The following is a 57,671-nucleotide window of genomic DNA, read 5'->3' as shown; positions in this document are numbered from 1 at the left end:
CAATGGCCTTTAACTTCTGACCCTATTGAGTTTGACGAGAGTGATTTACTAAAAAGTGATGGATGCTCAGATAAGTGGCCGGTTGACGACGAAACACTCTCAACCGTAGTTGATAATTTTATATGTGACAAACTTACAAGCTACGACGATCAGCGTGATATACCCAGCGTAAAAGGCACATCAGGTTTAAGCCCGTATTTAGCACTTGGTATTGTAAGCACAAAACAGCTTCTTATTAATATTCAGCAGCGTTATCCTGATATTTTAACTACGTCAAAAAGTAAAACGTTTACGTGGATTAACGAGCTCGTTTGGCGCGAATTTTACAGGCATTTAATTGCTGAATTTCCGAAGCTTTCGCGCGGTGATAACTTTAACGAAAAGTACAACGCCGTAGTGTGGCGTAAAAGCGAAAATGAATTTACAGCATGGTGTGAAGGGCGTACAGGTTACCCGTTAGTGGATGCTGCAATGCTACAACTAAAGCAAACCGGTTGGATGCACAATCGTTTACGTATGGTTGTTGCGAGCTTTTTAACTAAGCATTTATTAATAGACTGGCGCGAAGGTGAGCGCTTTTTTATGCAGCACCTAATTGATGGCGATTTAGCCTCAAATAATGGTGGCTGGCAGTGGGCTGCAAGTACCGGGTGTGATGCTCAGCCTTACTTTAGAGTTTTTAACCCTATCAGACAAAGCGAGCGCTTTGATCCAACTGGCAAGTTTATCCGTAAGTATTTGCCAGAGCTTGAAAACGTGCCAGATAAACACATTCATTTTCCACACACTTATTTAGCCGCAATAGGTAAAGATAAGGAATGTTACTGGCCAGCAATAGTTGATCATAAAGCGGCACGAGAACGTGCACTTGCTGCATTTAAGGTGTGATATGGATAACCAGTTACCAGTAGATAAATTTGTTGAAATATACCAACAGCTTGATAGCACTACTCTTGATTTATTGAGTGATATTTACTGTGACAACATACAGTTTATAGACCCGATGCATGAAATTAATGGCATTGTAGAATTGCGCAGGTACTTTGCTAACTTATATAGCAATGTTAAGCATTGTCAGTTTGATATTAATGATTCGTTTGATAGCGGCAACAATGCTTTTATCTATTGGACTATGCACTATGCACATCCAAAGCTTTCATCAGGTAAAACTATATCGGTAGAAGGTCATAGCAAGCTTATTTTTGAAAATGGCAAAATTATCAAGCACAGAGACTACTTTAATGTGGGCGAGTTGCTGTACAAACATATTCCTTTACTTGGTAGTGTTATAAAGCTAATTGATAAAAGGGCAGGTTAATTATGATCACACTTATAACGGGTGCTACTTCTGGTATTGGTGAGCAGTTAGCAATTAAATATGCACAGATGGGAGACACTGTTATAGCTTGTGGCCGTAATAGTGAAAAGCTCGCTGAGCTTGCTAAATACGACAATATTCAAGCATGTAAATTTGATGCAACTAATCTACAAGACATTAAAGAGTCGACAGTTGGCTTTCCTCATTTTGACCGTGTTATTTTAAACGCGGGTAACTGTGAATACATAGATGACGCACGAAACTTTGATAGTGCATTGTTTGAACGTGTAATAAACGTAAATTTACTCTCTATGGGGTATTGCCTTGAGGCGCTACTTCCTAAAATAAATTCAGGTGGTCAGCTTGTTTTGGTCAGCTCAAGTGTTACCTATCTTGCGCTACCTCGTTCAGAAGCTTATGGTGCATCAAAAGCGGGTGTAAGTTACTTAGCAAAAAGCTTAGCTGTTGATTTAGATGATGTTGATGTGACTTTAGTTCACCCTGGCTTTGTGAAAACTCCGCTTACTAATAAAAATGATTTCCCGATGCCTATGGCTGTTACCGCTGAAAAAGCCGCAGATTATATGATTAAGGGAATACATAAGCGCCGAAAAGATGTTCACTTTCCGTACCGTTTTACACTTATATTAAAGGCATTACGTATTTTGCCACTCCCAATTTGGCTTAAAATCGCAAAAGGATTAGCCCGTTGAAAAAAATAGCAATAATAGGAACTGGTGTATCTGGTTTAACATGTGGGCATTTGCTTCATAAACATTATGATGTAACCGTATTTGAAAAAAATGATTATATAGGTGGCCACACTGCAACGGTTGATGTTGATGTGTGCGGCATAAAATACGCAATAGATACTGGCTTTATTGTATTTAATGACAGAACTTACCCATACTTTGAAAAGTTACTATCGCGTATTGGTGTAGATAAACAAACAACGCAAATGAGCTTTAGTGTTCATAACGAAGCCACTGGCTTTGAATACAATGGCCATACGTTTACAAGCCTGTTTGCACAGCGTCGTAATATTTTTAGACCTAAGTTTTGGCGATTATTGTACGACATTGTTAGGTTTAACAAACTGTGTAAAGCACTACATGAAAAAGATGATTACCAATCTGATCAATCATTAGGGCAACTGCTTAGTGACAATCACTTTAATGACTTTTTTAAATACCATTATATCCTTCCGATGGGCGCGGCTATTTGGTCTACCAGTATTAAAGAAATGGAAAATGTAGGCGTTGAATTTTTTGTTAAGTTCTTCTTTAATCATGGCCTTTTAGATGTAACAAACAGACCACAGTGGTATGTAGTACCAGGTGGCTCTCGTCAGTATATTAAGCCACTGATCAGAGGTTTTGCTGATAAAATTAAACTTAATACAGATATTAAATCTGTTACGCGTCAAAATGATGAAGTAACAATAGAGTTTGCCAATGGTGAATTAAGTAAGTTTGATAAAGTAATATTTGCTTGTCATTCAGATCAGGCGCTTGCACTACTTGGTGATGCGACTGAGCAAGAAAAGTCAGTATTGGGTGCAATAGCTTACACTGAGAATTCAGTTGTGCTGCACACCGATACAAACCTTTTACCAGATAGAAAAGCGGCATGGGCAAGTTGGAACTACCTACTTAATAACAACACTGATAAAGCAGCTGTTGTTACTTACCAAATGAATATTTTGCAAGGTATACAATCGGATACACAGTTTTGTGTAACGCTTAATCACCTTGAAGGAATAAGCCAAAGTAAAATTTTGCGCGAGTTTACTTATCATCACCCTGTATTTAACCAAGAGTCAATTGCTGCTCAAAAGCTTAAACACAGTATTGATGGACAAAACAATAGTTATTTTTGTGGTGCTTATTGGTACAATGGTTTTCATGAAGATGGCGTACACAGTGGTGTAGATGTAGCCAAGCAACTTGGGGTCGAATTTGACTAGTGCAGTGTATTTAGGCGATATAAAACATCGCCGTTTTGCTGTTAAAGAACATCGTTTTAGTTACCCTTTGTATATGATGTGGGTTGATTTAAATAATACTCAACAACTAAATGGTGTGCATAAACACATAGGTACGTCAGGCTTAAAAGCGTTAAAATTTAATGAAGCTGATTATCTTAAAGATACCTCAGAACTTGCTAAACGACCTCTTATTGAGCGTGCGCATGATCAACTTGCCAATTTAGGTATTACTGAAACCTTTTCTCATATTTACATGCTAGGGCAGTTTCGTTGTTTTGGTGTGTATTTTAGCCCTGTTAATTTTTACTTTTTTGGCCACAACGACACCCGTTTTAAGTACATGATAGCTGAAGTGAGTAATACACCATGGAACGAACGTCATTATTATTTAGTCCCTTTAGAAAAAAAAGTGAACTTTAAGAAGGTTTTTTCCGTATCACCATTTATGAATCTGGATATGAACTATCATTGGCATGTTAAACAATCGCCTGATAAAACATTGATACACATTGAAAATAAGCGAAATGAAGAGTTATTATTTGATGCAACACTTCGCTTGAAACGTAAAGAACTCACTAACGAAGAGATTAATAAGTTGTTTAAACGTTTTCCGGCCATGACATGGTCTATTTTCAAAGGTATTTATTATCAAGCATTAAAGTTGTTTATAAAGCGAGTACCTTTTTTAGGTCACTCAGGTAAGCCTTAAAGCACATAGGTAGTCAGGACAATTAATAGGTATTTTAATGGATAAAGTGTCGAGCTTAAATTGCGAACAAAGCACTAGTTGGTTAACTAATATATATAAAAAATTAGTGACTAAAGCCTTTTCGTCAATTGAAACAGGTCAAGTTGTTTTAATTGAAGGAAATGAGCGTACAGTTTTTGGTGATGTATCGTCTGCGTTAAAAGCAACAGTAACAGTTAATGATAAAGCTATGTATAAAGCGTTTGCGTTATCTGGGAGCGTTGGCGCTGGTGAAGCGTATATTTTGGGACATTGGTCTTGTGACAACTTAACTTCATTCATTGAGATATTTGCTATAAACGAAAAGCAACTCGATGAGTTTGAAAAAAAATTCGCATTTTTTAGTAATATCGCACACCGATTTAATCACATAAAAAACAAAAATTCAGAATCGGGTTCTAAGAAAAATATTGTTGCTCATTACGACTTAGGTAATGATTTGTACGAATCATTTTTAAGTAAAGAAATGCTTTATTCAAGTGCTGTATATCCTACAAAAGAAGCCACACTTGAAGAGGCTCAACAATACAAGCTTAAACGCATTTGTGAGCAAGTTGAGCTTCAAAAAAATGATTCAGTAATCGAAATTGGTACAGGGTGGGGGGCATTTGCTATATATGCAGCCACACATTACGATTGCCATGTAACAACAACAACCATATCTGATGAGCAACATGATTATGTAGCTAACAAGATTGTTGAACTTGGTCTTGAAAGTAAAATAACATTACTTAAGCTCGACTACAGACTACTAAAAGGTAAATACGACAAGCTTGTTTCTATTGAAATGATAGAAGCGGTTGGTCATGATTATTTGCCGAGCTTTTTCACTCAGTGTGGTGAGCTCCTAAAAGACGATGGCGCCATGCTTATTCAAGCAATTACTATTGGCGATCAGCGTTATAAGCACTACTTAAAAAACTCTGACTTTATTCAGCAGTATATTTTTCCGGGCGGATGTTTGCCATCGCTTAACGAAATGAGTGAGCAGATTAAAAATAATACCGATATGGTTATTCATACTGTTAATGATATTGGCGCTCACTACGCACGAACATTAGCAGATTGGCGAACTCGTTTTATAAAAAGCTGGCCTGATTTAGACCGCTCTAAATTTGATGAACGCTTTTATCGTTTATGGTTATTTTATTTTGCTTATTGTGAAGGTGCGTTTAGAGCCAGAGCAACAAGTACGGTACATTTAATGGCGCGTAAACCTCGTTTTACTAGTGATAACGATGATATTGCGCTCGGTTACTAATTTTGTTTTATTTCAAGCAGTGTGGTTTTTATCATTGCTGCTTGAAGCCAATTCGCTACTTTTTAGTGGCTTGATTATTGTTTTAATGTTTTGTTTGTCAAAGCAGAAAAAACAAGACTCCTTACTATTAATTAAAGCCCTACCTTTAGCACTATTGTTAGAATTTATAGCGGTAAAGTTAGGCTTGTTAGAATTTAAAGTTTATCCCTTCCCTCTATGGCTCGTCTTTTTATGGGCTGCATTATTACTTTCTTTGAATACCTCTATGGTTTTTTTGAGTAAATTAAAGCTTTGGCAGGCCTTTTTGGTATGTATGGCATTTGCGCCAGCAAGTTATTGGGCTGGAGCGCGCTTTGAAGTAATAAGTTTAGGTTTACCTTTATGGCAATTCTGGCTCGTTTACGGGGCGCTTTGGTCTACAGTGTTTACTGTTATTCTTTTCATAAACCAAAAAATCAAGTTATTCATCAATCGCTGATCTTCCACAATTTCTATTTCGTAACATTACCCATTGACTCAAAGGGAGCTTATTTTGAAATTTTTACTAAAGGCAGTTACTTTTTATTTGCTTACCACTTCAATTGTTTTAGCTAACACACAATTTAATAAAGTAGGCGAAGCACGAATGGAGTATTTATTTTGGGATGTATATGACGCTGTGCTATTTACCCCTTCAGGTAATTACAGCGCAGGAACACATCCTGTTAAGTTTAAGCTTACCTATTTGCGTGACTTTGACGCTAAAGAAATAGTAAAAGCAACAAATGAGCAGTGGGAACATCTTGGAAAAACAGGGCTGGCAGACAAATACGACAGTAAATTGTTGTCTATTTGGCCTGATATAAAAAAGGGTGACTCACTAACATTAGTGACAAATGAGCAAGGTATGAGCACTTTTTATCATAATGATGAAAAAATGGGTGAAATTGATGAACCTCAATTTTCGAGTGACTTTTTAGCTATTTGGCTTGATGAAAAAACCTCTGAGCCAAAATTACGAAAGCAATTATTAGGGAATTAATATGAACATATTAAACACGTTAAAAGCAGCTGTTATGAGCCTCTCGGCTCTACTTTTAATTAGCTGTTCGGCACCAAATGTTGAACATTATAAAAATACATCGCCAAATTTTGACTTTAAAACCTTTTTTAGCGGAAATTTGAAAGCCTATGGTGTTGTACAAGACTTTAAAGGCGAATTGACCCGAAAGCTTGTCGTAGATATGAATGCGACTTGGGACGGTAACCAGGGCGTTATTGAAGAAGACTTTGTTTATGATGATGGCGAAACCCAAAAGCGAATCTGGAAAATAACGTTAAATGAAGACAATAGTTTAACGGGGACAGCAGCTGATGTTATAGGTACAGCAAAAGGCAAAAGTGACGGCAGCGTATTTCATTGGAATTATGATGTAGAGCTTCCATACGATGGCAGTACTTTAGAAGTGAATTTTGACGATTGGATGTACCTGGTTACACAATCGCGCTTGATAAACCGCACATCTATTGTTAAGTTTGGAGTCGAGGTCGGGGAAGTGACCTTAGTTATCGAAAAAATATAGCTTATTTACCCAGTTGTTTAACTTGCGCCAAAATTGTACTCAAATTAAGTCTTTGTTAACCCAACACGCTGTATTCTACCGAGAATTATTTAAATTTTACTCATTTTTTAAGAATTTAAGCAAAAAATGCAATTTGCTGTTGCTAACTCTTTAAAAATGCATAAAGATAGGTTTTGCGAAGGCAAAATAATAACGAATAGGAATCTAACAATGAATAAAGCTCAATTAGTTGAAAAAATTGCTACTGATGCAGAAATCTCTAAAGCCGCTGCTACTCGTGCTCTTGACGCGTTTACAGGTGCTGTAACTTCTTCTTTAAAAGAAGGTGATTCAGTAGCATTAGTTGGTTTTGGTACTTTCTCAGTAAAAGAACGTGCAGCTCGCACTGGCCGTAACCCACAAACGGGTGCTGAGATCCAAATCGCAGCGGCAACTATCCCAAGCTTTAAAGCAGGTAAAGGTCTTAAAGACCAAGTAAACCCTTAATAGGTTTAACGAATTAAAATAAAAAAAGAGCTATTTAGCTCTTTTTTTTTATGTTTAATAAAGACATCAATTGATGCCTTTATATTATAAATTTATGCTTTTAAGGCTTTATCGCCTCGGCCAATGCCAACAGCACCAGAACGTACAACTTCAATAATATCGGTTTCATGGCGAAGTGTGTCTAAAAACGATTCTATTTTGTCTGTACTGCTCACTAGTTGCAGGCTATAGCTTTGTCGGCCCATATCTAAAATAACACCCTGAAACACATCAACTACGCGGGTAACCGCTGCACGAGTCGTCTCGTCTTGAGCAAATACCTTAACAAGCAATAACTCTCGCTCAATGTGACTCATTTCTGTTAAATCGATAATTTTAAGCACGTCGACTAATTTGTTAACTTGTTTTGTGATCTGTTCAACCACTCTGTCATCACCCATGGTGGTAATGGTAATACGTGATAACGACTGATCATCAGTTGTGCCAACAGTTAGGCTGTCAATGTTGTATGCACGTTGTGAAAAAAGCCCAACAATACGCGACAGTGCACCTGGTTCGTTTTCTAATAGAATAGATAAAATACGACGCATTATGCTTTTACTCCTTTACGTAACCACATCTCATCAATGCCACCTAACTTGATTTGCATTGGGTATACATGTTCTTTCTCGTCTACAAGAATATCTAAAAAGACTAAACGATCGTTTATGCTCATAGCTTTATCGATTGCAGGTTGTAACTCATCAAGTGTGTTTACTTTAATACCCACATGCCCGTAGCTTTCAACCAACTTAACAAAATCAGGCAGTGAGTCCATGTAAGATGATGAATGACGACCGCCGTAAACCATATCTTGCCATTGGCGTACCATACCTAAAGAGCGGTTATTGAGTGATACAACTTTTACAGCTAGGTTGTACTGCAAGCAGGTAGATAGCTCTTGAATATTCATTTGAATAGAGCCATCACCTGTAATACACACTGACTCTTTATCAGGAAAGGCTAATTTTACGCCCATAGCAGCAGGTAAACCAAAGCCCATAGTGCCTAGGCCGCCAGAATTTATCCACTGACGAGGATGCTTAAATGGGTAATATTGCGCTGCAAACATTTGGTGCTGTCCAACGTCAGAACTTACGTAAGCATCGCCATTAGTGGCTTTATAAACAGCTTCAATAACGGCTTGTGGCTTAATTTTGTCGCCATCTGTGTTGTAGCTTAAACATTTTTGTTCACGCCAGCTGATAATCTGGCGCCACCAATCTTCTTGCGCGCTGCGATCTATTTTAATTGGGCTTTTATCAATACCCGTTTGTAGTTGTTCAAGTACGGTTGCTAAACAACCTACAACTGGTATGTGTGCTTTGATTGTTTTTGAAATTGAAGTTGGATCTACATCTACATGAACAATTGTGGCATTTGGACAAAACTTTTTAACGTTATTAGTTACCCTGTCATCAAAACGTGCACCAAGCGCTAAAATCACATCGGCGTTTGCCATTGCTTTGTTAGCCTCAAGCGTACCGTGCATGCCTAGCATACCTACAAAGTTTGGATGCACACCTGATATGCCGCCAAGCCCCATTAGTGTATTGGTAATGGGCGCATTTAACGACTCAACTAAATGCGTTAATTGCTCTGACGTATTTGAAATAACAATACCACCGCCAGAATAGATAACCAGTTTTTTGGCCTCTAGAATAGTTGTTACCGCTTTACGAATTTGTTTTGAATGCCCTTTAGTATTAGGGCTGTATGTTCTTAGCTCTGTTGTTTTAGGAAATTCGTATTCAAACTTTATGGCAGGGTTAAGCATATCTTTAGGAAGCTCAACTACAACAGGTCCAGGACGACCTGTACTGGCTATATAAAAGGCTTTAGCTAAGATTGTTGGGATTTCTTTAGCACTTCTACAGTTAAAGCTGTGTTTAACTATAGGGCGAGAACAACCCACAATATCAGTTTCTTGGAATGCATCGTCACCAATTAAACTTGTAGGCACTTGGCCTGACAATACAACCATAGGAATTGAATCCATGTAGGCCGTTGCAATACCCGTTATACAGTTTGTAGCGCCAGGGCCTGAGGTTGCAAGTACAACACCAACGTCTCCAGTAGCACGAGCATAACCATCAGCCATATGTGTGGCAGCTTGTTCATGACGTACTAATATATGCTCAATATCATCTTGCTGAAAAAGTGCATCATATAAGTCTAAAACCGAACCACCGGGGTAGCCAAATATGTATTTTACCTTTAACTCTTTTAATGCCTGAACTACTAGTTCAGAGCCATTATATTCTTGTTTGCTCATCCTCATTCCTCTGTGCGCTTTTTTTATGCATAAAAAAACCCCCGCGTAGTGCGAGGGTTTTTAAAAAGCAGTATCACCTTTTAATACATCCCCGCTGGGCTTATAACTAAGACCAGTACGAGTACGACTAAAAGGTTAATTTGTGTGTTCATAGTTTTTACTCTACTTAGCAAAACACTGCTTTTAAATTAAAAATTCTGTATAGGTTTATTTTTAAGGGTTTTGAACCCTTATGTCAACCTTGAAAGTGGTTTTTTGCATTTTAAATTCGTTTTGTAGTTTTTTTTAATTTAAATCTGCAGAAATGCTGTATTTAACTGAGTTAACTAGCAGAAATTATGCGTTTTAGGTTGTGTGTTTGATTTTAGTTATAAAAGAGTGTGAAAGACCATTAACTTTTATTGCACATGTTAACTATATGTTTTTATCGCATGTTTAAATTTCTATTATTAGGTATGATTACTACATAATTATGTTTGAGGAAAATACAGTGAAAAAAGTGACGTTAATTGCGCTTTTAACTACGCTATTAAGCCCTATAGTAGCGGCTAATAATTTAAGCCCGCATGATGTTGGTATAACTAACGAAGAACGTATTTTATATTGGCTTAAAAAAAGAGACCAAATATCCTCTAGTGAGTTAGATAGTTCATTTAAGTCATATATGAGTAACAAAGAAGTTGCCAATCACTCAATTAAAAATGGCTTTAGGCAATTTAAATCCTCCTCTACGGATTTTTCAAACACAAATAAACAACAAGCCGCTTTTTCAACGTCGTTAGTGCCTGATCAAAGCGTTAATGATGTAAAAGTGTTAGCTATCTTAATTGATTTTCCTGACCTCAAACATGACGATAATCGACTTGTAGAGCAGGACACAGATATGTTTTACGCTGATTATTCAACTGAACACTATCAGCAAATGCTTTTTAATACTGAAGGTTATGCGGGCCCTGATGGACAAAGCATATCAACGGCTGCTGATTATTATAAAGCAGCGTCTGGTAATAGCTTAAACTTTAACGGGCAGGTATATGGCTGGGTAACCGCTGATAACAATGCAAAAATATATGGTGAACGCCAAGGCAGTACACGTGATAAAAATGCGCCCGCTTTAGTCAAAGAGGCTGTGGAGAAGGCGGTTGCAAAGTTTAATATTAATTTAACGGACTATGATTTAACTGATTTAGATGATGTAGATGGCGATGGAATTATTAACGAACCCAATGGCATTATTGACCATGTAATGATTTTTCATTCAAGTATTGGCGAGGAAGCAGGTGGCGGTTACCTAAGCACTGATGCTATTTGGTCGCACCGCTACTATGTATTTGATGAAAATAGCGGGCCGAGCGAGATTACAGGCAGCAGTATTAAACTCTTTGGTTACACAATTAATCCAATTGATGCTGGGATTGGCGTGGTGGTACATGAGTTTGGGCATGACTTGGGATTATTAGATGAATACGACTTACAATCTAACACGGTAGGTGAGCCTGTTGCGTCTTGGTCAGTTATGTCGACAGGAAGTTGGGCAGGTTCGCCACGAGGTTCAGAGCCTGTTATGTTTAGTCCTTATGCGCTTGAATATTTACAAAATCGATACCAGGGTAATTGGGCTAATCAGCTCACGCTTGATATGGATGAGATAGATGCTAACGCACAGCAAACATTAATTAATACTGCGAGTACTTCACAACTACAAAGCCAAATAAAAATAACACTGCCATCTCGACTCGAAAAATTTAAAACGCCAGTAGAAGGCGATTTTCAATACTATTCAAATACGGGCGACAATGTTAGTAACAGCCTAGTTAATACAGTAACGCTACCAAACACAACTGAGGCACTTACTTTAAGCTTTATTGCTTATTATAGTATTGAGCGCGACTATGATTTAGTACAGGTAAAAGTAAATGGGGAGCCTATTGCTAGTAATTATACCCAAGCAATTAACCCATACTATGGTGACATTGGTCCGTATATATCAGGTGATTCATTTTTTAATAGTGATGCTAAGCAGCCTAACGGCTATTTAACTCATGAGTTTGATTTATCTGCTTATTCTGGGCAAATCATTGATCTAAAAATTGAATACATAACAGATGCGAACACACATTATTATGGTTTTGTTGTGGATGATATGCGTATTGTGCAAAGTGATACTTTAATTTGGCAAAATAATGCACAAGATCAAATTAACACCGAGTTTAATGGCTTTGAAAAAATAGGTAGTTACACATATGCATCGCCATCACATTACTATTTACAATTGCGTTCATACACAGGCGTTGATAGTAGTTTGCAAGCAGAGCAGTACTCACCGGGATTATTATTGTGGTATAGCAATGAATCTCAAGCAGATAACAACACGACAGAGCATCCAGGTAGTGGTTTTGCATTAGTGGTAGATGCTGATCAGCGCTCGATAAATAAAGGCAGTACGCAAACTCCGGCTGCTTCAGCAATTCAAATTCGTGATGCTGCTTTTAGTTTATATCCACAGCGAGCTGGATTAGGTGATGATGATTTATCAGCTATTACAGAGTTTACTGATAAAACCGACTATAGCTTTTCAGCGCAACAGTCATCGGGCGTTGCCCTTCCACAGGTTGGCTTTGGGTTTAATATTATAAGCCAGTCAGCTGATAGTGAAGATATAGAAGTAGAGCTTAATTACGATGTTACTAAGGGTATTAATTTTACCAAAACAGGTTTAATCGTTAATTTTAATGTAGAAGGTTTTGCACTCACGCCTGCGGATAAATTTACGTGGAATTTTGACGATGGTAGTTCAAGCACAGAGTTAACGCCTACTCATGAATATCAAGACTATGGCACCTATAGCGTTGAGTTTATGGCAAGTAATGATACTTCACAGCAAGTAGCTGTAGCTCAAGTTACATTAGTTGAGCCATTATCTGTAAATGAAATTGAATATGAAATAATCCAAGGAATATTAACAGCTCAAGCTTCGTTTACAGGTGGAGTCGCACCTTATACTTATAATTGGCAGCTAGGGGATGGAAGTACTTTAACGACGCAATCGCTCACTTATAATTATTTATACTCTGGTGATTACCAAGTAACGCTTACAGTGACAGATAACGAAGGCACGGAGCAAACTAAAGCGGTTGATGTAACGGCAACTGTTCCGCTTAGCATAGACGCAAACGTTACAGTAAATGATTTAAGCGCTCAATTTAATGCGCAAGTAACCGGCGGCTTTAATAGTTATAATTACAGTTGGGATTTTGGTGATGGCAGTGCGGTATCAAACTTACAAAACCCAAGGCATACTTATCAGACTGGCGGTGCATTTAGTGTAACGTTGAATGTTACTGATACTCAAACAAATGATACTTTTACTAAAGAGTTATCTCTTACAGTGCAAAAGCAACAAAGTAGTTCGGGTTCAAGTGGCGGATCATTGGCAGGTTTATTAGGATTACTACTGTTAAGTTTATTTAGGTTTAATACTAACCTGCATAAATACACCAGGTTGGTATAAGCTTAATTAACAAATAAAAAAAGCCCGCTAAATTAGCGGGCTATTTAAATTAATAACAAATATTAATTATAAACGGTCAATTACTGATTGAGTGAAATCAGTTGTACCGTGGCTGCCGCCTAAATCGCGAGTTGTACGGTCGCCTGATTTAATTACATCAGCAACAGCACTACGAATACGCTCTGCTGTATCGCCCATATCTAAATGCTCAAGCATTTGGATAGACGCTAAAATTACAGATGTTGGGTTAGCTAGGTTTTTGCCAGCAATATCTGGTGCACTACCGTGTACAGCTTCAAAAATTGCTGCATCTTCACCAATGTTAGCACCTGGAGCCATACCTAAACCGCCAACTAAACCAGCACAAAGGTCAGATAAAATATCACCAAATAAGTTAGTCGTAACAATTACGTCAAACTCTTCAGGTGTCATTACCAGTTTCATACACGTTGCATCAACAATCATTTCATTTGATTCAATTTGTGGGTAACGCTCAGCTACTTCACGTGCTACTTTTAAAAACAGACCAGATGTTGATTTTAAAATGTTAGCTTTATGAACAGCAGTTACTTTTTTACGACCTTCACGTACCGCTAGCTCATATGCAAAAGTTACGATTTTTTCTGCGCCTTCACGCGTAATTATCGATTTTGCTTCTGCTTCATTACCGTCTTCACTTACTATTTGGCCTGCACCTGAGTACATACCTTGCGTATTTTCACGAATAGTAATGATATCAATATCGTCGTAACGTGCTTTAGTGCCAACAAATGATTTAACAGGGCGTACGTTAGCGTATAAACCAAATTGCTTACGAAGTGTTACGTTAATAGACGTAAAACCTTCACCTACAGGCGTTGTTAATGGGCCTTTAAGAGTGATTTTGTTTCTAGCTATTGTATCAACCGTGTCTTGTGGAAGTAACTCACCTGTTTTTTCAAGTGCAGCTAGGCCAGCATCAACAAATTCATAATCAAAGTCGCAACCTGCGGCTTTTAATATTTCAAGTGCTGAGTCGATAATGCTCGGACCGATGCCGTCGCCTTTGATCACTGTGATGGTTTGTTTGGCCATTGACTTTTCCTTTAAAGAGTTTGATTTGCACATAAATTATTACCCTGAGAGAGTAATCGCTTGTTAGATCATTTATGTGAACGTGCTTGAAAATTTAAGGGCGCATTTATATCAACTTATCACCCATTTTGCTAGTTTATACAAGAAATACCGGGTATACACCAAAGTTATAATGGGTATAAAGACGTTAAATAGGGTCCCATAAATTAAATACTATTAAATAACGCGAGAGATTCTAATTTTTGATTAAAATCAGTTGGGTTTTGCCAATTTAGTATTTTCAGCTGTTCGTTTAATGTTTGCAGTTGCCACGCTGTTAGCGCAAGTTCTGGTTTAAAAACACTCTGTGCAACAATTTTAAGTGTGATCCAGAGTTTATGAGAATCAGTTAAGTGTTTTTTAGGTGTTTGCTCTGCTTCTAAAAGTGCCGTTGTCCATGGGTTGTCACTTAATAAATGAGTAAGCTGTTGCGTTAGTTGCTCGTTATTAATTGAATCCACACCAAAAAATGAGCAAATAGGGGCACTCAATGTTTTATTTGGTGTGTCGTCAATCAGCGTTTTACGAGAAAGCTGTGTACTGCATTGCGTTAATAAAAAATGAGCATAAGCATATAAAGGTAATGTAATGTGTTCAAACTGGTCATGTTTATTTTTACTGACTAATAAGGCCATTATTTTCACTAAACCATTTAATCTGTTAGTAACGTAGGCTTGCAGAGGGTGTGGGGTAACATTAACTAATTGCTCAAAAACAACTCTTTGAATTATCGCAGGTGCATTATAATAACCGACCATCGATAAACTATGCTTTAAGTCTTTAGCGGCCTGATGCTCCTTATTATAAGGTTTTACTGCCTCACATAAATTAGCAACTACCTGAGGGTGAGCCGCCATTAGCTGGCTTAGCCCTTTATAGCTATATTCGTGCTGTGACTTAATATTACTTATTAGTTCAAGTAAAGACTGTGCTTTATCAACGCCAACCACACTTTTTGACTTAACATGTTCACTGTTAAACACTTTGAAGCTAATGGTTTTATCAGCGCAATGCCATTGTTTTGGGTTGTCGTTAAGGGTTGCTTTAACGCTAAACCAAGCCAATTTATTTGGATTAGCGTTACTAATTAAAATATGTTTTTGCTGCGCATCAGTCGCTAAATAAATCATGGTTTGCTCGGCATAAAAAACGCGGCTTCCCGGTAATAGTGGCCCTAAATGGGCTATAAGTGATTTGATTAGCTGCAGTGCAAACAAGTTTGGTGTGCGAATATACAAGTCAGTAAGTGCCTTAAATAAACTCATGTGTTTATTAGCCGTATTACTAGTAATGTTCATACTAATAATATTTGCTAAAGCAATTAGTGTTATGCCCCCATCGTAAAGCATTATTTTAGGAGCACTTACCAATGCTTGTTTATATTTACTTAACTTAGCTAATAATTGCGTAACGGGTTTGGCAGAATCGCCACTGGATAACATTACTTTTGCAGCTAACTGATGACGCATTTTCCATATGTTTTTATCGGAGTCTTGAAAAGGTGTTTGCTCGCAAAGTTTGTTTAATTGCGCTCCAACACATAAATGCTCAATGAGTGAAGCCGCTATGTATAGCTCGCTTAGGGCATTGTTATAGTGTTGAGATTTACAAAGTGCAGCGGTTATTACACTCTGACTAACAACTAAGTTGGTGGCATAAGAATAATTAGGATTATAAAGTGTTAAACGAGCTTGTAATGCGAATGGCTGTTCGCTATAGAGCACTCTATATTGCTCAGCTAGCTTACTTGCCATGGGGTATAAGGCTGTCCATTTTTGTTTATTGTTATAATAGCTTAAAAACAGCTGCGTATTATTAAGCAGCTGCTCTAAAGTAGTTGAAACAGCTTCATCCATTAAACCTTCACCTAATTTTGTTCTTGATATTTATTATATGCACTAGGACCCCATAAAAATAGCTGCCCATTTTTAAATAATAACCCAGTACATTCATCCATAGTGGTTATACCGTCAGATGTTTTATGCTGTGTACGGTAAAAAACAATCTGAAATACCTGTTCACCATCTCGTTTGGCATAAGTAAGGTCGGGGCTGCCTAAATAATCAAGCACAGTATTTAGTGTTGTTGGCTGCTCAAGTGATAGTTTTTCGATATAACGTTTATTAAAAGCTTCTCGGTCTTGCCAGATCATAGCCTGAGGATCGTCTTTATAAAAGGTGATCACCAACGCTGCTATCAGTGCATATAGCCCTAAACCTAAGATTAAATATCGGATAAATTTTTTCAATATGGTTTACTCTGACTCCGGTAACTAATAATAGTATACGTTTTGTAATGTTTAGAGGCTATTAACTTGCGACTAATTAAGTCTTAACTGCTTTAAACTAAAGCCTAAATTTATATCGGTGCGTAAACTAACCAAGTGCTTTGAGATTACGTACATATCCATATTAGCGGCTAACTTTGCTTTAATACTCGGGCTTAGAGACTCATCTTCGGCCGCATGCTCAATTGAATTATAGTTATTAACTATTTGCTGCGCAGACTTAGTACCTATTCCTTTTACTCCCGGAATATCATTTGTTTTATCACCCGCTAATGCCCAAAAATCAACGAGCTTATTTTGCTCAACACCAAAACGCTCTTTTATACTTGTCTCATCTAAATAGAGTTTTTTAAAGTAATCATAAACTGTAATGTAGGGGCCTATATAGGGTAAAAAGCCTTTATCAGTAGAGACAACAGTATTAGCTATTTGATTATTTGATGCCTTAAACGCAAGCGTTGCAATAATGTCATCGGCTTCATCGTTAATAGGCTCAAATACAACAATACCGGTTTCTTCTATTGCGGTTTTAAAGTGCTCTAAGGCATCTTTTAGCACTTGAGGCATTGGGGCACGGGAGTGTTTGTAGTCTTTATAAAAATGATAACGCCAGCTTTTGTCACCATCAAATACCGCAATCGCATGGGTTGCATTACTTGTATTTAAAAGCTTTTTACACGCATGAGCTACACGTGCACAGCACGTTTGTATCATTTGCTCATCACTGTGATGTTTTTGATTAGCGTCAACGGCGTAAATGCGCCTAATTAAATTAAGCGCATCAATAAGAAGTAAATGGGGTTTCAAACTATAAAACTCATGCTTTTATTTTGTAACACGGAATGTATTTGCTGCCAGGGAGTTTCATACGGCCTTGATCAACAAATGCTTGTAATAACGTATCCATATTTTCCATAAGGGCAGGCTCGCCACTTAAAATGTATGGACCGTTTTGCTTAATGGCTTTAACGCCTTCGTCTTTTACATTTCCAGCTACAATACCTGAAAAAGCTCTGCGTAAATTAGCCGCTAATAACTGCTTTGGTTGATCAAGATGTAAATCAAGACTTGCCATATTTTCGTGTGTTGGTGCAAAAGGTTGTTGAAAATCGTTATCGATTTTTAACGTCCAGTTAAAGTAGTAGGCATCGCCTTCACTTTTACGGTAATCACGAACATTGGCCATAGCCGATCTTAGCTTTTGTCCAACTAACTCAGGATTATCAATAATAACTTCAAACTTATCTAATGCTTCTTTACCAAGCGTCATTTCAACAAATTCACACAGCTCTTTAAAGTACGCTTCACTTTCTTTAGGGCCAGTTAAAATCACAGGCAAACATTGTTTGGTGTTATCTGGATGAAGTAATATGCCTAATAAATATAGCAATTCTTCAGCAGTACCTGCGCCACCAGGAAAAATGATAATAGCGTGAGCTGTTCTTATAAAAGCTTCAAGGCGCTTTTCAATGTCAGGTAAAATAACTAATTCGTTAACAATAGGGTTTGGTGGCTCTGCAGCAATAATGCTTGGCTCTGTTAGGCCTAAGTAACGGTTATTGGTATTGCGCTGTTTTGCATGGCCAATAGTGGCACCTTTCATTGGGCCTTTCATAGCACCAGGGCCACAACCAGTACAAATATTTAATCCACGTAAGCCCAGTTCGTAACCTACTTGTTTTGTGTATTTATATTCAACTTCGTTTATAGAGTGTCCGCCCCAGCAAACAACCATACTTGGCTCGCTATTAACACGCAAAGCACCGGCATTTCTGAGCATATCGAACACCATATGAGTAATGGCTTTTTGCTCTTTTAAATCTTTTTCGTATTTTTGACAAATAAACAAAATATCGCGAATAACAGAAAATATATGCTCGTGAATTCCGGTAATTATTTCGCCATCAACAAATGCGGTTTCGGGTGGGTTTTCAAGCTCAATTTTAATGCCTCGTTCGCGGCTTACTAAACGAATATCAAAATCTTTGTATTTGTCGTATATATCGCTACTTTCGTCGGTATGGCTACCTACATTAAGCACTGCTAGTACGCAGTTTCTAAATAACTTATAACGCTCACTAGCAGAAGATTGCTCTAATAAATCAACTTCTAATTGCGACAGTAAATCTAAAACCCCAGTTGGGTTTAACTGTATTAACATAGACGTTCTCCTTACTGCTAAATCGTAAAAAACTACTTGTCATAAAATTTATAATGGCTATGACATTATTTACTGGTACAAAGTCTATCTCGTCCTGAATTTTTGGCCTCGTAAAGAGCATCATCTGCTCTATCAAATGCCTTTAACAGAGTATCGCCTTTTTTGAACTGAGTTGCACCTACCGAGATTGTGATCTCAATTTGTTTTTCTCTAAATTTAAAAGGTATATTTTTAATTACCTTTCTTACTTTATCCAGAGGTAATGTTGCGTTTTCAAGCGACACACCTGGCATTAACAGCACAAATTCTTCACCGCCGTAACGCGCTATAAAATCGGACTTTCTTACCGATTTTTGCAACGCTTTTGATATAACCTGTAAGGTAATGTCACCTGCGGTATGGCCAAATCTATCATTGATAGATTTAAAGTGGTCAACATCAATAACCGCAAGCGTAACATCTGATGGCTGCACATTAAACAAATGCATTTCGTGATTGTAACGTTCATCAAATGCAGCTCGGTTAGGCAGTTTTGTAAGCCCATCAAGTAAACTTTTAAAGCGCTGTTCGTTTAAGCGTTTTTTATACGTTGTTAACTTATCTTCTAAAGTAACAATTCGTTTGTTTATTTCACTAAAGCTAGTGCTAAGCATTTCTCTATCTTTTCGTTCTAACTTTTCTTTTGCTAGAAAATCTTCGCTTAGTGATTTTAATTCGTTATCTACAAGTTCTTTTAAAGATGAGATTGACGTTGCTTTTTGTGTTTGTTCGTTGAGGTTTTTTATTTTTAGTTCAATGCTTTTATTCAACGAATCAAACTCAATACTCATCGATTCTGAGTGTCTACTAGTAGAGACAATAGAATTATGTAGATCTTCGAGGGTTTGATTTAATGAAACTAAAAAGCTTTGTGCAGATTTACGCTCTTTGCTAATGTTTTTTACTACGACTTCAATTATGTTAATCGCAACATCGAGTAATGCATCGATTGTGTCACTTTCTGTAATATTATTTTTTATACTATTAATTTGTAGTGTAGCTTCTTCTTCAAGTATAAGTTCGTTAGCTAGCTCAAGTAGTTTTTTTGCACGAGCTTGTTTTACAGGGCGCTGATTATCGGCTTGAGGGTCTTGCTTAGTTAGCAATGCTTCATGATAAAAGAGAATAAGTTGATCAAGTAGCGGAATATAACCATGGGTTGACTGAACGTTATTAATCTCTTGATCGAGTAAATTTCTCAGGGCTCTGCGAGTATCGTCAGGTAAACCTTTAGTTTTTTGTAACTGTTTACCTGCATTTTGTACACTGTTGAATAAATCACGTTGCTGAGCTTGCTGAATCGATTCTTGATTTTTAAGTAATATCAAAGTTTCACTAACAAGGGGGGAGAGGTCTTCAAAGCTCATACCTTTATTGAGTGCACTTCTAAATTTAGCAAGGCGATTATCTAACTCAATATCAAGCCCTTTACAGCTTAGCGAAAGTTTAGCTGCAAAGTCGCACAAAATATCCACTTGACGTTTGCGTGCACTCTCAATAGCCATACGAGCATCAATTGCTTGTTTGAGTTTTTTATCTGTTGGATTAGATCTTTCAGACACCTAAGCGTACCGCCATCAAATTAATTTTATTATCTTCAGTTTACAACAAATTTTTATTATGTGTAGTTATCTAGTAAAAAACTTAGAAATTTTAATAAGCTACTACGTATAAACTCGTATACGGGGCAATTTGTCGTATTTAATTCACTTTTAAATAGGGGCTTGCTAGTCTTGCAGGCAATTAAGTTTCCACTAAGAGTCTCTATGAAAAAGTTATTAGCCCTATCTATTTTAGCTGCATGTTCAGCACCTGTATTTGCCGATGTAAATTATTCTTTAGAAATTTCGCAACCACAACATCATTTAGGCGATGTAAGTGTTGAGTTTCCAAAAACAGCGCAAGCACATCTTGATATAAAACTTCCTGCATGGCGAACGGGTCGCTACGAAATGCTAAACCTTGCCAATGGCATTCGCTACTTCAAAGCCAAAGATGAAGATGGCAAAGAACTAAAATGGGAAAAAATTGATCACAGTACATGGCGTGTACACATTAATGAGCCAACCGAAGTTAATGTTGACTACCAGGTTTATGCAAATGAGCTTGGTAAGCGCGCTCGCCACATTGACGACAGCCATGCATTTATAGATGCATCAGGCTTTTTTATGTTTAGTGAATCATTTCGCCAAGAGCCAGTAACCGTTAATTTAGAGGTGCCTAAAAAGTGGCGCTCTGTATCGGGTATGGATAATTTAAAAGGCAAAAATTCATTTAAAGCAGCAGATTACGACGTACTTGTTGATTCACCAATCGAAACGGGTATTAACCAACTACACACATTTGAAGTAGGTGGCCGTGAATACGATTTAGTTATATGGGGCGATGGTAACTACGATGTAGAGCAAATGCTTACTGATCTTAAAAAATTGGTTGCTACTGGTAATGTAATTTGGGATGGCTATCCATATGAACGTTATGTATTTATGGTTCATGCTACGTCGGGTGCTGGTGGTGCAACAGAGCATTTAAACTCAACAATTATTCAACGTCCACGCGATAGATTTGGTAGCCGCGAAGATTACCTAGCCTTTATTAGCACCGCTGCGCATGAGTTTGTTCATACGTGGAATGTTAAAGCATACCGCCCTCAAGGTTTAGTGCCGTACGATTACACTAATATGAATTACTCTAAACTGCTTTGGATTGCAGAGGGTTCAACAAGTTATTTTGAAGATCATTTAATGGTTCGCTCTGGTATTGAAACCACAGATGAATTTTTTAAAGTGATGAGTAAAACCATTAATCGTCATCTACAAACCCCAGGCCGTGAAGTGCAAAGCGCAAGCGAAACAAGCTTTGATAAATGGATTAATCAAGGTGGTGATCATGCACGTAACTACAGCACCAATATTTATTCAGAAGGTTCATTACTTTCATTAGTTTTAGATATCGACTTGCTAGAAAAAAGCCAAGGTAAAATAAGCTATCGCGACGTACACAAAGCACTTTATAACAATCATAAAATGCCAGCTGGTTTTACAGATATAGATGTACTTAATATCTTAAAAGATTTGACCGGGCGTGATTACTCAAGCTGGTGGCAAGAAAATGTTGAGTCGCCTGCAAGTATTAACTTTGACGACTTACTTACTAAAGTAGGCTTGAAATTTGAACGTCCTGAAAAAGCAAAAGCGCTTGCAAGCATTGATGCTATCGCTAAAAACACAGGCGAGTTACTTACGTTAAGTTACGTTCGCCGTGGTGGCAGTGCGTGGAAAGCAGGTTTAACTACCGATGATAAAATTGTCGCTATAAACAAACATCACGTAGGTAAAGATTTAAAAACCAGCTTAGAAACGTTTAAAAAAGGCGATAAAGTAACCATTGACTATCTTCGTCGCGATGCTCTTGAAAGCTTAACATTAGTATTATCAGAAGATTTTGATAAGCCTAAAAAAGTAGTTGCTGATAAAGAGGCAACGCCTGAGCAAAAAGCACTATTCAAAGCATGGATTGGCGTGGAACATCCAAATGATGTGACAAAAAAATAAATTCAGTTTTATAGCGTTTAAATATAGTTAACAATTATTAAAAAAGAGCTTCGGCTCTTTTTTTGTTTTGCATAATGACGTATATAATGTACATGGAAATTTAATATTAAAATTAAATTTAATTATTATTTAGTATTTCTCTATTATTAAATAAAATTATTTATGGATATAGCCTAAAATGAAATTAGATAACCCGACTTCAAACTTAACCCATCAATTTGTAATTAACGACTATTTGCATCAGTTATTTGATGCGGTAAATGTTATTTCTGTTCAAGGTTATGACAATGAACGTCGTGTTATTTATTGGAATGAAGGCAGTGAGCGACTTTATGGATATACCAAAGAAGAAGCCATAGGACAAAAAATAGAAGACCTTATAATTCCAGAGCCAATGTGTGAGTTAGTTGTTAACGCACATAGTGAATGGGTAAAAAACGATATAGAAATTCCAGCATCTGAAATTATCTTACAAGACAAAGATGGAAACAATGTATCGGTTTTTTCCAGCCATGTTATGTTTACAAATCAATATAATACAAAACAAATGTACTGTATTGATATTGATTTATATGAGGTTAAAAAGGCACAAGCAGATGCGTCATTTAATGAGCATATGCTAAAAACTATTTTTGGAGCAATTCCTGACTTATTTTTCTTGATGGAAAATGATGGAACTATTATTGAGTATCATGCCAGTAATGAGACCGATCTCTACACCAAGCCAAAGCAATTTATTGGTAAAAAAATGGGTGATGTACTCCCTCAAGATGTAGCCAAAAAATTTGAAACCTATATCAGCCTTGTATTAGAAAAAGAGCAGATGATGAGCTTTAAATACGAGCTAGCTTTGCCCCATGGGCTCGTTTTTTTTGAAGCAAGAATAAATAAAATAACAGAACATAACCAGTTAATGGTTATTATTCGAGATATTACAGAACAGCATAAATCAGATGAAATAATTAGACATCAAGCGTATTACGATAGTCTAACTTTACTCCCAAATCGTTTTTTAGCACTTGATCGTTTGTCGCAATTACTTATTGAAGCACAAAGAAATAACGAGAAAGCGGCAGTACTGTTTTTGGATTTAGATGATTTTAAAAAAATAAATGACTCTTTAGGCCATGAAACAGGAGACAAAATTTTAATTGAATCAGCGCAAAGGCTGCAAGAGGCACTGCGAAAAGACGACACGGTAGGGCGCCTAGGTGGAGATGAGTTTATCGTATTACTACGAGGTATAACTGATCACCATGCAGCGCTAAAAATTACTGAAAAACTGGTCAATAACTTTAGAGCCCCTTTTAAAATTGAGGGCCGGGAACACATACTAACAGCGAGTATTGGTGTAGCCATATACCCAGAAAATGGTACAACCGTTGCTGATTTATTACGAAATGCTGACACTGCAATGTATCAAGCAAAATCATATGGTCGTAATACTTATTCATTTTTTACTAAAAAGATGAACGTAATTATTCAGCGCCGACTAGTAATAGAAGAGCAGATGCGTGGCGCCCTTGAGCGTAATGAGTTCGAGTTATTCTACCAGCCCCAATTTGACGCCAAAAATAAACACATCATTGGTGCAGAAGCGTTATTACGCTGGCATAACCCTGTGCTAGGTAATGTAACACCCGATGAGTTTATACCTATTGCCGAAAATACAGGATTAATTGTACCTATTGGTAAGTTTGTAATTAGCCAAGCATTACACTTTTTAAACACATGGCAAAGTACCTGTAAACGCCAACAAAAATACACCATGGCTGTTAACTTATCTCCTCGCCAATTTAGAGACGTAGGGTTGCTCAGTTTTATTCAAAACTCATTGAGTGAAGCAAACGTAAATCCCGAAAGTTTAGAGCTTGAAATAACTGAAGGTGTATTGATGAGTTGCCACACTAATGTTGTAGATATACTGACTGAAATTACTGCATTAGGCATTAACTTATCAATGGATGACTTTGGTACAGGTTATTCATCATTAAGTTATTTGAGAGAATACCCTTTTAATGTACTCAAAATAGATAGAAGTTTTATTGACGGTATTGTATTAAACAATGAAGACTGTAATCTCGTAAAGGCAATTATTGCCATGTCGCACAGCTTAGGACTGACAGTGGTAGCCGAAGGTGTAGAAACAAAAGAGCAGCATACTTTATTGAACGAATTGGGTTGTGATTTTATGCAAGGCTTCTATTTTAGTAAACCAATACCAGCAAAACAGTTTCTTGATTTTTCGATGAATTTTGATAAAAAGTAAGATTAAACACTCGATTGTAACAATTCATTATTTTAGCAATCGTTTAGCCAGCTAAGTCAAAGCCAAGACCCATTTGTGCAGTACGCCAAAGCAATCTTTAAAGTAACGAAAGCTGAGGAAGATAAACCAAAAGCACTTGCAGGTAAATTACAAGCAGCTCGCCAGAGCTAATGAGCGCAATCATTGCGCTTAACAAAGCTAAAAACAAACCTGTATATGCGGATGCCAACAGCACATTACGTGTAACCTATGGTACTGTAGGCGGCTACTCACCTCAAGATGGCTTGGTAGCAACACCCTTTACATCACTTGAAGGGTTACTAGCTAAAAATACCGATGTTGACCCATTTAATGGACCTAAAAAGTTACAAGAGCAAATTAAAACCAAGCTTTATGGTGATTACACAGGTGGCATGAATACAGTACCCGTTAACTTTTTATCTAATGTAGACACTACTGGTGGTAACTCAGGTTCGCCAACACTTAATGGCAAAGCAGAGCTTGTAGGCTTACTGTTTGACGGTGTTTACGAAAGTATTTGGTGACTGGGATTACAACCCTGAGCTTCATCGCTCAATCCACGTTGATTCACGCTACATGCTGTGGGTAATGGATAAAGTAGATAATGCACAAAACTTATTAGACGAAATGACAATCGTAAAATAAGTAATTAGTGAGATAACAGAAGGGCGCTTACCGTAATGGAAGCGCTTTTTTTGTTTGTGTTTGATTCGCTTATTTATGACTGCTAAGTGCCATGAGCGGTCATTGATAGTTTACCAGGTGCAGGCCCACAATTAGCACCTCGATTATGTTTCTTTTTCGTCGATTCTTTTGAGAATAATTAGAAATACATCTAAAGCTTCTTGAACCAAATTTTGATGTGCATGCTGATCAATAAGTAAATAAATAAGATGATTACGGTATGCAGAACTCAAGTGCTTTGTAAGGACTTCATCGATGTTAGTAACTTTAGAAACTGAGGAATTTGATGCATAAAGCATTTTATTTCTTTCATTTGCAATTTCTTGAATGTATTTGAATATCGAGTCAATGCCACGATCAGATGCTATTTCACGAACTTTCAATAAATAATCGGTTGCTTTTCCGTTAGGCTCTACAGAGACAAGATTTAGTGGTGGCTGTGGAACAATGCATATCTTTTTGTCTCCATCTTCACCAATTGGCATTCTAACCCACAGTTTTTCTTTTTTGTTTCCGTTTAAAGAGTCAAAAAAAAGCTCCAATGGAATTTCATTTTTTAAAATACCCAGCGCGCCACCAATTAAATCAAAGAATTGTGAAATACCTGATTTGTGTTTGTGATCCCAAGATTTCAATTTATTAGCATTAGCATATCGTCGCTTTTTTAACGCTGCAAATATTGCCGTTGCTGACTCTTCCTCTGCGGTAATTGCAACAAAAGCTGCTATTTCTGGCATACTTTCACGCAACAATACGGAGCGTTCCATGTGTCGGATGCTAGATTTCACTGCAAAGCCACCATAACCAGAAGTGGAACTAGCTTCTTTAAGTACTTTTTTTTGAAAATCGTTTAAATTCATAGATTCCATTTGAAACATAACGGCTTATTGAACACCATTTTGGTGGTTTATAATACACCAAAACGGCGTATATTACATATCCTGATAATTTCACCAATAATCACTTTTGTAAACATGTGATTAAAACAGCTCGGAATTAGGCATGTTATTTTGCCCCAAAACGGCGTTTAATAATGTTATTGGACAAAATTAGATTCTACTCAAAACACAGGAATAAACTTAACTTTTTCATTGTCCGGTTTTCGCTCTGAGCTGCCTTTAACTTTAATCAAATCACCTTTACACCCTTTAATATATTTCATGTGCATTTTATAACCAAGAAGTGCTAGGTTAGTGGTAAATTAATTGAAGGAAATAATCATGAAGTTAGAGTCATTAGCACTGCACCACGGTTACGAATCTGAGGCAACGACCAAATCGGCAGCCGTGCCTATTTATCACACTTCTTCTTATACATTTGATAATACGCAGCATGGCGCTGATTTATTCGATTTAAAAGTACCTGGAAATATTTACACCCGCATAATGAACCCAACCAATGCCGTACTTGAACAACGTATTGCCGCGATGGAAGGAGGAATCGGTGGGCTGGCTGTTGCCTCTGGGATGGCTGCTATTACGTATGCTATTCAATGTTTGTGCGAAGTAGGCACTAATATTGTAAGCACCAGCCAAGTATATGGTGGCACGTATAACTTATTTGCACATACACTACCTAGGCAAGGTATTGAAGCGCGCATGATTAAAGCCGATGACTTTACCGCGTTCGAGAATGCAATTGACGACAACACCCGCGCTGTTTTTTGTGAATCTATTGGTAACCCTGCAGGTAATATTGTTGATATTGAGCGTTTAGCACGTATTGCACACAGCAAAGGTGTGCCGCTTATAGTTGATAATACCGTGGCTACGCCGTATTTATGCCGCCCATTTGAACTAGGCGCCGATATAGTGGTTCACTCACTTACAAAGTATATAAACGGGCACGGTACTGCCATTGGCGGCATGATTGTCGACTCAGGAAAATTTGATTGGAAAGCAAATGCTACGCGTTTTGCAATGATGAACGAGCCCGATCCGTCGTATCACAATGTGGTTTATACCGAAGCCTTTGCTGAAGCTGCATTTATTGGACGCTGCAGAGTAGTGCCACTTAGAAATACCGGCGCAGCGCTTGCACCTAAAAACGCATCTGACATTTTAATTGGCCTTGAAACCTTAGGCTTAAGAATGGATCGCCACTGCGAAAATGCACAGCACTTGGCTGAGTATTTAGAAAATCATCCAAAAGTGCTTTGGGTTAATTACGCAGGGCTTAAATCAAGCCCGTATAACGAAATGAGTCAAAAAATTACCAGTGGTAAAGCATCGGGTATTTTAAGTTTTGGTATTGCTGGTGGCCTAGAAGCTGGTACTCGTTTTATTGATTCGCTAAACATGATTTTACGCTTAGTTAATATTGGCGATGCCAAGTCACTTGCGTGCCATCCTGCGTCAACTACACACCGCCAATTAAACGATGAAGAGCTAGCTAATGCAGGCGTAAGTCGCGATTTAATTCGTTTGTCAGTAGGGATTGAAAACATTGCTGACATAATTGCCGATGTAAGCCAAGCGCTCGATAAGGCTTAAAATTAAATTATTTAGAAATGCTTGTTCAGCTTTACTGTAAATACAGTTTCGTTTGTTAAAAAGGTTTAGGTTTTCTAAACCTTTTTAACCATTCATTTAGCAACTGTTTAAATACAGGCGGTAGGCTAAATATTTATTATTTTAACTTAAATAAAAATGGCTAAAAGTAGTGATTTTTCGCAATAGTTGGTATGTTGCAAGTAACATTTTATTTAATTGTGTGTGATGAAAAAAAACAAACGTTCTTCTCTTCAAGATATTGCCGATGCGGTTGGTGTAACCAAAATGACGGTGAGTCGTTATTTACGCAATCCCGAAAAAGTATCAGAGTCTACTCGCACTAAAATTAGTGCAGCTATTGATACGCTAGGTTACATTGCAAATAAAGCCCCTGATTTACTCTCTAATGCTAAAAGCTACTCTATTGGTGTACTAGTCCCATCGTTAACGAATCACGTGTTTGCTCAAGTTATAAGAGGCATTGAAGATGTGACTGGGCCTGCAGGATACCAAACAATGTTGGCCCATTATGGGTACAACCCTGAAATTGAAGAAAAACGGGTTGAGTATTTATTGTCGTATCACGTTGATGGTTTAATTTTATCAGAAACCACACACACAGACAGAACGCTAAAAATGATTGAAATGTCAGGCGTGCCTGTGATTGAAATAATGGATACTCATCACTCTCCTATGCAGCAAGCGGTTGGTTTTGATAACGTTAAAGCCGCTTTTGATATGACGACAGCGCTTTTAAATAAAGGCTATCGCAATATTGTTTATATAGGTGCAAGGCTCGATGTACGAACACGCCTAAAATTTCAAGGTTATTCAAATGCTATGTTAGCTAAAGGCTTTACGCCTAAAAGTGTGATGACTGATCAAGCTTCATCTTATAGTTTAGGCGCTGAACTTTTACAAAAAGCGCGTACTGACTACCCAGATACTGACTGTTTGTTTTGTACTAATGATGATTTAGCAATTGGGGCTATTTTTGAGTGCCAGCGAAACAATATTTTAGTGCCTAGCCAAATGGGGGTTGTGGGTTTTCATGGTCATGATATTGGCCAAGCAATGGTGCCTCAATTAGCAAGTGTGATCACCCCTCGTTATCAGATAGGTAATGTTGCGGGAAGAGAGTTGTTGAGCCGGATTAATTCCGATTTGGATGCTAGCATTAATTATAAGCAAGTAATTGATACTGGCTATATAGTTCATCTAGGTGAGAGTGTTTAAATCCTCTAAGTACATGAGCCTAATCACCCGAGCCTAAATAACAAAAGGCTCAGGTAATTTTTATATGTGTGATGATAACTCTACATGCTGTAAATTTACAAAAACAGAGAAATAATCATAGCGACAAGTGCGCCAACAGTACCAATAATAGTTTCCATTACCGTCCACGTTTTAAGAGTTTGCATTTCGCTCAAACCGAGATAGCGACTCGCTAACCAAAATCCTGAGTCGTTTACATGGGAGAGCACAATAGATCCCCCACCAATAGCGATGGTGACAGCTGCAAGCTGCGCTCCATCAAGGCCTAAAGGCTGAAGCATTGGAATAATTAAGCCACACGCTGTAAGCATAGCTACTGTCGCAGAGCCTTGAATGACCCGCACAGCGGCTGATAATACAAAAGCGAGTATTACAATCGGTAAGCCTGAGCCAGCTAAGTAATTACCCAGTGCCGTACCTACTCCTGAATCAACTAATACTTGTTTAAATACCCCACCGGCACCAGTGACAAGAATAATAATTCCCGCAGGTTGTAAGGCACTACCACAAATTTCCATGATTCTAGCATTAGGGACACCGCGCCTTGCGCCGAGCAAATAAAATGCCATTAGGCAGGCAACTAAAATTGCAGTAAATGGATGACCTATAAAGGCTAACCAATTATATAAATCAGAGTCTTTTTCAACAAAGCGGCTACCAATAGTATTTAAACTAATCATAATTAATGGCAGAGCAATTAAACCTAATGCTAATCCAAAACTAGGTGTGCCTTTACCAACTCTTTGATTATCGTCGATTTGTTCGTGCTGTGGGAGCTCTACATGAATAGATTTAGAAATAATAGAGCCCCAAATTGGACCTCCTATAATCATTGCTGGTATGGCAGCAATAAGGCCAAATAAAATCATATAACCATAGTCAGCGCCTAATTGAGAGGCAACCAAAATCGGCCCTGGCGCAGGAATAAGAAACGCCTGACAAGACGCTATCCCAGCAAGTAACCCAATACCAATTTTAACAACGCTGCCACCGCCTTTTCTTACCACAGCAAAAACAATACCGATTAAAAGTACAACGGCCACATCAAAAAAGAGGGGGAGGGCACAAATAAAGCCCGTAAATGTAAGCGCCCAATTAGCGTTTTTTTCTCCAAAACGGTGTAAAAGTGTGTGAGCAATGCGATCCAGCGCGCCGGTTTCTTCCATTACTTTGCCAAACATGGCACCTAAAGCGACCACCACCGCTACAAAGCCTAGTGTTCCGGCCATTCCCTTTTGAATTGTACCGGCAATCATTTCAGGGCTCATTCCTGAAAATAATCCTGCAATCATAGAAACAAGGATCAAAGAGACGACAGCATGTAGTCGTACTTTCATTACTAAGAAAAGCAATAAAAATATGGAGCCTGCCGCTGTTAGTATTAATGATAAATCTGACATTTTTCCCTACTTATATTCAGTGTAAATTATGATGTTTAGTGTGTGTTTAACTTCACTTTCGTATTTGTTACGCGTAACATGTTACCCGTAACTCAATATAATATATACATTGAAAATAATTAATTATTAAATTAAGGCGAGGGTAAATACATGAGTAATACAAATGTAGGTCGTGTTTATATTGTAATGGGGGTTTCAAGCACAGGAAAGTCAAGTGTGGGTGATGCATTAGCAAAGCGCATTGGCGCTAAATTTATCGACGGAGACGACTTACATCCCAAGGCTAATATATTAAAAATGTCATCTGGGCAGCCTTTAAACGATGCTGATCGTGTGCCTTGGCTAGAAAGAATACGTGATGCTGCATTTAGCATTGAAAAGAAAAATGAAATTGCGGTAATAGTCTGCTCTGCATTAAAAAAGAAATACCGAGAACAAATATGTGATGGAAATATAGGCATTACCTTTTTACATCTTTATGGTGATTTTGAACTGGTTAAAAGCCGTATGCAGGGCAGAAAAGGGCATTTTATGCCTGTTGATTTACTCAAAAGCCAATTTGAAACGCTAGAAGTTCCAAAAGAAGATGAGCCCAATGTTATAAATATAGATATTAATAACTCATTTGAGCAAGTAGTCGAAAGTTGTATTAGCGCAACTAAAGTGAATAGCCACAACAAGTAAAAAGTTTTTAGTTAATCAGTTAACTGTTACTTTTAACATTAGGGGCTTTATTTGTTATGAGTTAGCATCTGCTCGTGGTGTTTCTAAAATCGCTTTTTTTTCATCTTCAGATAATATTATCCAATCAAAAATTTCTTCGTTGGTACGCCCACACCCGGTGCAGTAACCGCTGCGCCTTTCGCATATTCCTAAACAATCAGTTTTAAATTTAGATGGTTTTTTGTTTTGATTTAATTGGCGCATTATTAAAGTCCTAACGGTGGTGCAATCTCAAAGCGAGTAGTGAATCCATTACCTTCTTGATTGGTAGAGAGTGTAATGACAGGGGTTTTGGTATCAAGTACAAAGGTGCTGTAAATTGAACTTGCTGTTTCTTTTTGGCTTTCAAACCAACTTGTTGTGGTTAAGCATTGGCGTAATTGCTTAGCCAGTTTTTGATGAGATTTTATTGTTTTCGTTTGTGTTTTAACAGGTGTTTGGCATTGGTAGCTTGCTTGCTCTGACTTATTTAAAGTAACCGTACAGTTTGCTCCAATAATATGAGTATTAGTACGCCATTGATTAGTAAACTGGTTATTTACTTTATCTGTTTTGATTGAATTAAAACCAGACTCATAACCATTTATTAGGTTATTTATGGTGCTGCATTCATCGGGTGTTACTGTGGTTTTTACAGACTGATTCGTTGTAGTAGTGGTTGCTGTAGTCTGATTAGTTTTGCTGGTACAGCCCGCTAAAATAAACGCGATAACTAAAATAAATGCGACAATAGAAGGAATAATATAGTTTTTCATAGTTCACAGTAACCGATTAATTTAGCCACGCACTATATCACACGTGATTTACTGTAAAAATAAAAAGGCCCATATAAATATGAGCCTCTTTGTTAGTCACAACTAATGCTATTTATGGCGACCTTGCAAGCATTTAACTACATCTTCAAGGGCTAAGCCTTGGCGTTGTAGCAATACTGTCAGGTGATAAATTAAATCAGCAGATTCGTTTGTTAGCTCATCGTTATCGTGTTTCATAGCGGCAAGGGCAACTTCTACGCCTTCTTCACCTACTTTTTGACAACTACGGCTTAAGTCTTTTGCAAATAATGACGCTGTGTAGCTTTTTTCAGGGTCGTCGTTTTTACGCGCTACAATCACATCTTCTAACTGTGCTAAAAAGCTTAAACTTGGTTTTGCTTCATCACCAAAACAGCTTTGTGTGCCTAAGTGGCACGTTGGACCTTCTGGGTTGGCAAGTACTAAAATTGAATCGTAGTCACAATCGGTATGCACAGATACTACGTTTAAGTAGTTTTCTGATGACTCACCTTTAGTCCATAAACGCGATTTTGAACGCGAGTAAAACGTCACTTTATTACTCTCAAGCGTAACGTTTAGTGCTTCGCTGTTCATAAAGCCTTGCATTAAAATAACACCAGAGCGGGCATCTTGAATAATAGCAGGGATCATTTCACTTTTAACGAAATCGATTTGAGCTTGGTTTTGTTGTGTTACTTGCATAATCTTGCTGCCACTTGGTTATCGGTTAAAAATTGTTTTAGTTCGCCAATGTTAATCACATTTTTATGAAAAACGCTGGCGGCTAATGCACCATCTACTTTGCTTTGTTTAAATACATCAACAAAATCTTGCATACTACCCGCACCGCCAGAGGCGATTAAAGGAATGTTACATAGCTCGCGAATTTTACTTAACTGCTCGTTGTCGTAACCGTTACGAACGCCATCTTGGTTCATACAGTTTAATACAATTTCGCCTGCGCCTAGGTCTTGTACGCGTTTAACCCATTCTTGTGTTTTATAACGCGTACGGCTTGATGCATTAGGATCGCCAGTTAATTGGTAAACTAAATATTCACCAGTTGTTTCATCAAAAAAGCTATCAATACCTACAACAACACATTGCTTACCAAACTCATCGTGTAATTCTTTAATAAGTTCAGGGCGCGCAATAGCAGGGCTGTTAATGCTTATTTTGTCAGCACCGCGCTCTAAAACACGCGCTGCATCAGCTACTGACTTAATACCGCCGGCTACACAAAATGGAATATCGATATTGCGTGCTATACTTTCTACCCAGTTTACATCAAGTAGGCGTTTTTCAACGCTTGCACTGATTTCGTAAAAAACCAGTTCATCGGCGCCAGCTTCGCTGTAGGCTTTAGCCATTGTTAAAATATCGCCAACAACTTCATGACCTTTAAACTTAACGCCTTTAACTACTTGGCCGTCTTTAACGTCTAAACATGGAATTATGCGCTTTGATAACATGCCAATGCCTCCTCAACGCTAAATGCGCCATCAAGCAGAGACTTGCCTAAAATAACGCCGCCAACACCTAGCTCTTTAAGCTTTTTAATGTCGTCAAGTGAGCTTACGCCCCCTGAGGCTTGCACTTTAATTGTGCTGTTGTGGCGAGTTAGATCTTCGTAAAGCTCAAACGATGGACCCGTCATGGTGCCATCTTTACTGATGTCCGTGCATAAAAAGTCGATAACACCTAAGCCCACGTAAAAATCTACCAGCTCAAGTAAACCAAATTCAGATTCACTTAACCAACCGTGTGTAGCAGGTGCCCAGCCCGTGGCTGTTTTATTTACATCAAGGGCAATTACAAAGTGTTCTGCGCCAAATTGCTCAATCCAGGCTTTTACTTGTTCGCGTTTTTCTACTGCCATTGAACCAATAACAACTTGATTTGCACCGGCTTTTAGCCAATCACTTACATCTTGCTCTGAGCGAATACCGCCACCCACTTGGTAAGGTACGTTAAGTGCTTTGGTTGCAGCTTGAATATGTTTCCACTGTTTTTTACTTGGATCGCGTGCACCTTCTAAATCAACAAGGTGTAGTTTACCTGCGCCACTGTCGGCGTATTCTTTTAAACGCGCGCCAAGTTCGAAAGGGTAAAACTGTGCTGTGTCGTATTTACCTTGGTACAAGCGCACAATTTGATTTTGTAATACGTCTAATGCTGGAATAATCACAAATAATCTCTTTTTTGTTAGTTAATGGGCAGCTTACAACTGCCAATCAACAAAATTTTGTAATAAACGTGCGCCAACTTTCGCGCTACGCTCTGGGTGAAATTGCATGCCAGCGTAATTGTCTTTAGCAACAATGGCTGAAAAGGTTTGACCGTACTCGCCGCTCACGAGTGTGGCTTCGTTTACGGTGTGCGCAAAGCTGTGAACAAAGTACACTTGCTCATCGAACGTAAGCCCTTTAGTTAATGCATGCTCTTTGTTAACGCTTAAGTTATTCCAACCCATATGCGGCGACGTTAAATTGCCTACATCAAGCGCTTTTACTTGCCCTGGTATTTTACCTAGGCACTGTACGTTACCTTCTTCGGTGCTTTCGCACAGTAACTGCATACCTAAACAAATCCCCATAAGCGGGCGCTGGTATTCATTTATAGCCTGTTGCCAACCTTGGTCGGTTAAACGTTTCATGGCAACTGACGCATGGCCTACACCTGGCAATATAGCGCGCTCAAAACCCGCTAATTGCTCTGGTGATGTAATTACTGTTGGCGTTTGCCCTAGGCGTTCAAACGCAAAACGTACTGAATTTATATTGGCACAACCGGTATTAATTATGGCAATCATAAACATCCCTTAGAGCTGGCTGTTTGTTGGGTCGTGTCTTGTGCTACTGCCATGCGAAGCGCGCGTGAAAACGCTTTAAATAAACCTTCTACTTGGTGATGACAGTTACCGTCGCTTACCGATAAAATAAGGCTAATAGCGGCGTTATCACTTAAGCTTTTGAAAAAGTGCTCAACCATTTGTACGTCTAAATCACCGGCTTTTTCGCGGCTAAAGTTAGCGTTTAATACAAATGATGCACGGCCCGATAAATCAATTTGTGCTTCGGCTTTACACTCATCCATAGGAAGAGCAAAACCATAGCGCGCAATTTGCGATTTAGTGCCAAGCGCTTGTTTAAGTGCAACACCAAGAGCAATACCAATGTCTTCTACCAGGTGGTGCTCGTCTATGTGTAAATCGCCTTTGGCTTTAATGTTTAAACCAATGTTTGCGTGCGTGCGAATTTGGTCAAGCATGTGATCAAAAAAGCCAAGACCGGTGTCTATGCTGCCATTTTTAGTTTGATCTAAGTTTATGGCTACATCAATTTGGGTTTCTTTAGTGTTTCGTGTAACACGACCTTCGCGGTTTGCGGTGGTCAATTTAGTCACTATCGCACTCCAATCGCCGTCGTATAAAATACCTTCACAACATAGATTTTGAGCAAGGCCAATATCAGTTTCGCGGTCGCCAATAACAAAAGAGCGTGCTAAATCTACTTTGCCTGAGCGCATAAGCTCGGTAAGTAATCCTGTTTTAGGTTTACGGCAATCGCAGTTTTGCTCGTTAAAGTGAGGGCAAATTAATACTTCGTCAAAGCTAATGCCTTGGCTTTGCATTATGTCCATCATTTTGTCTTGTGCTATGTCAAAATCAGCAGTAGGGAAGCTATCTGTGCCCAAACCATCTTGGTTAGATACCATAACTAAACGGTAACCTGCAGCTTGTAATTGTAACAACGCAGGAATAACACCAGGTAAAAATGCTAGCTTTTCAAGGCTATCTACCTGTTTGTCGGTAATTGGCTCTTCAATGATAGTGCCGTCGCGGTCGATAAATAAATAGGGGTTACTCATGATACTTCGTTTCCTGCTAAAGATGCTGTGGAAGCTGGCGTTTGTAAGCCATCTAACCAAATTTTTACTTGTTCAAGTTCTTGTTCACTGCCAATTGAAATTCGTAGCCAGTCGTCTTCACCGTATAGCGTAAAAGCGCGCATAACCAAACCTTGCTCAAGTGCAATTTTAAAGTAGTTTTTATCGGCTAATTTTAAAGTAACAAAGTTACCTTCACCAGTGAGAATTTTTAATGCAGCAGGGGATGCGTTTAGCCAATCCACTAACTTAGCTTTTAAGCTATTTAAAATAGTAACTTGGCGGCGCATTGATGTAATTGCATCAGGTGCAATTGCTTGCGCTGCAATACTTGCTACTACGCCCGATACCGGATACGGCGCAATGACTTTACGAATTGGCGCTAGTACGCTCGCTTGTGCAAGCGTAAAGCCCGTTCTGAGCCCCGCTAGCGCAAAGGCTTTAGAAAGCGTACGCAAAACCACTACATTACTAAACTCATTAATAAGCTTAGTCGCGCTTTGCTTTGGGCAAAACTCTATATAGGCTTCGTCAACAATAACCAGTGCCTTACCTGCAAGTGCTGTTGCAATCGCTTTTACTTTATCAAGTGGTGTTAGGCTGCCCGTTGGATTATTTGGGTTACAAATAAATACCAGTTTTGAGCTGCCAACAGCTGCAACTATTTCGTCAGCACTGCCACTTAATAATAATTCTTGGGTAAGCGCGTTAATACCAACGTTGTGTGTATCGGCGGTTACTTTGTACATACCGTAGGTTGGTAAAAATAGCGCAATACTATCTTTGGCTGGCTCACAGTATGTGCGCACTAAAAGCTCAATGCCTTCATCTGCGCCGCGCGTCATTAATACATTTTCGCTTTCAAGCTCTGTATAAGCGGCGTAACGGTCAATAACCAGTTGCGGTTGAGGATCAGGGTAGCGATTTAAATCTTCAATACTCAGTTCAAGGTTTTTAGCATACGGGCTTTCGTTAGCATTTAGCCACGTAGTACCGGTTAGCTTTTCACTTTTTGCAGAGCTGTATGCAGCAAGGGCTGCAATATTCTTAGGTAATAAGCTAGACGCTTGTGCGCTCTCATTGCTCATTTTTAATTGCCTCTAAACGAATTGAAACCGCATTAGCGTGGGCATCAAGGCCTTCTGCATCTGCAAGTGGTAAAATAGCTTTTGAAAGCTGTGTTAAACCACTTTTAGTAATTGTTTGCACTGTGTATGTACGAAAAAAATCAAGCAAGTTTAAGCTAGAATATGTTGCACTGTAACCATATGTTGGTAACACGTGGTTAGTACCTGATGCGTAATCGCCTGCAGATTCTGGCGTGTAGTCACCTACAAATACTGAGCCTGCATTTTTAACCTTATCTAGGTATGGTGTTGCATCGCCTAGTTGTAAAATTAAGTGCTCTGGCCCGTATTGCGCCGATACATCAAATGCTTGCTCAATTGAATCAACTAAAATAAGCGATGAATTAGCGAGCGCTTGCTCGGCTGTTTCTTTGCGACTCAAATTAGCCAACTGGCGTGTAAGTGCCTGCTGAGTTTGTTCTATTATACTTTCGCTGTTACATAATAAAATAACTTGCGAGTCTGCACCGTGCTCTGCTTGTGAGAGTAAATCGGCGGCTATAAATTCTGGGTTTGCACGTTCATCTGCAATAACAAGTACTTCAGACGGACCTGCTGGCATATCAATTGCCATACCTGGAATAGTTTGCGCAACGAGCTGTTTAGCCATTGTTACAAAGCTATTACCTGGGCCAAATATTTTGTTCACTTTAGGAACCGATTCGGTGCCATAAGCCATTGCTGCAATTGCGCCTGCGCCACCACTTTCTATCAAAGTAGTAATGCCACATAACTTAGCTGCATATAAAATAGCAGGGTTAATCGCTTTATCACCTTGTACTGGTGTAGCAAGTACAACGGTTTTTGCGCCGCTTAACTGCGCTAATACACCCTGCATAATAACCGACGATGGCAGTGGAGCACTGCCACCGGGTACATAAATACCGACTGCTTCGATGGCTTGATATTTCAGTTCACATACAACGCCTGGTTGGGTCGATAATTTAATATCTTTTGGCAATTGCGCTTCGTGAAAACGTTTAACGTTTGCATAAGCGGTATCAATTGCGTATTTAAGCTCTGCACTTAGTGCTTGCTCAGATGCGTTAATTTCATCAAGCGGAACACATAAGCGAGGGTTAGATCTATTATCAAACTCTTTAGCCATACTAAGTAAGGCTTCATCGCCTTGCTCTTTTACGTTAGCTAAAATAGTTTTACATATAGCTTCAACCTTGGCACTGGCAGAAACTGCAGGGCGCATTAGCGCCGCTGCTTGTACTTGTGAAGATTCCTCATTCCAACGAAGCATGGCACTTACTCCATCATTTTTTCAATTGGCATAACTAAAATAGAGTTAGCGCCTAAGGCTTTTAACTGCTCCATTGTTTCCCAAAATAATGTTTCGCTGCTTACCATGTGAAGTGCTACGTATTCATCGTTACCCGCAAGGGCAAGTAGAGTAGGTTGACCAGAACCTGGTAAAATTTCACAAATTTCATCAAGTTTGTTTTTTGGTGCGTGTAGCATGATGTATTTGCTTTCTTTAGCTTGTCTAACACCACGTAGGCGCGGCATAAGCTTATTGATTAGTGCTAGTTTGTCAGCATCTTGAAGATCTTTATTTTGAATTAAACACGCGTTTGATTCTAAAATTGTTTCGCCTTGAATCAAGCCGTTAGCTTCAAGTGTTGCGCCAGTAGATACTAAATCACAAATTGCATCAGATAAACCTGCACGCGGTGCTACTTCAACAGAACCCGTAAGCATCACTGTACTTGCGTTAATGCCTTCGCGCTTTAACCACTGAGTTAAAATTTCTGGGTAGGTAGTCGCAATACGTTTGCCTTCAAACCAGCTCTTATCGCGAGCGCCAAGCTCTTGTGGCCATGCAAGTGCAAGACGACAGTAACCAAAGTCTAGTTTTGAAAGTTTGGTTACTTCACTTGGAACACCTTGTCGTTCACGTTCTGCTTGAACTTCTACAAGTACGTTTTCGCCAACTATGCCTAAGTCACATACACCGTCCATTACTAAACCCGGAATATCGTCATCGCGCACACGTAGTACGTCAATTGGCATATTAGTTGAGTGTGCAATTAAGCGTTGTTCACGAAGGTTAAGTTTAACACCTAACTGTTTAAGCAGATCTTGACAATCTTTAGATAGGCGGCCGCCTTTTTGGATGGCGATACGTAGACGATTACTGTTGTTCATTATTCATTTTCCTTTAATTTAAAAACTAAAAACCCCGAGGGGAACCTCAGGGCGAAAATGAATCAATGTTATTTGAATCGCCAGAGGTTCCTTTTAGGAATAACCTCTCAGCGAAAGACCTGACAGGTTATTCCGGTGAATGGTGGTGATGATGTACTGTTGTCAGGTTTAAGCGCATTTTTTATCCTATGTAACTGCTCGTTGATATAGTAACGTTCAGTTGTTATCTGTTTAAATAAATTTCGCATTCATAAAAACATAAACAGCTATATTATGGCAAGTTTTTTTTAGCTTAATTAAAGCATATGTTATAACTGTCGATAATATTAAGATAATAAGCGCAATTTTCGCCAACAATTGGTTGTTTATCACTCAAACCAAGTGGTTAATGAATAAAATGAAAAAATAAGGAAGTACTTATGGATATTATGATCCCTTATTTAGGAAGAATAACTAGGCTAGAAGTTGAGTCAAAAAGTGCTTTTCATATTGCGGGTGTGCAAAGTGGGGCTGCCGCTGAAAAAGTTGAATTAGAGAATAAAAAAAGGCGTGAGTTACAAAAAAAGAAAAAGCTCAATATGCTTAATGATCAAAATAATAAAAAAAAGTCTAACCTAGATGATGACGAAAACCCCCATTTAGATACATGGGCTTGATAATACCAACTTTACTAAATACATAAGCAATTAACTCAAAAAGGCCCTTGCGGGCCTTTTTACTATGTATTTTGCTTATGCCAATTAGCTTAAACTTTTAAGCAGATTGGCATTACTCTTGGTTTTTGCTTTTAAATATATAAAAGCTAAATATAGCGAACACACATACTTGAGCCACAATACCTTGCCATGTTGACTTTATACCAAGCCATGCAATATCAAAGCTCATTGGCAGTGACGCAATACCTATTATATCGGCCTCTTGTAATGCAATAACAGCTTTGCCCATAAGCACAAACGAGAGTGCAAATAATAGGTAAGTGGTAATTGCAAAAAACTTAGCAACCGGTAATTTAATTGAGTACTTAATTAATACCCACGTAATAATAGCCAGTATTGCTACAGCTATCGCAAAACCCGAAGCAATAGATGAATATTGAGCAGGCGAGCTTTGCGTTAATAAAGACTGATAGAACAGTACGGTTTCGAATACTTCACGGTATACGGCTATAAACGAAAGCCCTGCTAAACCCCATAATGTACCCGACTCAAGACGCTTATCTATATTGTCTTTGATGTATTTTTGCCATTGATGCGCACTGGTTTTACTGTGCATCCATACGCCAACATACAGTAAAATAACAGCGGCAAACAATGCACCAGCACCTTCCATAACTTCGCGACTTGCACCACTTATTTCTATTAATGTTTGTGCCGCAGCCCACGTTAAACCACCAGCAATAAGTGCGGTTACCCAACCAACATGTACATATTTAAGCGCGTCTTGGCGTTTAGTTTTAATAAGTACGGTCATAAGGGCAATAATAACGAGGAGTGCTTCTAGGCCTTCGCGTAGTAGTATAACTAAACTCGCTGAGAGGAGTGCACCATCAGTTAGTTTGGTTTCGTTTAGCATGCTATCTGCTTTAGCGAGTTGAGCTAGCGCTGCACTTACTTTTTCGCCAACGATGGCTGCATCTTTCTCGTTTTTAAATGTTTGGCGCAGGTTCATCAGTTGTACTTCGATGTTTTTACGCAGTGTTTCGTCGTAGGCATTTAAGTTGTTTTCAACAAGCTCAAAGCCATCTAGGTAAGCGCTAATTGCTAAATCACTTGCTTGTGAGTAATTGCCTTTAGCATGCGCGACTTGCGCTGCAAGCAACTGCGTGCGAGTAACCGTTATCGGATTCTTTTTACCGGTAAATAGTTGCTCTGGATTACCACGAAGCCATTTAACGTAATGTGCTTGTGCTTCACTTTGACCTGCCGATAATTGTGCAGGGTTTAAGTTTACAATCTGCGAAGCGGTAATGTTTTGCTCTAGATTTTGTGGTTTTTGAACATCTTTAAATGCCAAGCTACCTACATAAAAAGCTAAAGACCAACGTTGTTGTTCATTAAATTGAGTAAAAGCAACCATTGGCGTGTCGTTAATACCGTTACTTACAGCGTCAAATAACCCCATTAATGAGCGGTTAGTTGCGCGTTCTTCATCGGTAAAGTTGGTAGGCTCTGGCGATAAGTTTTTTGCAAGCGGGCCGTCGCCTTGACCACTAGGGCCGTGACACATTGAACAGTTAGCAGCAAAAAGCGCTTTGGTTTGCTCAACAGGAAGTAGTGATGCAGGTAACGATAGTTGCGGCATAAAGGTAAGTAGCGACTCGCGAAGCGCTGAGCTTGCTGCACGTACATCGGCAACACTCGCTTTATTGGCAATCGCTGAATGCAGGGCTTTAGCTTGTACCTTTACTGTATCAAACTCATTTGTTTGGCTTGATAGCTGTCCAGCTTGCTCAATAATAACGTGCGAAAATTCAGTCATTTCTTGATATTCGTCAGGATCAAGTATTTCACCATTCCCAACAGCTGCCACGTAATCAACACCTACATACTCTGCAAGCTGTGCAATTTGTTTTATTTTTGTTTGCTCATTAGGCGAGGCTGAAACACTAAAGCTTGCCATGACCATTATAAAAAGCATAAAAAAACATTGAAATTGTCGTTTGCTCAGAGACACCAAATTTAAAAACATGTGAGAATTATTTATGGACATCGAAAAGCCCTGTAGAGGAAAAGTCAAAATTATAATTGTTTTCATTTGCATTTCAAGCGGATTAATTTAAACAAAGCAGATAAATAAAAAGGATAACAATTTATAGAACTTTAAAGTGTTTTTGTAACACTTGAGTAACAGTAACCAAGTGATTTTTATAATAACTTGGTTACTGAATGTGTTGCAGACAAAGCATTTATTACTTGGCTTGCTCAGCAGACTTAATGCTGCTTTGAATAAGCGGCGAAATAGTTAAGCCTTGTACAATAATAGAAAATATAACCACTACGTAAGTAACAATAACGATTAGGTTATGTAGGTCTGAACCGCCTACAAAAACTTGCTCGCGTGGGATTGCTGCCGCCATTGCCAGAGCAAGGCCACCACGTAGTCCACCCCAGGTCAAAATTTTAACACTGTGTTTATCGTAAGTTCTAAAGCGTTTAAAAATTACAAATGGTGCGCCTACACTTATAAAGCGTGCTAGTAATACAACAGGTACCATTAATAAGCCTAAACCAATTTCTCCAAGCGTGATTGGCATAGTGACTATTAGCATACCTATTATTAAAAACAGTAGAGCATTTAGAAAGCTGTCGGTTGCATGCCAAAAATCTTTTACGTAGCGCGTGTCTTCGGGGCCCGTGCGCTCGGTTGCTTTAGTGCGGGTAATATTACCCATTAATATGCCACTGGTTACCATGGCAAGTGCGCCAGATATTTCCCAAATATTTGCTGCAGCAAAACCTGCTGTTGGGATAGTTAAGGTAATTAATAAGCGAATATTTACATCGCGGCTATTAATAATTAAAAAGTGGCCAACTAATGCAATGACTAAACCAAACGCAATGCCCCCTATTGCATCAACAAAGAATAGCTCTGCTATGTCACCAAATTGTGCATCGGTGCCATAAAAAGCAACAGAAAATATAGTGGTAAATATAACTAAACCAATACCATCGTTAAATAGCGACTCACCTTCTACTTGAACTGAGATGCCTTCTGGCGCTCGCATTTGTTTAATAATAGCAAGTACAGCGATAGGGTCGGTTGGGCTAATAAGCGCGCCAAACAGTAAACAATAAATAAAAGGGACATCAAAACCAAAAACTGAAAATAAATAAAAACTTAAATAACCCACTATAAATGTGGAGGCAATGGTTGAAAACAATACCAGGGCAGTAATTTCCCACCGCTGCTTACGCAGGGCAAGTAGGTTTATTTCGAGCGCACCCGCATAAAGTAAAAACCCCAACATGCCTTTAAGTAGTAACTCGTTAAAGTCAATACTGGAAACTATTTGGGTCATTGCTAATGCGTTCTGATCGCCTAATAATTTTACTGCAATAATCAGTAATAAAGAAATAACCACAGAGCCGGTAGTAATGGCAATTGTAGTTTGCATTTTGAGGATGTACTGGTTTGCAAAGGCTATAAAAATTGCAATTGCAGAGAGAAAACAAATGAGGTACCAAGCATTCATTGATTAACCTTAACTATTTTTTAAACGACACACAAAAAAGAGGATTATAAACCCGCGTATGGTACTCCTGTAATATTTGAGAGTCACAGTATTTATGCCTAAATATAGCTTTTAATGAGGATTGTTTTTAGTAAGAGTTAATAAGAAATGTGGCTTTGTAAATATTGTCATTATTAAATTAAATGTACGTTATAAATACAGTGTTTGTTGTAAACTTTAGTGGTTAATCACATTATTGAAACGTGTGTTGCATCATAAAATAAAAGTCGATTTTGTAATTACTTGCCCTAAATGCTTTGCTTACGTAAAATCCCGCTATTATTTATTTTAAAGTGATTGGTATTATCAAACAGCTGTTTAGTGCAACCGGACCTTTGGCGTCATCGTTGGATGGATATACGCCTCGCCAACCACAAATTGATATGGCAGTAGCTGTTGCAGATGCATTAAAAAACAGTTCGCAATTAGTTGTTGAAGCAGGCACGGGTACTGGTAAAACATTTGCATATTTAGCCCCTGCACTTAAATCAAAAGGCCGAACGATAATATCGACTGGTTCTAAAGCCTTACAAGAACAGTTATACCACCGCGATTTACCTCAATTAGTGAAAGCGCTTGGTGCTTCTAAAAAAACCGCCTTATTAAAAGGGCGTGCTAATTACTTATGTACCTACCGACTTAATCAGCATGTTGCGCATGTACCTACTGATGACTCCGACGTAATGCACCAACTAGCGATGGTAGCTAAGTTTGCCAGTGAAACGCAGTCAGGCGATTTAGCCGATTGTATTGGTATAGAAGATGACGCGAAAGTACTGCCTTATGTAAATTCAACAGCTGATAATTGCTTAGGTAAAGAGTGTCCAGATTTTCAAAGCTGTTATATACGCAAAGCACGTTTAACTGCGGCCGATGCCGACGTAGTTGTGATTAATCACCATTTATTTTTTGCCGACATGGCTGTAAAAGAAAGTGGCTTTGCTGAGCTTATGCCAAAAGCTGACGCGTATATATTTGATGAAGCCCACCAGTTAAGCGAAATTGCCAGTGATTATTTTGGTGAGAGTATTAGTACTAAAAAGCTGGTGGATTTAATTAATGATTTACGTGCTATTTATAGAGCCGAAATTCCCGATATGCTGCAGCTAGGTAAAAGCTTAAATAAGCTTGAAACAAGCGTTGCTGATTTACGATTACAGTTTGGTGTTGATGGCAGTAGAGGCGATTGGCGAGAAAAGCTAAGCGATAAACAAATATGTGCGGCACTTCATCGTGTGATCAGTGATTTAGATTTTGTTTATCAAGTACTTAAACTTTGCCTAGATAGAAGCGACAAAATTGAGCACCCGTTTGAGCGTGCACTTGCGTTTAAAGGGCAGTTAGAGCGGGTTTTTGATACAGCCCAAACCGGTTTTAGTTACTGGTATGAAACAACGCGCCGTTATTTAACTATTAATATAACGCCATTAAATGTATCCGCTAAATTTGCTCAAATGATGCAAGACACGGGCGCAGGCTTTGTATTTACATCAGCAACACTTTCGGTCGACAATAAACTAGAGCACTTTAATGCAAGCCTTGGTTTAAAACCAAAGCAAAGCATGATGGTAGATAGCCCGTTTGATTACCCTAATCAGGCGCTGCTGTGTTTACCGCGTTACTTACCTGAATCGCACGCTGATAATATGCCCCATGCGATTGTAAAATTAACACTTGAGCTTATAAAGTCAGCGCAAGGGCGTTGTTTTGTGTTATTTACGAGCTATCGAATGATGCACTTAGTTGCCGAAGGGCTCACCACACAAATAGACTACCCAGTTTATATGCAAGGGCAAATGTCTAAGCGTATTATTTTAGAGAAATTTACTCGCCATGGTAATGCGGTATTACTCGGCACGGCTTCTTTTTGGGAAGGTGTTGATGTACGCGGCAGTACACTAAGCTGTGTTATTATAGACAAATTGCCATTTGCAGCCCCTGACGATCCATTGCTTCAAGCTAAAATGCAAGATTGCCAAATGCAGGGAAAAGACCCTTTTTCACACATACAATTACCGCAGGCTGTTATTGCGCTAAAACAAGGTGTAGGGCGTTTAATTCGAGATAGTAAAGACAAAGGCGTACTTGTAATATGCGATAATCGCTTAGTTACACGCCAATATGGCCAAGTATTTTTAAAAAGCTTACCGCCGATGCGCCGCACGCGAAGCTTAGAAGATGCCAATACATTTTTAAAACAAATTAATTAGAGTAATAAAATGATCAAAAGTAATATTCTTGCCCTTGATGCTTCAACTGAAGCACTTTCAATTGTTTTACATTTTCAGGGCCAAACATTTCATCATTTTGAAGAATGTCCGCAGCAACATAGCCAAAAAATACTTCCACTTGTGGATGAGCTATTAACTAAAGCAAACTGTAAATTAAAAGACTTAGATGTCATTGGTTTTGGGCAAGGCCCGGGCAGTTTTACTGGTGTGCGTATTAGTGTAGCAATAGCACAAGGTTTAGCGTATTCAACTAATTTGCCGCTTGTAGGTGTGTCTACTTTGGCTATTATGGCGCAACAAGCATTTGAACAAAACGGTAGTGTGAGTGTTTATCCAAGCATAGATGCACGCATGGGTGAGATATACTTTGCACATTACCAAGCGCAAAATAATCTAATGCTTTTAGTTAACCAAGAATGCGTTATAAAACCTGATTTACTAAACAATGATTATATAGCGACCAGTGAGCCATCTGTAGCGGTAGGCACGGGCTTTAAAACCTATCCTGATGCGCTTAATGACTTTGAAAACGTGACAATTAATACTGATATTACATTGCCTGATGCGCGTTATATGTTAGCGCATGTTGAAGCCGCGTTTTTAGCGGGTGATGTTGTAAAAGCGAGTGACGCTCAACCTAAATATGTGCGCGATACGGTAACGTGGAAAAAGCTACCAGGACGTGAGTAATCATATTATTTGCAAATTGGTTGTTTTTAAATCATAATTTTATGCAATATTAAGGTTGGAGACGCGTAATGACGCTGCCTATTGGTTCAGGTTTTTTTACCGGAGATATTCCGGGTAGGGTTAGCCCTACTAAAGTTGTTACTAATAAACCACAGAGTTTATTAGACCAGCCGGCTGCTCAAAAAACGAATACCGATTATGTAAAAAGCAGTGTCGAGGGCGTCGAACTGGCTAATCAACTGTTTAAAAGCAGTGCTAAAAGCAATGAATACAGCCAAACAATTTACGACCAACCGACAGCTCAAGTAAGTAAAGCGATTTCTACTTATACTGAATTTGCCAATTTAGAACGCAGAGCCGAAGTACAAAATTTAATAGGCGTTGATATATACGCTTAAAGCTCATTCAAACGTTTTAGATAAATACAGTGATAAAATTCAATAAAAAGCCCGAACATGTGTTCGGGCTTTTTGTGTTAAAAACGAGGTGAAATTATACCAATTCGCTTAATTAAGTGATCTATTTTGAGGGAAGAAAATCGTGTCGATAACAAGGCAAAAATTTCGTTATTTAGTTGTTCTATATCAGAAATTTTTAACGTAGTTAACGTAAGATTTAACCCCTCAAATTGATTAAGTATTATTGCGGATTGGTATTACTGTTCAATAAAGCCAATTAGCTTATCGGCAATATCAGTATTATTTTGTGAGCCAATAAATTGCTCACTGCCTTTGCCATAGGCAAATACTTGAACGTCTACAGCGGTGTGTCCGCCGGTTGTCCAGCCAGTAAAGCTCGCATCACTAATAATACTTTTAACAGCTAAATTAAGCGCTTTTTCGCCCATTTTTTTAGCTTGCTCAAGTTTGATTTGGTTTTCAGTTGTAAATTCAATATTGGTGTTAGCAGTCCATACTGGTTTTAAGTCTTTAGACTCCATAAGTTTGTCTGTTAACTTACTAGCCGTTGCCTTAACACCTTTAATTACGTCTGTTTCCCATTTAAATTGGCCGTGCGAACCAATAGTTAAGCCGCCCGTTGAGTGATCGGCTGTAACTACAAGTATAGTGTCTTTATTTTTATCAACGTACGCTTTTGCTTTTTCGATTGATTTAGCAAAGTCGTCCATTTCAGCCATCGCACAGGCTATATCGTTAGAGTGACCACACCAATCAATTTGGCTGCCCTCAATCATCACAAAAAAGCCTTCTTCGTTCTGGTTATCTAGTAAACCAAGCGCTTTAGATGTTAACTGAGTAAGGCGAGTTGGGTTTATATCAAGTGCAAATGGCAGGCCTTTGCTCGCATACAAACCTATGGCAGGTATTTGTGTGATTTGGCCCAGATTATTAATATCGTCACCGTATTGGTAACCTGCCGCTTTAAATTCTTCAACTAAATTCCGGTCATCACGAATAAAATATTTAGTACCGCCACCTAGCATTAAATCAACGGGTAATTTACCAGCAATCTTATTATCAATATAATCGTTGGCAATATCATCGTAGTTGTAACGAGATTCATTGTGAGCTGTAAAGCTAGCAGGCGTTGCATGGTTTATTTGTGACGTTACAACAAGCGCTGTTGTCATACCGCGCTCTTTTGCCATTTCAAGCATGGTTTTAACTGGCTTTTTATCTGTATCTACAGCAACTGCACCATTATAACTTTTATGGCCGCTACTAAGCGCTGTAGCACCCGCAGCACTGTCTGTTACATAAGTATGGTCATCAGGGTAGGTGTGAGCCATGCCTTTTAAAATAGTGTCAAAAACCGTGCCTTCTACTTCTTTTGTTGCAGGGTCATCTTTAAAATAGCGATAAGCCGTGGTGTAAGCCGGACCCATGCCGTCACCAATCATATAAATTACATTTTTAGGTGCTGATTCTGCGTAAGCACCAGAAGCGGTGCATAAAAGTGCCAATAAGCTGATCTGTTTTTTCATGGTTGTACCTTATGAGTGTACCTTATTTAATAGCCGCTGATATTGTATACAGATAGGATGATAAATAAATGAATATCTGAGATATTTATAATTTATACTTTGATTTTATATACATAGAATTGTAGTTAACGCTGTTAGTTCTATTTATTTAAATTATACTAGTTATAAACTATCTATATATGGTGCTCTCACCTTTTATTTGTTTAAAAGGTACTCAAAATTAATATGTTAAAAAAACTTTGCTTATTACTCCATTTTTAAGCTATTGAAAATATTTAGTTTTGTTTTCTACTCAGTGCTATATTTGATACCAGGAAGATAATTAAAGCGTGAATTTGGCACCATTTTCTAAGTTAGTGGTCTGACAACTTGTATGCTATAAATAATGATGCTCTAAATTAATAAAGGACTTACCGTGCAGCCATTTAATATTGAAACAAATAATTTAAATATTCATGGCTTAAAAGTAGGTTCAGGGAACGAAATAGTAATAGCGTTGCATGGGTGGTTAGACAACTGCCATAGCTTTATGCCAATGTTAAACAACGTTAACCCAGAGCACACTTGGTACTGCATTGACTTTGTTGGGCACGGTTTATCGTCTTGGCGAAGTGATGACGCACACTATTATTTTATTGATTATATTGATGATGTGTACCAACTTATAAATGCGCTTGGTGTTAAAAAAATACATTTAGTAGGTCATTCAATGGGGGCTATGGTTGCAGGTCTTTTTGCTAGCTGCTTTAGCGATTATGTAAAGTCTGTTACCTTTATTGAGGGAATTGGTTGTGTTACAACCCCGAGTGAAGGTGTGTGTGAACAGTTAAAAAGTGCAGTACTAAATAGAGCGCGTTTAAAAAATAAAAAGTCGAGAATTTATAAATCGAAAGAACTTATTTATGAAGCACGCGCTCAAACAACCGATTTAAATAGCGAGCTTATTACGCTATTAATGCAGCGAAATATAAAACAGGTTCGAGATGGTTTTGTGCTAACAACAGATCCAAAGCTCAAAAATCACTCAGGTTTTAGGTTTGATGAGGCGCAATGTATTGGTGCAATAAAAGATTTAATTGCACCATGTCAATTAATTTTAGGTAACGAAGGTTATTCGTTTGTAAAACAAAATTTGGCAAAGTATATTAGTTATTACAATAGCTTGAAGGTCATTAATGTAGATGGTGGGCATCATTGCCACATGCAAAGCAGTGAACACTGTTTTGAGCATATTCAAGACTTTATGCTGCAAAATGGTGCATGTTAATTGTAAGTTTGTGTTAAATGTGGGATTATTCCTGCATTAGAGTATTTGCTCAATTGTTAAAGCGCCTTACTTAGATTAAGGTTAATAAAAATATAATTATAAACAGGGGCTAAGAGTGGAAAAAATCTGGCTTAAGCGCTACCCAGAGGGTATGCCTGAAACAATCGATCCTGAGCATTACAACTCGTTACTCGAAGTGTTCGAAAAAAGTTTTAGTGACTACACCGATTTACCTGCATTTACGAATATGGGTAAAACGATGTCTTACGATGAAATAGACACAGCAACAAAAAAAGTTGCTTCCTATATTCAAAATGATTTGGGTCTTAAAAAAGGCGACAAAGTTGCCGTAATGATGCCTAATTTACTACAAACACCAGTCACAATTTTAGGTGTTTTGCGTGCAGGTTGTGTGGTTGTAAATGTTAACCCACTTTACACAGTACGTGAATTAGAGCATCAGCTAAAAGACTCTGACACTACGGCTATTTTCATCCTAGCAAACTTTGCTGACACACTTGAAAAGTCACTTGCTCATACTGATGTTAAACATATCGTGGTTACGCAAGTAGGCGATATGGTTGGCGGGCTTAAAAAGCATGTCGTTAACTTTGTTGTGAAGCACATTAAAAAAATGGTGCCAAAGTTCAACTTGCCTAACACAATTAAATTTTCAGACGTTTTAGCTGCAGATGAAGCTAAATATACGCGCCCTGAAATGAGCTTGTCTGATCTTGCATTTTTACAGTACACCGGCGGCACAACAGGTGTATCTAAAGGGGCAATGCTGAGCCATGGCAACATGGTTGGTAACCTTGAACAAGTTTCAGGTTGTTTAGACAAAGTGTTAAACCGTGGTGAAGAAGTGGTTGTGACTGCTTTACCGCTTTATCATATATTTGCCTTAACAGCTAACTGCCTAACATTTATGAAGTACGGTGGTTTAAATATATTAATTACAAACCCACGAGATATGCCTGGGTTTGTTAAAGAGTTGGGTCAACATAATTTCACAGCTATTACCGGTGTTAATACATTATTTAACGGTTTATTAAACACACCAGGTTTTGCTGAACTTGATTTTAGTCATTTAAAAATGTCTTTAGGCGGCGGTATGGCCGTTCAACGTCCTGTTGCTGAAAAATGGCAAAAAGTGACTGGCTCAAAATTAATGGAAGGTTATGGCCTTACAGAATGTTCTCCTTTAGTTACTATTAGTCCTTTTGATTTGAAAGCATATAATGGCTCTATTGGTTTACCAGCGCCTAACACTGATATTAAATTGGTTTTAGATAACGGCGAAGAAGCCGCTAAAGGTGAACCTGGCGAGCTTTGTGTTAAAGGCCCGCAAGTCATGGTTGGTTATTACAAACGACCAGATGCAACCGCTGAATGTTTAAAAGACGGCTGGTTTGCTACAGGTGATATTGCGACTTATGATGACGAAGGTTTCTTCTTTATTGTAGATCGTAAAAAAGACATGATCATCGTATCTGGCTTTAATGTTTTCCCTAATGAGATTGAAGAAGTAGTGGCTATGCACGAAGGTGTGCTTGAAGTAGCTGCTATCGGTATTCCTCACGATGTAAGTGGTGAACAAGTTAAAGTTTTTGTTGTGAAAAAAGACCCTTCTTTAACTGAAAAAGATATAATAAGTCACTGTCGTGATAATTTAACTAATTACAAGGTCCCCAAGCTGGTAGAGTTTAGGGATGAGTTACCTAAAACTAACGTAGGTAAGATACTCCGAAGAGCCTTGAAAGATTAGCAACCTATAAAAAAGCCGACATATGTCGGCTTTTTTATTGTAGGAGATTAAGTGCAATACCAATTGATCGAAACCCAAAATCAACTGAACACTTTTGTTGAACAAATAAAAAATAAACCTATTTTAGCTATTGATACTGAGTTTATGCGTCGTCGTACTTTGTATCCAGAAGTTGCACTTATCCAAGTTTTTGATGGTGAGCATTTAGCGCTTATTGACCCATTAGCGGAACTTTCACTATTTGATTTTTGGGAAATACTTAAAGATCCTGCAGTTTTAAAAGTACTGCATTCTCCTTCAGAAGATATTGAAGTTTTTCAAAAGTACGCAGGCTTTGTCCCAGCCCCATTATTTGATACACAATTTGCGTTGCAGCTACTCGGTGAAGGTAACTGTATGGGTTTTGCTCTTATGGTAAAAGAACTGCAAGGTATTGAAATAGATAAAAGCGAGTCACGCACTAACTGGCTGCAACGCCCGTTAACTAAAAAACAATTAGACTACGCGGCTGCTGATACTTTTTACTTATTACCGTGTTTTGAGCTGATTATTGATCGCATTAATGCCGCTGGCTTCTTTGACATTGTAATAAACGAAAGTGAATTGATTGCCAAAAAACGTGCATTTCAAACACCTGACGAACTTTTATATAAAGATATTAAAAATGCATGGCAACTTAAACCGCACGAACTGGCGGTGTTAAAAGAGCTTGCTGTATGGCGAAGAAATAAAGCTATCAAGAAAAATTTGGCGCTTAATTTTGTGTTAAAAGAACATAACATGACTGAAATTGCCAAACGTGGTCCTTCAAGTTTAAACGCTCTACGTCAAATTCCAGGTGTTGAAGCTATTGAAGTTAATCGCTCTGGTGTCGATATAATAAAGTGTATTGAAGCTGCCAAAGAAGTTCCAGATGCTCAGCACCCTGATGTACTTAAGCGCTTAATTGATTTTCCTACTTATAAAAAAGTAGCAAAAGATATAAAACAAAAAATCACTAAAGTAGCTAAAGAGCACAATATACCAGAAGACGTTATGGCCTCTAAAAAGCAAGTCAATCAACTGATTAGTTGGAATTGGAAGCTAACTAATGAGCAAAAACAGAGTCATATAAAGCCTGACTTACTGAGCTCTTGGCGATATACCTACGTTAAAGACGCTTTAAAAGAATGGGATACTTAAGACTAGATATTTAGAAAGTTATTGCGAAAATAAAGAGGGCGCTTATAAAGCGCCCTTTCTTCAATTACTTCTTTTCTTCATCAGGTAGCGTAACGTTTAGCTCAAGTACGGCTAAATCGTCTTCGTTCTGATCAAACTGAACCTGAACTGCATCGGTACTTACGTTCACGTATTTACGGATCACATCTAAAATGTCTTGTTTTAATTGTGGTAAGTAATCCGGCGTTCCTCGTTGAGAACGCTCGTGCGCGACAATGATCTGCAATCGCTCTTTTGCTAGTGACGCACTGTTTTTCTTTTCTGAGCGGAAGTAGTCAAGTAAAGACACGTTAACCTCCAAAAATCCGTTTAAATAAGCCTTTTTTCTCAACGTCTAAGAAGCGAAAATCGACGGTTTCACCTAGTAAGCGGTTAATTGCATCAGAATAAGCTTGGCCTGCATCAGATTCTGTATCCAATATAACAGGTTGGCCTGAGTTTGAAGCACTTAATACCGCTTGCGATTCAGGAATAACACCTAATAGTGGGATTGACAGAATATCTTGCACATCTTCTACCGATAGCATTTCACCTTTTTCAACACGACTAGGATTATAGCGTGTTAATAGTAAGTGTTCTTTAATGTTTTCTAGGCCTTCTTCAGCACGTTTTGATTTGCTGTGTAAAATACCTAAGATACGATCTGAATCTCGAACTGACGACACTTCTGGATTTGTTGTCACGATTGCTTCGTCAGCAAAGTACATTGCCATCATAGCGCCAGCTTCAATGCCTGCTGGTGAATCACACACAATGTAATCAAAGTCTTCTTTTAATTCGTTTAATACGCGTTCAACACCTTCACGAGTTAATGCGTCTTTATCACGAGTTTGTGAAGCGGGTAGTAAAAATAATTTATCTACACGTTTATCTTTAATAAGCGCCTGGTTAAGGTTTGCCTCACCATTAATTACGTTTACAAAGTCATAAACAACACGGCGTTCACAACCCATAATTAAATCTAAGTTACGTAAACCAATATCAAAGTCGATAATAACTGTTTTATAGCCTTTTAACGCTAAGCCTGTGCCAATTGCAGCACTTGATGTTGTTTTACCAACACCGCCTTTACCTGAGGTAACGACAATTACTTTTGCCATGAGATTTATCCTTTAACCAAAGCTGAAATTTCTAATGATTCGTCTTTTTGTTGTATTTGCACTGCATTTCCCCAATGTTCACCTTGTAGTGAATCACTGATCCAGTAGTTACCATCTATTGAAACCAGCTCGGCCTCAAGTTTTTGGCAAAAAATGTGTGCTTCTTTAAAACCTTTTGCGCCTGCAATAGCGCGACCGCGTAGCGTGCCATAAATATGCACATTTCCATCGGCAATAACTTCAGCACCATGACTAACCGCGCCAAGTACTATCAAATCTCTATCTTTTGCATACACTTGTTGTCCAGAGCGAACTGTACCGCTAATAATTTGCGCTGGTAAATGCACTGTTTTTTCTACAATCGACGTATTAGCCTCTTGTTTAACAGGTTCGCTCTTGACGTCTTGTGAATAATTCAAAACAGATAAGCCAGCAGCTTTAGCTTGTGTATGTTGCTCATCTGAGCCATTACATACACCAACAGCGTTAAAGCTCATACGCTCGATTAATGACTTTAAGTGTACAAAATCAAGTGAACTGTTTTTAATTTCAATTAAATTAACAACAATAGGAGCACCCTCAAAAAACTTAGGGGCCTGGGCTATTTTTATATATAGTTGTTCTGCTAAAAGGTTTATATCAGTACTATAAAGATGTAAAACTGATAACGTAAAAAGATTCCCTTTTAACTCAAAAATTTGGTCCGACATACACGCTCAATTGAATTGTCTGATTAGAAATTAATTTTAGATAAACGTAGGCTGAATAGGGCCTTTATTGAAATTTCTAATCTAATTTTTCTAACTTATTATTACTCTCATGTTATAGTGTGCGGCATTGTTAAGCAAGAATTTATAGGGTCATAATGCTCACTGCAGTATATAAAAGTAAGAAAAAAGCGGATACGTTCTTATTTGTTGAAAAAAGAGATGATTTTGACAAAGTTCCGGAACCTTTAATGGCTATGTTTGGTCAACCTCTTTATGTGATGATCATCAACTTAGCAAAACGTGAGCATTTAGGTGGGTCTGATTTAGAAGCAGTAAAAGGTGCACTAAGTGATCAGGGTTATTATTTACAACTTCCTCCACCGGAACAAAATTTGCTAAGTCAGTTACGAAAAGAAAATGGAGTTGATAGTGATTAAAAAACTTATCGTTATATTATGTGGTGTATGTTTAAGCTCATCTGTGATGGCAAAAACACAGGCCGAATTTCAAGATTATTTAGCAAATTTAAAGCAAGAAGCCATCTCAAAAGGTTACGAAGCCAAACTTATTGATGATGCTTTTGCAACAGCAACATATAAAGAAAAAGTGGTTTCGGCTGATAAAAACCAGCCAGAAGTAAAAGAAACCCTCGAAACGTATTTACCAAAACGTGTACCACAGTGGAAAATAGACCGCGCACGCAAGCTTTATGCAGAAAACAAAGATGTACTTGAAAAAGTAGCGAAAGAGTTTGGCGTACAAGCACGCTTTATAGTGGCCTTGTGGGGACTTGAAAGTAATTTTGGCGCCATTCAAGGTGGCCATAATGTTATCGCATCGTTAGTAACGCTTGCTTTTGATGGACGCCGAGAAGCGCTTTATAAGCGCCAACTTTGGGCTGCACTCGACATTTTAAAATCGGGCCATATCACGCTTGATAAATTTAAAGGCTCATGGGCAGGCGCAATGGGGCAAACGCAATTTATGCCAACTTCATTTAATGCTTACGCGGTTGATTACAATAATGATGGCCGTAAAGATATTTGGACCACAAAGGAAGATGCTTTTGCTTCAATTGCTAACTATTTAAAGCAAGAAGGCTGGAACGACTCTCTTACGTGGGGTCGCCAAGTACAGTTACCTGAAAACTTTGATAGTAAATACGTTTTAGTGCGTGGTACAAAAACGCGCAAGCAGTGGCTAGAATATTGGAATGATTCTGAGCGCTCATTAGCTGATTGGCAAGCACTGGGTGTTCGTAAAGCTGATGGCTCTGATTTACCTAATGTAGACGTACGTGCTGCGCTGGTTATGCCTGATGATATAAATGGCCGTATGTACTTAGCGTACGATAACTACAAAGTGTTTATGCATTGGAATCGCTCGTATTACTTTGCTACTAGCGTAGGTTACTTGTCGGATAGAATTGGTTATCCAAAAATCTAATTATTAAAATATACATATAAATAAAGCCGCAATTGCGGCTTTATTCTTTTTTGAATATCTTATCTTTTAAGTCAATAACTTTACCAATTCCAGAACCTAGCTTCATCAGCTTATTAAGTTGCTCTGGCGTTAAACGTTGCAGCTCTGATGACCATTTAGTGACAGTTTCAAGTAGGTTGTGAATTTCCCCCATTTGTTTTTGTGCATAAAGCTCATCGTCGTTACTGGCTTCGTCTAATAAGTTATCGCGTAGTAATGTTAAGGTGGGCTCAATTTCGCGCTTTTTACGTTCTTCAAATACGCGATTTGCCATATCCCAAATATCGCCAGCAGGGGCGTAGTACTCTTTTCGATCGCCAGGAATATGCTGCACTTTAATTAATTGCCACGATTGCAACTCTTTAATACCCATGCTTACATTACCGCGAGAAATACTAAGCGCATCTGCAATCTCATTGGCTGTCATTGGATTTTTAGTAATAATCAGCAAACCACACATTTGCCCAATCGTACGATTGAATCCCCAGCGGCTGCCCATCTCACCACAATGCATTACAAAGGCAAAATTCTTTTCGGATAAACTCATAGCTTAGTAACTTTCAGTAATTTCAGAAAGTAAATGCTAGCACGCTCATTTTGGATAGCAAGTTCTTAGCCATTTTATAAATTGATTTTAACGACTAAAGTATGATTTAGATTAATATTTATACATCTATATTGGGATATGTTGTACACAACAATACGTAAATAAATCCTTATTTTTAATTTTTTTCACATACGATGGAATGACTATGAAAGCTGCAATTAATAATGAATACAAAGGTAAATTACAAATAACAGATCTGCCAATTCCTGAGGTTGGAATAAACGACGTTTTAGTAAAAATAGCCGCTTGTGGCGTTTGCCACACCGATTTACATGCCTGTCATGGTGATTGGCCGGTAAAGCCAAAAATGCCATTAGTTCCAGGGCATGAAGGAGTTGGTGTTATTGATAAAGTTGGAAGCAACATTAAGCACTTAGAAGTTGGCGATAGAGTGGGTATTCCTTGGCTCTATAGTGCATGTGGGCACTGTGAGTTTTGCCTAGATGGCAAAGAAACACTGTGTTTATCGCAGCATAATACTGGCTATTCTATTGATGGTAGCTATGCAGAATATTGTTTGGCTCACGGTGATTATGTTGTAAAAATACCTGAGGGATTAGGCTTTTCTGAAGCTGCTCCATTATTTTGTGCAGGTGTTACAACCTATAAAGCATTGAAAGTATCCGGTGCTAAACCTGGGCAGTGGGTTGCTATTGTTGGTGTAGGCGGGCTTGGTCATTTAGCAGTACAGTACGCTAAAGCAATGGGTTTTAATGTAATAGCTGTTGATACAGGTAAAGAAAAACTCGCGCTTGCTAAAGAGCTTGGCGCAGATATAACACTCGACTTTAAAGAAGTTGTTCCTAGCGAAGCTATTTTTGAACAAGTAGGTGGCGCGCATGGCGTTGTGTGTACTGCGGTATCTAAAGCTGGGTTTGAACAAGCTTATAAAAGTGTACGCCGTGGCGGTAAATGTGTATTAGTGGGATTACCTCCAGAGGATATGCCGCTTCCTATTTTTGATACTGTGCTTAATGGCGTGTCAGTAGTGGGCTCTATTGTTGGTACACGTAAAGATTTGCAAGAATGCTTGGAATTTGCAGCGCAAGGTAAAGTAAAAGCGATTATTGAAGAAAAACGCTTAGAGGACATTAACGAGATTTTTGATGATATGCTCAAAGGTGAAATTAACGGTCGCATAGTGGTTACTATTTAATTTAGATTAAGCGTTTATAAAACACAAAAAAGCACGGCTTCTAAATTAGAAAACCGTGCTTTTTAAGTATTTAACTAACCTGAGCTCTGCTTGAGATAGATTTATTA

General features: G+C 38.4%; 53 protein-coding genes and 1 pseudogene (1 of these 54 running past the window's edge). 27 read left to right on the top strand and 27 right to left on the bottom strand.

Annotated elements, in window-relative coordinates; all coding sequences use genetic code 11:
- The 10 genes from phrB to GQR39_RS12750 form a co-directional block, all read left to right on the top strand.
- On the top strand, nucleotides 1–888 hold the 3' portion of the coding sequence (phrB, locus tag GQR39_RS12795) for a deoxyribodipyrimidine photo-lyase (RefSeq protein WP_024592206.1). 507 nt of this gene lie to the left of the window's left edge; only the last 888 of its 1,395 coding nucleotides appear in the window; its start codon lies off the left edge, out of view; its stop codon occupies nucleotides 886–888.
- A gap of 1 nt (nucleotide 889) precedes the next feature.
- Complete coding sequence (locus tag GQR39_RS12790; protein WP_165735779.1) at nucleotides 890–1,318, top strand: nuclear transport factor 2 family protein; 429 nt, start codon at nucleotides 890–892, stop codon at nucleotides 1,316–1,318.
- Between the two features lie 2 nt (nucleotides 1,319–1,320).
- Complete coding sequence (locus GQR39_RS12785) at nucleotides 1,321–2,031, top strand: SDR family NAD(P)-dependent oxidoreductase (protein ID WP_165735778.1); 711 nt, start codon at nucleotides 1,321–1,323, stop codon at nucleotides 2,029–2,031.
- The gene (locus GQR39_RS12780; RefSeq protein WP_007580703.1) at nucleotides 2,028–3,284 is read left to right on the top strand and encodes an FAD-dependent oxidoreductase; all 1,257 of its coding nucleotides are present in this window, start codon (nucleotides 2,028–2,030) and stop codon (nucleotides 3,282–3,284) included. The genes GQR39_RS12785 and GQR39_RS12780 overlap by 4 nt, the downstream gene beginning before the upstream one ends.
- Nucleotides 3,277–4,014 (top strand): DUF1365 domain-containing protein, encoded by a 738-nt coding sequence (locus tag GQR39_RS12775; RefSeq protein WP_165735777.1) that lies wholly within the window; start codon nucleotides 3,277–3,279, stop codon nucleotides 4,012–4,014. Before GQR39_RS12780 ends, GQR39_RS12775 begins: the two co-directional genes overlap by 8 nt.
- Before the next feature lie 37 nt (nucleotides 4,015–4,051).
- Nucleotides 4,052–5,314 (top strand): cyclopropane-fatty-acyl-phospholipid synthase family protein, encoded by a 1,263-nt coding sequence (locus GQR39_RS12770; RefSeq protein WP_165735776.1) that lies wholly within the window; start codon nucleotides 4,052–4,054, stop codon nucleotides 5,312–5,314.
- A complete protein-coding gene (locus GQR39_RS12765) occupies nucleotides 5,292–5,792 on the top strand; it encodes a DUF2878 domain-containing protein (protein WP_007580697.1) in 501 nt (166 codons plus the stop codon). The genes GQR39_RS12770 and GQR39_RS12765 overlap by 23 nt, the downstream gene beginning before the upstream one ends.
- Nucleotides 5,793–5,846: 54 nt before the next feature.
- Nucleotides 5,847–6,335, top strand: coding sequence for a chalcone isomerase family protein (locus tag GQR39_RS12760; protein WP_010552972.1), 489 nt, complete (start codon nucleotides 5,847–5,849; stop codon nucleotides 6,333–6,335).
- Nucleotide 6,336: 1 nt separating this feature from the next.
- Nucleotides 6,337–6,876, top strand: coding sequence for a DUF3833 domain-containing protein (locus tag GQR39_RS12755; protein ID WP_010552971.1), 540 nt, complete (start codon nucleotides 6,337–6,339; stop codon nucleotides 6,874–6,876).
- A gap of 210 nt (nucleotides 6,877–7,086) precedes the next feature.
- Nucleotides 7,087–7,362, top strand: coding sequence for an HU family DNA-binding protein (locus GQR39_RS12750; RefSeq protein ID WP_002962474.1), 276 nt, complete (start codon nucleotides 7,087–7,089; stop codon nucleotides 7,360–7,362).
- A gap of 92 nt (nucleotides 7,363–7,454) precedes the next feature.
- Here GQR39_RS12750 and ilvN read toward each other — a convergent pair whose 3' ends face one another.
- Nucleotides 7,455–7,952 (bottom strand): acetolactate synthase small subunit, encoded by a 498-nt coding sequence (gene ilvN, locus GQR39_RS12745; RefSeq protein ID WP_007580691.1) that lies wholly within the window; start codon nucleotides 7,950–7,952, stop codon nucleotides 7,455–7,457.
- A complete protein-coding gene (locus GQR39_RS12740) occupies nucleotides 7,952–9,676 on the bottom strand; it encodes an acetolactate synthase 3 large subunit (RefSeq protein ID WP_010552970.1) in 1,725 nt (574 codons plus the stop codon). The genes ilvN and GQR39_RS12740 overlap by 1 nt, the downstream gene beginning before the upstream one ends.
- A gap of 490 nt (nucleotides 9,677–10,166) precedes the next feature.
- On the opposite strand from GQR39_RS12740, the gene GQR39_RS12735 reads away from it, so the two are divergent.
- Nucleotides 10,167–13,187: an immune inhibitor A domain-containing protein gene (locus GQR39_RS12735; RefSeq protein WP_165735775.1), complete on the top strand. Its 3,021-nt coding sequence runs from the start codon at nucleotides 10,167–10,169 to the stop codon at nucleotides 13,185–13,187.
- A 66-nt stretch (nucleotides 13,188–13,253) separates the two neighbouring features.
- Here GQR39_RS12735 and GQR39_RS12730 read toward each other — a convergent pair whose 3' ends face one another.
- The 6 genes from GQR39_RS12730 to GQR39_RS12705 form a co-directional block, all read right to left on the bottom strand.
- On the bottom strand, nucleotides 13,254–14,261 hold the full coding sequence (locus GQR39_RS12730; protein ID WP_007580684.1) for an isocitrate dehydrogenase: 1,008 nt from the start codon (nucleotides 14,259–14,261) through the stop codon (nucleotides 13,254–13,256).
- A 206-nt stretch (nucleotides 14,262–14,467) separates the two neighbouring features.
- Entirely contained in the window at nucleotides 14,468–16,156 is a 1,689-nt protein-coding gene (locus tag GQR39_RS12725; protein ID WP_165735774.1) for a hypothetical protein, read from the bottom strand.
- Between the two features lie 11 nt (nucleotides 16,157–16,167).
- Nucleotides 16,168–16,551 (bottom strand): DUF3192 domain-containing protein, encoded by a 384-nt coding sequence (locus GQR39_RS12720; protein ID WP_024591078.1) that lies wholly within the window; start codon nucleotides 16,549–16,551, stop codon nucleotides 16,168–16,170.
- A gap of 69 nt (nucleotides 16,552–16,620) precedes the next feature.
- Nucleotides 16,621–17,394 carry a flap endonuclease Xni gene (gene xni, locus GQR39_RS12715; protein WP_165735773.1) on the bottom strand — a complete coding sequence of 258 codons (774 nt, stop codon included), beginning with the start codon at nucleotides 17,392–17,394 and terminating at the stop codon, nucleotides 16,621–16,623.
- Nucleotides 17,395–17,404: 10 nt separating this feature from the next.
- On the bottom strand, nucleotides 17,405–18,748 hold the full coding sequence (gene ppnN, locus GQR39_RS12710; protein WP_007580678.1) for a nucleotide 5'-monophosphate nucleosidase PpnN: 1,344 nt from the start codon (nucleotides 18,746–18,748) through the stop codon (nucleotides 17,405–17,407).
- Nucleotides 18,749–18,813: 65 nt separating this feature from the next.
- A complete protein-coding gene (locus GQR39_RS12705) occupies nucleotides 18,814–20,349 on the bottom strand; it encodes a diguanylate cyclase (protein ID WP_165735772.1) in 1,536 nt (511 codons plus the stop codon).
- Nucleotides 20,350–20,553: 204 nt separating this feature from the next.
- Between GQR39_RS12705 and GQR39_RS12700 the strand changes: the two genes are divergently transcribed.
- From GQR39_RS12700 to GQR39_RS12690, 3 genes and pseudogenes are all read left to right on the top strand, one after another.
- Nucleotides 20,554–22,341 carry a PDZ domain-containing protein gene (locus GQR39_RS12700; protein WP_165735771.1) on the top strand — a complete coding sequence of 596 codons (1,788 nt, stop codon included), beginning with the start codon at nucleotides 20,554–20,556 and terminating at the stop codon, nucleotides 22,339–22,341.
- A gap of 178 nt (nucleotides 22,342–22,519) precedes the next feature.
- Nucleotides 22,520–24,610 carry a bifunctional diguanylate cyclase/phosphodiesterase gene (locus GQR39_RS12695; RefSeq protein WP_165735770.1) on the top strand — a complete coding sequence of 697 codons (2,091 nt, stop codon included), beginning with the start codon at nucleotides 22,520–22,522 and terminating at the stop codon, nucleotides 24,608–24,610.
- A 45-nt stretch (nucleotides 24,611–24,655) separates the two neighbouring features.
- Nucleotides 24,656–25,276, top strand: a pseudogene (locus GQR39_RS12690) (S46 family peptidase); the annotation flags it as partial.
- Nucleotides 25,277–25,419: 143 nt separating this feature from the next.
- On the opposite strand, the gene GQR39_RS12685 reads toward GQR39_RS12690, so the two are convergent.
- Nucleotides 25,420–26,175, bottom strand: a complete 756-nt coding sequence (locus GQR39_RS12685) for a hypothetical protein (RefSeq protein ID WP_138585715.1) — start codon at nucleotides 26,173–26,175, stop codon at nucleotides 25,420–25,422.
- A 360-nt stretch (nucleotides 26,176–26,535) separates the two neighbouring features.
- Here GQR39_RS12685 and GQR39_RS12680 point away from each other — a divergent pair, with 360 nt between their 5' ends.
- A complete protein-coding gene (locus GQR39_RS12680; RefSeq protein ID WP_165735769.1) occupies nucleotides 26,536–27,807 on the top strand; it encodes an aminotransferase class I/II-fold pyridoxal phosphate-dependent enzyme in 1,272 nt (423 codons plus the stop codon).
- 225 nt (nucleotides 27,808–28,032) lie between these two features.
- Nucleotides 28,033–29,043, top strand: a complete 1,011-nt coding sequence (gntR, locus tag GQR39_RS12675; RefSeq protein ID WP_165735768.1) for a gluconate operon transcriptional repressor GntR — start codon at nucleotides 28,033–28,035, stop codon at nucleotides 29,041–29,043.
- A 95-nt stretch (nucleotides 29,044–29,138) separates the two neighbouring features.
- On the opposite strand, the gene gntU is transcribed toward gntR, so the two are convergent.
- Nucleotides 29,139–30,482 carry a gluconate transporter gene (gntU, locus tag GQR39_RS12670; RefSeq protein ID WP_165735767.1) on the bottom strand — a complete coding sequence of 448 codons (1,344 nt, stop codon included), beginning with the start codon at nucleotides 30,480–30,482 and terminating at the stop codon, nucleotides 29,139–29,141.
- Nucleotides 30,483–30,632: 150 nt separating this feature from the next.
- On the opposite strand from gntU, the gene GQR39_RS12665 reads away from it, so the two are divergent.
- Nucleotides 30,633–31,166 (top strand): gluconokinase, encoded by a 534-nt coding sequence (locus tag GQR39_RS12665; protein WP_165735766.1) that lies wholly within the window; start codon nucleotides 30,633–30,635, stop codon nucleotides 31,164–31,166.
- A 54-nt stretch (nucleotides 31,167–31,220) separates the two neighbouring features.
- Here the strand turns inward: GQR39_RS12665 and GQR39_RS12660 are convergent, their stop codons facing one another.
- The 10 genes from GQR39_RS12660 to hisG all read right to left on the bottom strand — a co-directional run bounded on the left by GQR39_RS12660 (nucleotide 31,221) and on the right by hisG (nucleotide 39,153).
- On the bottom strand, nucleotides 31,221–31,409 hold the full coding sequence (locus GQR39_RS12660; RefSeq protein ID WP_002960277.1) for a DUF1289 domain-containing protein: 189 nt from the start codon (nucleotides 31,407–31,409) through the stop codon (nucleotides 31,221–31,223).
- 2 nt (nucleotides 31,410–31,411) lie between these two features.
- On the bottom strand, nucleotides 31,412–31,960 hold the full coding sequence (locus GQR39_RS12655) for a hypothetical protein (RefSeq protein ID WP_165735765.1): 549 nt from the start codon (nucleotides 31,958–31,960) through the stop codon (nucleotides 31,412–31,414).
- 108 nt (nucleotides 31,961–32,068) lie between these two features.
- Nucleotides 32,069–32,683: a bifunctional phosphoribosyl-AMP cyclohydrolase/phosphoribosyl-ATP diphosphatase HisIE gene (gene hisIE / locus GQR39_RS12650; protein WP_165735764.1), complete on the bottom strand. Its 615-nt coding sequence runs from the start codon at nucleotides 32,681–32,683 to the stop codon at nucleotides 32,069–32,071.
- Complete coding sequence (gene hisF / locus GQR39_RS12645; RefSeq protein ID WP_024611092.1) at nucleotides 32,674–33,453, bottom strand: imidazole glycerol phosphate synthase subunit HisF; 780 nt, start codon at nucleotides 33,451–33,453, stop codon at nucleotides 32,674–32,676. Before hisF ends, hisIE begins: the two co-directional genes overlap by 10 nt.
- Nucleotides 33,435–34,169 carry a 1-(5-phosphoribosyl)-5-[(5-phosphoribosylamino)methylideneamino] imidazole-4-carboxamide isomerase gene (locus GQR39_RS12640; RefSeq protein ID WP_165735763.1) on the bottom strand — a complete coding sequence of 245 codons (735 nt, stop codon included), beginning with the start codon at nucleotides 34,167–34,169 and terminating at the stop codon, nucleotides 33,435–33,437. The genes hisF and GQR39_RS12640 overlap by 19 nt, the downstream gene beginning before the upstream one ends.
- A gap of 33 nt (nucleotides 34,170–34,202) precedes the next feature.
- The gene (gene hisH, locus GQR39_RS12635; RefSeq protein ID WP_165735762.1) at nucleotides 34,203–34,793 is read right to left on the bottom strand and encodes an imidazole glycerol phosphate synthase subunit HisH; all 591 of its coding nucleotides are present in this window, start codon (nucleotides 34,791–34,793) and stop codon (nucleotides 34,203–34,205) included.
- Nucleotides 34,790–35,851, bottom strand: coding sequence for a bifunctional histidinol-phosphatase/imidazoleglycerol-phosphate dehydratase HisB (hisB, locus tag GQR39_RS12630; RefSeq protein WP_007580650.1), 1,062 nt, complete (start codon nucleotides 35,849–35,851; stop codon nucleotides 34,790–34,792). The genes hisH and hisB overlap by 4 nt, the downstream gene beginning before the upstream one ends.
- Nucleotides 35,848–36,957: a histidinol-phosphate transaminase gene (gene hisC / locus GQR39_RS12625; RefSeq protein WP_101216942.1), complete on the bottom strand. Its 1,110-nt coding sequence runs from the start codon at nucleotides 36,955–36,957 to the stop codon at nucleotides 35,848–35,850. Before hisC ends, hisB begins: the two co-directional genes overlap by 4 nt.
- Nucleotides 36,947–38,248, bottom strand: coding sequence for a histidinol dehydrogenase (gene hisD, locus GQR39_RS12620; RefSeq protein ID WP_007580646.1), 1,302 nt, complete (start codon nucleotides 38,246–38,248; stop codon nucleotides 36,947–36,949). Before hisD ends, hisC begins: the two co-directional genes overlap by 11 nt.
- 5 nt (nucleotides 38,249–38,253) lie before the next feature.
- Nucleotides 38,254–39,153, bottom strand: a complete 900-nt coding sequence (gene hisG / locus GQR39_RS12615; protein ID WP_007580644.1) for an ATP phosphoribosyltransferase — start codon at nucleotides 39,151–39,153, stop codon at nucleotides 38,254–38,256.
- A gap of 419 nt (nucleotides 39,154–39,572) precedes the next feature.
- Here hisG and GQR39_RS12610 point away from each other — a divergent pair, with 419 nt between their 5' ends.
- Nucleotides 39,573–39,809, top strand: a complete 237-nt coding sequence (locus tag GQR39_RS12610; RefSeq protein WP_165735761.1) for a hypothetical protein — start codon at nucleotides 39,573–39,575, stop codon at nucleotides 39,807–39,809.
- Between the two features lie 112 nt (nucleotides 39,810–39,921).
- On the opposite strand, the gene GQR39_RS12605 is transcribed toward GQR39_RS12610, so the two are convergent.
- Together GQR39_RS12605 and GQR39_RS12600 are read right to left on the bottom strand one after the other, a co-directional pair.
- Nucleotides 39,922–41,778, bottom strand: coding sequence for a cytochrome c/FTR1 family iron permease (locus tag GQR39_RS12605; protein WP_165735817.1), 1,857 nt, complete (start codon nucleotides 41,776–41,778; stop codon nucleotides 39,922–39,924).
- A 283-nt stretch (nucleotides 41,779–42,061) separates the two neighbouring features.
- Nucleotides 42,062–43,345: a sodium:proton antiporter gene (locus GQR39_RS12600; RefSeq protein ID WP_007580638.1), complete on the bottom strand. Its 1,284-nt coding sequence runs from the start codon at nucleotides 43,343–43,345 to the stop codon at nucleotides 42,062–42,064.
- A 332-nt stretch (nucleotides 43,346–43,677) separates the two neighbouring features.
- Between GQR39_RS12600 and GQR39_RS12595 the strand changes: the two genes are divergently transcribed.
- The 3 genes from GQR39_RS12595 to GQR39_RS12585 all read left to right on the top strand — a co-directional run bounded on the left by GQR39_RS12595 (nucleotide 43,678) and on the right by GQR39_RS12585 (nucleotide 46,703).
- Nucleotides 43,678–45,594 (top strand): ATP-dependent DNA helicase, encoded by a 1,917-nt coding sequence (locus tag GQR39_RS12595; protein ID WP_101163490.1) that lies wholly within the window; start codon nucleotides 43,678–43,680, stop codon nucleotides 45,592–45,594.
- A gap of 9 nt (nucleotides 45,595–45,603) precedes the next feature.
- Nucleotides 45,604–46,305 carry a tRNA (adenosine(37)-N6)-threonylcarbamoyltransferase complex dimerization subunit type 1 TsaB gene (gene tsaB, locus GQR39_RS12590; RefSeq protein WP_165722031.1) on the top strand — a complete coding sequence of 234 codons (702 nt, stop codon included), beginning with the start codon at nucleotides 45,604–45,606 and terminating at the stop codon, nucleotides 46,303–46,305.
- Between the two features lie 68 nt (nucleotides 46,306–46,373).
- Nucleotides 46,374–46,703 (top strand): hypothetical protein, encoded by a 330-nt coding sequence (locus tag GQR39_RS12585; RefSeq protein ID WP_007580633.1) that lies wholly within the window; start codon nucleotides 46,374–46,376, stop codon nucleotides 46,701–46,703.
- Nucleotides 46,704–46,960: 257 nt separating this feature from the next.
- Here the strand turns inward: GQR39_RS12585 and GQR39_RS12580 are convergent, their stop codons facing one another.
- A complete protein-coding gene (locus GQR39_RS12580) occupies nucleotides 46,961–48,250 on the bottom strand; it encodes an alkaline phosphatase (RefSeq protein WP_165735760.1) in 1,290 nt (429 codons plus the stop codon).
- Nucleotides 48,251–48,665: 415 nt separating this feature from the next.
- Between GQR39_RS12580 and GQR39_RS12575 the strand changes: the two genes are divergently transcribed.
- From GQR39_RS12575 to rnd, 3 genes are all read left to right on the top strand, one after another.
- Nucleotides 48,666–49,517 (top strand): alpha/beta hydrolase, encoded by an 852-nt coding sequence (locus GQR39_RS12575; RefSeq protein ID WP_165735759.1) that lies wholly within the window; start codon nucleotides 48,666–48,668, stop codon nucleotides 49,515–49,517.
- Between the two features lie 115 nt (nucleotides 49,518–49,632).
- A complete protein-coding gene (gene fadD, locus GQR39_RS12570; protein WP_007580629.1) occupies nucleotides 49,633–51,285 on the top strand; it encodes a long-chain-fatty-acid--CoA ligase FadD in 1,653 nt (550 codons plus the stop codon).
- Between the two features lie 51 nt (nucleotides 51,286–51,336).
- Nucleotides 51,337–52,467, top strand: a complete 1,131-nt coding sequence (gene rnd / locus GQR39_RS12565; RefSeq protein ID WP_007583273.1) for a ribonuclease D — start codon at nucleotides 51,337–51,339, stop codon at nucleotides 52,465–52,467.
- 64 nt (nucleotides 52,468–52,531) lie between these two features.
- On the opposite strand, the gene minE is transcribed toward rnd, so the two are convergent.
- From minE to minC, 3 genes are read right to left on the bottom strand one after another with little or no spacing between them, the layout of a single operon-like run.
- Nucleotides 52,532–52,795, bottom strand: a complete 264-nt coding sequence (minE, locus tag GQR39_RS12560; protein WP_004334706.1) for a cell division topological specificity factor MinE — start codon at nucleotides 52,793–52,795, stop codon at nucleotides 52,532–52,534.
- A 1-nt stretch (nucleotide 52,796) separates the two neighbouring features.
- The gene (gene minD / locus GQR39_RS12555; protein ID WP_007583272.1) at nucleotides 52,797–53,606 is read right to left on the bottom strand and encodes a septum site-determining protein MinD; all 810 of its coding nucleotides are present in this window, start codon (nucleotides 53,604–53,606) and stop codon (nucleotides 52,797–52,799) included.
- Between the two features lie 5 nt (nucleotides 53,607–53,611).
- Nucleotides 53,612–54,316, bottom strand: coding sequence for a septum site-determining protein MinC (gene minC / locus GQR39_RS12550; RefSeq protein WP_007583271.1), 705 nt, complete (start codon nucleotides 54,314–54,316; stop codon nucleotides 53,612–53,614).
- A gap of 155 nt (nucleotides 54,317–54,471) precedes the next feature.
- Here minC and GQR39_RS12545 point away from each other — a divergent pair, with 155 nt between their 5' ends.
- Together GQR39_RS12545 and GQR39_RS12540 are read left to right on the top strand one after the other, a co-directional pair.
- Nucleotides 54,472–54,753: a YcgL domain-containing protein gene (locus GQR39_RS12545; RefSeq protein ID WP_007583270.1), complete on the top strand. Its 282-nt coding sequence runs from the start codon at nucleotides 54,472–54,474 to the stop codon at nucleotides 54,751–54,753.
- Nucleotides 54,746–55,762, top strand: a complete 1,017-nt coding sequence (locus tag GQR39_RS12540; protein ID WP_024594339.1) for a lytic murein transglycosylase — start codon at nucleotides 54,746–54,748, stop codon at nucleotides 55,760–55,762. The genes GQR39_RS12545 and GQR39_RS12540 overlap by 8 nt, the downstream gene beginning before the upstream one ends.
- 40 nt (nucleotides 55,763–55,802) lie before the next feature.
- Here the strand turns inward: GQR39_RS12540 and GQR39_RS12535 are convergent, their stop codons facing one another.
- Nucleotides 55,803–56,348, bottom strand: coding sequence for a MarR family transcriptional regulator (locus GQR39_RS12535; protein ID WP_010552940.1), 546 nt, complete (start codon nucleotides 56,346–56,348; stop codon nucleotides 55,803–55,805).
- Nucleotides 56,349–56,553: 205 nt separating this feature from the next.
- On the opposite strand from GQR39_RS12535, the gene adhP reads away from it, so the two are divergent.
- A complete protein-coding gene (adhP, locus tag GQR39_RS12530; RefSeq protein WP_007583268.1) occupies nucleotides 56,554–57,564 on the top strand; it encodes an alcohol dehydrogenase AdhP in 1,011 nt (336 codons plus the stop codon).
- The last annotated feature ends 107 nt before the right edge of the window (nucleotides 57,565–57,671 follow it).

Source organism: Pseudoalteromonas sp. C8 (genome assembly GCF_011378685.1).
GTDB lineage: Bacteria > Pseudomonadota > Gammaproteobacteria > Enterobacterales > Alteromonadaceae > Pseudoalteromonas > Pseudoalteromonas arctica.
Note: the sequence above shows the minus strand (reverse complement) of the source record. Positions and strands in the feature narration are given on the sequence as shown.

Excerpts from the sequence above, each read along its gene's own strand:
- GQR39_RS12790 (WP_165735779.1), top strand. The coding sequence starts at position 890 with ATGGATAACCAGTTACCAGTAGATAAATTTGTTGAAATATACCAACAG.
- GQR39_RS12785 (WP_165735778.1), top strand. The coding sequence starts at position 1,321 with ATGATCACACTTATAACGGGTGCTACTTCTGGTATTGGTGAGCAGTTA.
- GQR39_RS12770 (WP_165735776.1), top strand. The coding sequence starts at position 4,052 with ATGGATAAAGTGTCGAGCTTAAATTGCGAACAAAGCACTAGTTGGTTA.
- GQR39_RS12765 (WP_007580697.1), top strand. The coding sequence starts at position 5,292 with ATGATATTGCGCTCGGTTACTAATTTTGTTTTATTTCAAGCAGTGTGG.
- GQR39_RS12755 (WP_010552971.1), top strand. The coding sequence starts at position 6,337 with ATGAACATATTAAACACGTTAAAAGCAGCTGTTATGAGCCTCTCGGCT.
- GQR39_RS12750 (WP_002962474.1), top strand. The coding sequence starts at position 7,087 with ATGAATAAAGCTCAATTAGTTGAAAAAATTGCTACTGATGCAGAAATC.
- ilvN (WP_007580691.1), bottom strand. The coding sequence starts at position 7,952 with ATGCGTCGTATTTTATCTATTCTATTAGAAAACGAACCAGGTGCACTG.
- GQR39_RS12740 (WP_010552970.1), bottom strand. The coding sequence starts at position 9,676 with ATGAGCAAACAAGAATATAATGGCTCTGAACTAGTAGTTCAGGCATTA.
- GQR39_RS12730 (WP_007580684.1), bottom strand. The coding sequence starts at position 14,261 with ATGGCCAAACAAACCATCACAGTGATCAAAGGCGACGGCATCGGTCCG.
- GQR39_RS12725 (WP_165735774.1), bottom strand. The coding sequence starts at position 16,156 with ATGGATGAAGCTGTTTCAACTACTTTAGAGCAGCTGCTTAATAATACG.
- ppnN (WP_007580678.1), bottom strand. The coding sequence starts at position 18,748 with ATGTTAATACAGTTAAACCCAACTGGGGTTTTAGATTTACTGTCGCAA.
- GQR39_RS12700 (WP_165735771.1), top strand. The coding sequence starts at position 20,554 with ATGAAAAAGTTATTAGCCCTATCTATTTTAGCTGCATGTTCAGCACCT.
- GQR39_RS12695 (WP_165735770.1), top strand. The coding sequence starts at position 22,520 with ATGAAATTAGATAACCCGACTTCAAACTTAACCCATCAATTTGTAATT.
- GQR39_RS12685 (WP_138585715.1), bottom strand. The coding sequence starts at position 26,175 with ATGAATTTAAACGATTTTCAAAAAAAAGTACTTAAAGAAGCTAGTTCC.
- GQR39_RS12680 (WP_165735769.1), top strand. The coding sequence starts at position 26,536 with ATGAAGTTAGAGTCATTAGCACTGCACCACGGTTACGAATCTGAGGCA.
- gntR (WP_165735768.1), top strand. The coding sequence starts at position 28,033 with ATGAAAAAAAACAAACGTTCTTCTCTTCAAGATATTGCCGATGCGGTT.
- gntU (WP_165735767.1), bottom strand. The coding sequence starts at position 30,482 with ATGTCAGATTTATCATTAATACTAACAGCGGCAGGCTCCATATTTTTA.
- GQR39_RS12665 (WP_165735766.1), top strand. The coding sequence starts at position 30,633 with ATGAGTAATACAAATGTAGGTCGTGTTTATATTGTAATGGGGGTTTCA.
- GQR39_RS12660 (WP_002960277.1), bottom strand. The coding sequence starts at position 31,409 with ATGCGCCAATTAAATCAAAACAAAAAACCATCTAAATTTAAAACTGAT.
- GQR39_RS12655 (WP_165735765.1), bottom strand. The coding sequence starts at position 31,960 with ATGAAAAACTATATTATTCCTTCTATTGTCGCATTTATTTTAGTTATC.
- hisIE (WP_165735764.1), bottom strand. The coding sequence starts at position 32,683 with ATGCAAGTAACACAACAAAACCAAGCTCAAATCGATTTCGTTAAAAGT.
- hisF (WP_024611092.1), bottom strand. The coding sequence starts at position 33,453 with ATGTTATCAAAGCGCATAATTCCATGTTTAGACGTTAAAGACGGCCAA.
- hisH (WP_165735762.1), bottom strand. The coding sequence starts at position 34,793 with ATGATTGCCATAATTAATACCGGTTGTGCCAATATAAATTCAGTACGT.
- hisB (WP_007580650.1), bottom strand. The coding sequence starts at position 35,851 with ATGAGTAACCCCTATTTATTTATCGACCGCGACGGCACTATCATTGAA.
- hisC (WP_101216942.1), bottom strand. The coding sequence starts at position 36,957 with ATGAGCAATGAGAGCGCACAAGCGTCTAGCTTATTACCTAAGAATATT.
- hisD (WP_007580646.1), bottom strand. The coding sequence starts at position 38,248 with ATGCTTCGTTGGAATGAGGAATCTTCACAAGTACAAGCAGCGGCGCTA.
- hisG (WP_007580644.1), bottom strand. The coding sequence starts at position 39,153 with ATGAACAACAGTAATCGTCTACGTATCGCCATCCAAAAAGGCGGCCGC.
- GQR39_RS12610 (WP_165735761.1), top strand. The coding sequence starts at position 39,573 with ATGGATATTATGATCCCTTATTTAGGAAGAATAACTAGGCTAGAAGTT.
- GQR39_RS12605 (WP_165735817.1), bottom strand. The coding sequence starts at position 41,778 with ATGGTCATGGCAAGCTTTAGTGTTTCAGCCTCGCCTAATGAGCAAACA.
- GQR39_RS12600 (WP_007580638.1), bottom strand. The coding sequence starts at position 43,345 with ATGAATGCTTGGTACCTCATTTGTTTTCTCTCTGCAATTGCAATTTTT.
- tsaB (WP_165722031.1), top strand. The coding sequence starts at position 45,604 with ATGATCAAAAGTAATATTCTTGCCCTTGATGCTTCAACTGAAGCACTT.
- GQR39_RS12585 (WP_007580633.1), top strand. The coding sequence starts at position 46,374 with ATGACGCTGCCTATTGGTTCAGGTTTTTTTACCGGAGATATTCCGGGT.
- GQR39_RS12580 (WP_165735760.1), bottom strand. The coding sequence starts at position 48,250 with ATGAAAAAACAGATCAGCTTATTGGCACTTTTATGCACCGCTTCTGGT.
- minD (WP_007583272.1), bottom strand. The coding sequence starts at position 53,606 with ATGGCAAAAGTAATTGTCGTTACCTCAGGTAAAGGCGGTGTTGGTAAA.
- minC (WP_007583271.1), bottom strand. The coding sequence starts at position 54,316 with ATGTCGGACCAAATTTTTGAGTTAAAAGGGAATCTTTTTACGTTATCA.
- GQR39_RS12545 (WP_007583270.1), top strand. The coding sequence starts at position 54,472 with ATGCTCACTGCAGTATATAAAAGTAAGAAAAAAGCGGATACGTTCTTA.
- GQR39_RS12535 (WP_010552940.1), bottom strand. The coding sequence starts at position 56,348 with ATGAGTTTATCCGAAAAGAATTTTGCCTTTGTAATGCATTGTGGTGAG.
- adhP (WP_007583268.1), top strand. The coding sequence starts at position 56,554 with ATGAAAGCTGCAATTAATAATGAATACAAAGGTAAATTACAAATAACA.